This is a genomic window from Roseofilum sp. Guam (genome assembly GCF_017746735.1).
In the GTDB taxonomy this organism is placed as follows: Bacteria; Cyanobacteriota; Cyanobacteriia; order Cyanobacteriales; family Desertifilaceae; genus Roseofilum; species Roseofilum reptotaenium.
On sequence record NZ_JAGHZN010000026.1, the window covers coordinates 57,672 to 114,765 of the forward strand.

General features: G+C 44.3%; 61 protein-coding genes and 2 pseudogenes (1 of these 63 running past the window's edge). 35 read left to right on the forward strand and 28 right to left on the reverse strand.

From position 1 onward, the window contains the following. Positions 1–36: 36 nt before the first annotated feature. Complete coding sequence (locus tag J7529_RS11680; protein WP_318729100.1) at positions 37–1,752, forward strand: HAMP domain-containing sensor histidine kinase; 1,716 nt, start codon at positions 37–39, stop codon at positions 1,750–1,752. 164 nt (positions 1,753–1,916) lie between these two features. Beyond that, complete coding sequence (locus J7529_RS11685; protein ID WP_318729101.1) at positions 1,917–2,702, forward strand: EAL domain-containing protein; 786 nt, start codon at positions 1,917–1,919, stop codon at positions 2,700–2,702. Positions 2,703–2,807: 105 nt separating this feature from the next. Here J7529_RS11685 and J7529_RS11690 read toward each other — a convergent pair whose 3' ends face one another. The 6 genes from J7529_RS11690 to J7529_RS11715 form a co-directional block, all read right to left on the reverse strand. Continuing rightward, positions 2,808–3,392: a thioredoxin family protein gene (locus J7529_RS11690; RefSeq protein WP_271941696.1), complete on the reverse strand. Its 585-nt coding sequence runs from the start codon at positions 3,390–3,392 to the stop codon at positions 2,808–2,810. An 88-nt stretch (positions 3,393–3,480) separates the two neighbouring features. Further along, a complete protein-coding gene (locus J7529_RS11695) occupies positions 3,481–4,512 on the reverse strand; it encodes a peptidoglycan-binding domain-containing protein (RefSeq protein WP_318729102.1) in 1,032 nt (343 codons plus the stop codon). A gap of 126 nt (positions 4,513–4,638) precedes the next feature. Continuing rightward, complete coding sequence (locus tag J7529_RS11700) at positions 4,639–5,358, reverse strand: peptidoglycan-binding protein (RefSeq protein ID WP_318729103.1); 720 nt, start codon at positions 5,356–5,358, stop codon at positions 4,639–4,641. A gap of 18 nt (positions 5,359–5,376) precedes the next feature. Next, positions 5,377–5,550 carry a hypothetical protein gene (locus tag J7529_RS11705; RefSeq protein WP_271941687.1) on the reverse strand — a complete coding sequence of 58 codons (174 nt, stop codon included), beginning with the start codon at positions 5,548–5,550 and terminating at the stop codon, positions 5,377–5,379. A gap of 253 nt (positions 5,551–5,803) precedes the next feature. After that, positions 5,804–6,235, reverse strand: a complete 432-nt coding sequence (locus tag J7529_RS11710; protein WP_271941685.1) for an SH3 domain-containing protein — start codon at positions 6,233–6,235, stop codon at positions 5,804–5,806. Between the two features lie 27 nt (positions 6,236–6,262). After that, positions 6,263–7,762, reverse strand: coding sequence for an AAA family ATPase (locus J7529_RS11715; protein ID WP_318729104.1), 1,500 nt, complete (start codon positions 7,760–7,762; stop codon positions 6,263–6,265). Between the two features lie 456 nt (positions 7,763–8,218). Here J7529_RS11715 and J7529_RS11720 point away from each other — a divergent pair, with 456 nt between their 5' ends. The 3 genes from J7529_RS11720 to J7529_RS11730 all read left to right on the forward strand — a co-directional run bounded on the left by J7529_RS11720 (position 8,219) and on the right by J7529_RS11730 (position 10,654). Beyond that, positions 8,219–9,097, forward strand: a complete 879-nt coding sequence (locus J7529_RS11720) for a PEP-CTERM sorting domain-containing protein (protein WP_318729105.1) — start codon at positions 8,219–8,221, stop codon at positions 9,095–9,097. A 152-nt stretch (positions 9,098–9,249) separates the two neighbouring features. Beyond that, complete coding sequence (locus J7529_RS11725; protein WP_318729106.1) at positions 9,250–9,552, forward strand: hypothetical protein; 303 nt, start codon at positions 9,250–9,252, stop codon at positions 9,550–9,552. Positions 9,553–10,135: 583 nt separating this feature from the next. Further along, positions 10,136–10,654: a Uma2 family endonuclease gene (locus J7529_RS11730; RefSeq protein ID WP_413038872.1), complete on the forward strand. Its 519-nt coding sequence runs from the start codon at positions 10,136–10,138 to the stop codon at positions 10,652–10,654. Between the two features lie 149 nt (positions 10,655–10,803). On the opposite strand, the gene J7529_RS11735 is transcribed toward J7529_RS11730, so the two are convergent. Beyond that, on the reverse strand, positions 10,804–12,594 hold the full coding sequence (locus tag J7529_RS11735; RefSeq protein ID WP_318729107.1) for a HAMP domain-containing sensor histidine kinase: 1,791 nt from the start codon (positions 12,592–12,594) through the stop codon (positions 10,804–10,806). 279 nt (positions 12,595–12,873) lie between these two features. Between J7529_RS11735 and J7529_RS11740 the strand changes: the two genes are divergently transcribed. From J7529_RS11740 to kaiC, 3 genes are all read left to right on the forward strand, one after another. Then, positions 12,874–13,788, forward strand: a complete 915-nt coding sequence (locus tag J7529_RS11740) for a circadian clock protein KaiA (protein WP_318729108.1) — start codon at positions 12,874–12,876, stop codon at positions 13,786–13,788. Between the two features lie 62 nt (positions 13,789–13,850). Further along, entirely contained in the window at positions 13,851–14,165 is a 315-nt protein-coding gene (gene kaiB / locus J7529_RS11745) for a circadian clock protein KaiB (protein WP_271941671.1), read from the forward strand. 83 nt (positions 14,166–14,248) lie between these two features. Continuing rightward, positions 14,249–15,823 (forward strand): circadian clock protein KaiC, encoded by a 1,575-nt coding sequence (gene kaiC / locus J7529_RS11750; RefSeq protein ID WP_271941668.1) that lies wholly within the window; start codon positions 14,249–14,251, stop codon positions 15,821–15,823. A 120-nt stretch (positions 15,824–15,943) separates the two neighbouring features. Here the strand turns inward: kaiC and J7529_RS11755 are convergent, their stop codons facing one another. After that, on the reverse strand, positions 15,944–18,835 hold the full coding sequence (locus J7529_RS11755; RefSeq protein WP_318729109.1) for an NACHT domain-containing protein: 2,892 nt from the start codon (positions 18,833–18,835) through the stop codon (positions 15,944–15,946). 278 nt (positions 18,836–19,113) lie between these two features. Here J7529_RS11755 and lpxD point away from each other — a divergent pair, with 278 nt between their 5' ends. From lpxD to J7529_RS11795, 8 genes are all read left to right on the forward strand, one after another. Further along, positions 19,114–20,154, forward strand: coding sequence for a UDP-3-O-(3-hydroxymyristoyl)glucosamine N-acyltransferase (gene lpxD / locus J7529_RS11760; protein WP_318729110.1), 1,041 nt, complete (start codon positions 19,114–19,116; stop codon positions 20,152–20,154). 86 nt (positions 20,155–20,240) lie between these two features. Continuing rightward, complete coding sequence (locus tag J7529_RS11765) at positions 20,241–20,783, forward strand: hypothetical protein (protein WP_318729111.1); 543 nt, start codon at positions 20,241–20,243, stop codon at positions 20,781–20,783. 128 nt (positions 20,784–20,911) lie between these two features. Continuing rightward, the gene (locus J7529_RS11770; protein ID WP_318729112.1) at positions 20,912–21,841 is read left to right on the forward strand and encodes a glycosyltransferase family 2 protein; all 930 of its coding nucleotides are present in this window, start codon (positions 20,912–20,914) and stop codon (positions 21,839–21,841) included. 136 nt (positions 21,842–21,977) lie between these two features. Continuing rightward, on the forward strand, positions 21,978–22,919 hold the full coding sequence (locus tag J7529_RS11775) for a glycosyltransferase family 2 protein (protein WP_318729113.1): 942 nt from the start codon (positions 21,978–21,980) through the stop codon (positions 22,917–22,919). Further along, on the forward strand, positions 22,906–23,520 hold the full coding sequence (hpsU, locus tag J7529_RS11780; protein ID WP_318729114.1) for a hormogonium polysaccharide biosynthesis acetyltransferase HpsU: 615 nt from the start codon (positions 22,906–22,908) through the stop codon (positions 23,518–23,520). The genes J7529_RS11775 and hpsU overlap by 14 nt, the downstream gene beginning before the upstream one ends. Positions 23,521–23,684: 164 nt before the next feature. After that, positions 23,685–24,737, forward strand: coding sequence for a fatty acid desaturase (locus J7529_RS11785; protein ID WP_271941842.1), 1,053 nt, complete (start codon positions 23,685–23,687; stop codon positions 24,735–24,737). 90 nt (positions 24,738–24,827) lie between these two features. After that, complete coding sequence (locus tag J7529_RS11790) at positions 24,828–25,883, forward strand: fatty acid desaturase (protein WP_318729115.1); 1,056 nt, start codon at positions 24,828–24,830, stop codon at positions 25,881–25,883. Positions 25,884–25,960: 77 nt separating this feature from the next. After that, positions 25,961–26,803, forward strand: coding sequence for an acyl-CoA desaturase (locus J7529_RS11795; RefSeq protein WP_318729116.1), 843 nt, complete (start codon positions 25,961–25,963; stop codon positions 26,801–26,803). Positions 26,804–26,809: 6 nt separating this feature from the next. On the opposite strand, the gene J7529_RS11800 is transcribed toward J7529_RS11795, so the two are convergent. The 4 genes from J7529_RS11800 to J7529_RS11815 form a co-directional block, all read right to left on the reverse strand. Next, positions 26,810–27,109 (reverse strand): (2Fe-2S) ferredoxin domain-containing protein, encoded by a 300-nt coding sequence (locus tag J7529_RS11800; protein WP_318729117.1) that lies wholly within the window; start codon positions 27,107–27,109, stop codon positions 26,810–26,812. A gap of 74 nt (positions 27,110–27,183) precedes the next feature. Next, entirely contained in the window at positions 27,184–28,905 is a 1,722-nt protein-coding gene (locus J7529_RS11805; protein ID WP_318729118.1) for a CRTAC1 family protein, read from the reverse strand. A gap of 322 nt (positions 28,906–29,227) precedes the next feature. Continuing rightward, positions 29,228–30,202, reverse strand: a complete 975-nt coding sequence (locus tag J7529_RS11810) for a cysteine synthase A (RefSeq protein ID WP_318729119.1) — start codon at positions 30,200–30,202, stop codon at positions 29,228–29,230. Between the two features lie 136 nt (positions 30,203–30,338). Continuing rightward, on the reverse strand, positions 30,339–30,977 hold the full coding sequence (locus J7529_RS11815) for a peroxiredoxin (RefSeq protein ID WP_318729120.1): 639 nt from the start codon (positions 30,975–30,977) through the stop codon (positions 30,339–30,341). A gap of 245 nt (positions 30,978–31,222) precedes the next feature. On the opposite strand from J7529_RS11815, the gene J7529_RS11820 reads away from it, so the two are divergent. The 3 genes from J7529_RS11820 (at position 31,223) to J7529_RS11830 (ending at position 34,201) form a co-directional block, all read left to right on the forward strand. Further along, a complete protein-coding gene (locus tag J7529_RS11820; RefSeq protein WP_413038873.1) occupies positions 31,223–31,525 on the forward strand; it encodes a hypothetical protein in 303 nt (100 codons plus the stop codon). Positions 31,526–31,581: 56 nt separating this feature from the next. After that, a complete protein-coding gene (locus tag J7529_RS11825) occupies positions 31,582–33,657 on the forward strand; it encodes a DICT sensory domain-containing protein (protein ID WP_318729122.1) in 2,076 nt (691 codons plus the stop codon). A gap of 118 nt (positions 33,658–33,775) precedes the next feature. After that, entirely contained in the window at positions 33,776–34,201 is a 426-nt protein-coding gene (locus J7529_RS11830; RefSeq protein WP_271941628.1) for a photosystem I reaction center subunit II PsaD, read from the forward strand. Positions 34,202–34,498: 297 nt separating this feature from the next. Here the strand turns inward: J7529_RS11830 and J7529_RS11835 are convergent, their stop codons facing one another. From J7529_RS11835 to J7529_RS11850, 4 genes are all read right to left on the reverse strand, one after another. Further along, positions 34,499–35,626 (reverse strand): transposase, encoded by a 1,128-nt coding sequence (locus J7529_RS11835; protein WP_318729123.1) that lies wholly within the window; start codon positions 35,624–35,626, stop codon positions 34,499–34,501. Next, positions 35,568–36,104 carry an IS607 family transposase gene (locus tag J7529_RS11840; RefSeq protein WP_318729124.1) on the reverse strand — a complete coding sequence of 179 codons (537 nt, stop codon included), beginning with the start codon at positions 36,102–36,104 and terminating at the stop codon, positions 35,568–35,570. The genes J7529_RS11835 and J7529_RS11840 overlap by 59 nt, the downstream gene beginning before the upstream one ends. Before the next feature lie 141 nt (positions 36,105–36,245). Beyond that, positions 36,246–37,832 (reverse strand): serine/threonine-protein kinase, encoded by a 1,587-nt coding sequence (locus tag J7529_RS11845; protein WP_318729125.1) that lies wholly within the window; start codon positions 37,830–37,832, stop codon positions 36,246–36,248. An 869-nt stretch (positions 37,833–38,701) separates the two neighbouring features. Next, complete coding sequence (locus tag J7529_RS11850) at positions 38,702–39,064, reverse strand: winged helix-turn-helix transcriptional regulator (RefSeq protein WP_271941617.1); 363 nt, start codon at positions 39,062–39,064, stop codon at positions 38,702–38,704. A 164-nt stretch (positions 39,065–39,228) separates the two neighbouring features. Here J7529_RS11850 and J7529_RS11855 point away from each other — a divergent pair, with 164 nt between their 5' ends. The 3 genes from J7529_RS11855 to J7529_RS11865 are packed head-to-tail and all read left to right on the forward strand — an operon-like array spanning position 39,229 to position 41,250. Further along, on the forward strand, positions 39,229–39,933 hold the full coding sequence (locus J7529_RS11855) for a glutathione S-transferase family protein (protein WP_318729126.1): 705 nt from the start codon (positions 39,229–39,231) through the stop codon (positions 39,931–39,933). A gap of 32 nt (positions 39,934–39,965) precedes the next feature. Then, a complete protein-coding gene (locus tag J7529_RS11860; protein WP_318729127.1) occupies positions 39,966–40,610 on the forward strand; it encodes a peroxiredoxin-like family protein in 645 nt (214 codons plus the stop codon). Between the two features lie 46 nt (positions 40,611–40,656). Continuing rightward, on the forward strand, positions 40,657–41,250 hold the full coding sequence (locus tag J7529_RS11865; RefSeq protein ID WP_271941610.1) for an NAD(P)H-dependent oxidoreductase: 594 nt from the start codon (positions 40,657–40,659) through the stop codon (positions 41,248–41,250). Between the two features lie 368 nt (positions 41,251–41,618). On the opposite strand, the gene J7529_RS24700 is transcribed toward J7529_RS11865, so the two are convergent. The 6 genes from J7529_RS24700 to J7529_RS11895 form a co-directional block, all read right to left on the reverse strand. Next, the gene (locus J7529_RS24700) at positions 41,619–41,921 is read right to left on the reverse strand and encodes a DUF1810 family protein (RefSeq protein WP_413038874.1); all 303 of its coding nucleotides are present in this window, start codon (positions 41,919–41,921) and stop codon (positions 41,619–41,621) included. Between the two features lie 43 nt (positions 41,922–41,964). Continuing rightward, entirely contained in the window at positions 41,965–43,359 is a 1,395-nt protein-coding gene (locus J7529_RS11875) for an NAD(P)/FAD-dependent oxidoreductase (protein ID WP_318729129.1), read from the reverse strand. A 33-nt stretch (positions 43,360–43,392) separates the two neighbouring features. Beyond that, positions 43,393–43,962 (reverse strand): Uma2 family endonuclease, encoded by a 570-nt coding sequence (locus J7529_RS11880; protein ID WP_318729130.1) that lies wholly within the window; start codon positions 43,960–43,962, stop codon positions 43,393–43,395. Positions 43,963–44,100: 138 nt separating this feature from the next. After that, complete coding sequence (locus J7529_RS11885; protein ID WP_318729131.1) at positions 44,101–45,516, reverse strand: NAD(P)(+) transhydrogenase (Re/Si-specific) subunit beta; 1,416 nt, start codon at positions 45,514–45,516, stop codon at positions 44,101–44,103. Positions 45,517–45,576: 60 nt separating this feature from the next. Beyond that, the gene (locus tag J7529_RS11890) at positions 45,577–45,864 is read right to left on the reverse strand and encodes an NAD(P) transhydrogenase subunit alpha (RefSeq protein WP_271941602.1); all 288 of its coding nucleotides are present in this window, start codon (positions 45,862–45,864) and stop codon (positions 45,577–45,579) included. A 131-nt stretch (positions 45,865–45,995) separates the two neighbouring features. Further along, positions 45,996–47,147, reverse strand: coding sequence for a Re/Si-specific NAD(P)(+) transhydrogenase subunit alpha (locus tag J7529_RS11895; protein WP_271941599.1), 1,152 nt, complete (start codon positions 47,145–47,147; stop codon positions 45,996–45,998). A gap of 279 nt (positions 47,148–47,426) precedes the next feature. Here J7529_RS11895 and J7529_RS11900 point away from each other — a divergent pair, with 279 nt between their 5' ends. From J7529_RS11900 to J7529_RS11910, 3 genes are read left to right on the forward strand one after another with little or no spacing between them, the layout of a single operon-like run. Next, positions 47,427–47,630, forward strand: a complete 204-nt coding sequence (locus tag J7529_RS11900; protein ID WP_318729132.1) for a DUF433 domain-containing protein — start codon at positions 47,427–47,429, stop codon at positions 47,628–47,630. A gap of 8 nt (positions 47,631–47,638) precedes the next feature. Next, the gene (locus J7529_RS11905) at positions 47,639–47,914 is read left to right on the forward strand and encodes a hypothetical protein (RefSeq protein WP_318729133.1); all 276 of its coding nucleotides are present in this window, start codon (positions 47,639–47,641) and stop codon (positions 47,912–47,914) included. Between the two features lie 5 nt (positions 47,915–47,919). Beyond that, entirely contained in the window at positions 47,920–48,300 is a 381-nt protein-coding gene (locus J7529_RS11910; protein WP_318729134.1) for a DUF6516 family protein, read from the forward strand. Here J7529_RS11910 and J7529_RS11915 read toward each other — a convergent pair. After that, positions 48,281–49,615: an NB-ARC domain-containing protein gene (locus tag J7529_RS11915; protein ID WP_318729135.1), complete on the reverse strand. Its 1,335-nt coding sequence runs from the start codon at positions 49,613–49,615 to the stop codon at positions 48,281–48,283. The genes J7529_RS11910 and J7529_RS11915 overlap by 20 nt on opposite strands. Before the next feature lie 233 nt (positions 49,616–49,848). Between J7529_RS11915 and J7529_RS11920 the strand changes: the two genes are divergently transcribed. Beyond that, the gene (locus tag J7529_RS11920) at positions 49,849–50,202 is read left to right on the forward strand and encodes a hypothetical protein (protein WP_318729136.1); all 354 of its coding nucleotides are present in this window, start codon (positions 49,849–49,851) and stop codon (positions 50,200–50,202) included. Positions 50,203–50,376: 174 nt separating this feature from the next. Here the strand turns inward: J7529_RS11920 and J7529_RS24705 are convergent. The 5 genes and pseudogenes from J7529_RS24705 to J7529_RS11950 all read right to left on the reverse strand — a co-directional run bounded on the left by J7529_RS24705 (position 50,377) and on the right by J7529_RS11950 (position 52,222). Beyond that, positions 50,377–50,766: pseudogene (locus J7529_RS24705) on the reverse strand (type II toxin-antitoxin system VapC family toxin). Further along, positions 50,753–50,878, reverse strand: a pseudogene (locus tag J7529_RS24710) (AbrB family transcriptional regulator); the annotation flags it as partial. The pseudogenes J7529_RS24705 and J7529_RS24710, both read right to left, overlap by 14 nt. Positions 50,879–51,276: 398 nt before the next feature. Further along, a complete protein-coding gene (locus J7529_RS11940) occupies positions 51,277–51,600 on the reverse strand; it encodes a helix-turn-helix transcriptional regulator (RefSeq protein WP_318729140.1) in 324 nt (107 codons plus the stop codon). 10 nt (positions 51,601–51,610) lie between these two features. Further along, positions 51,611–51,976, reverse strand: coding sequence for a type II toxin-antitoxin system RelE/ParE family toxin (locus J7529_RS11945; protein ID WP_318729141.1), 366 nt, complete (start codon positions 51,974–51,976; stop codon positions 51,611–51,613). A 12-nt stretch (positions 51,977–51,988) separates the two neighbouring features. After that, complete coding sequence (locus J7529_RS11950; protein WP_318729142.1) at positions 51,989–52,222, reverse strand: hypothetical protein; 234 nt, start codon at positions 52,220–52,222, stop codon at positions 51,989–51,991. Between the two features lie 229 nt (positions 52,223–52,451). On the opposite strand from J7529_RS11950, the gene J7529_RS11955 reads away from it, so the two are divergent. The 9 genes from J7529_RS11955 to J7529_RS11995 form a co-directional block, all read left to right on the forward strand. Continuing rightward, a complete protein-coding gene (locus tag J7529_RS11955) occupies positions 52,452–52,667 on the forward strand; it encodes a hypothetical protein (protein ID WP_318729143.1) in 216 nt (71 codons plus the stop codon). Then, positions 52,664–53,092, forward strand: a complete 429-nt coding sequence (locus tag J7529_RS11960) for a hypothetical protein (RefSeq protein WP_318729144.1) — start codon at positions 52,664–52,666, stop codon at positions 53,090–53,092. The genes J7529_RS11955 and J7529_RS11960 overlap by 4 nt, the downstream gene beginning before the upstream one ends. 194 nt (positions 53,093–53,286) lie before the next feature. Continuing rightward, positions 53,287–53,832 carry a DUF2808 domain-containing protein gene (locus tag J7529_RS11965; RefSeq protein WP_318729145.1) on the forward strand — a complete coding sequence of 182 codons (546 nt, stop codon included), beginning with the start codon at positions 53,287–53,289 and terminating at the stop codon, positions 53,830–53,832. Between the two features lie 143 nt (positions 53,833–53,975). Beyond that, a complete protein-coding gene (gene rpmH / locus J7529_RS11970; RefSeq protein ID WP_271941585.1) occupies positions 53,976–54,113 on the forward strand; it encodes a 50S ribosomal protein L34 in 138 nt (45 codons plus the stop codon). 112 nt (positions 54,114–54,225) lie between these two features. Beyond that, entirely contained in the window at positions 54,226–54,603 is a 378-nt protein-coding gene (rnpA, locus tag J7529_RS11975; RefSeq protein ID WP_271941830.1) for a ribonuclease P protein component, read from the forward strand. Next, positions 54,593–54,994: a PH domain-containing protein gene (locus tag J7529_RS11980; RefSeq protein WP_318729147.1), complete on the forward strand. Its 402-nt coding sequence runs from the start codon at positions 54,593–54,595 to the stop codon at positions 54,992–54,994. Before rnpA ends, J7529_RS11980 begins: the two co-directional genes overlap by 11 nt. Before the next feature lie 118 nt (positions 54,995–55,112). Beyond that, on the forward strand, positions 55,113–56,303 hold the full coding sequence (gene yidC / locus J7529_RS11985) for a membrane protein insertase YidC (RefSeq protein WP_318729148.1): 1,191 nt from the start codon (positions 55,113–55,115) through the stop codon (positions 56,301–56,303). Positions 56,304–56,318: 15 nt separating this feature from the next. Beyond that, positions 56,319–56,822: a protein jag gene (locus J7529_RS11990; RefSeq protein WP_318729149.1), complete on the forward strand. Its 504-nt coding sequence runs from the start codon at positions 56,319–56,321 to the stop codon at positions 56,820–56,822. An 18-nt stretch (positions 56,823–56,840) separates the two neighbouring features. Then, positions 56,841–57,094, forward strand: partial view of a YceD family protein gene (locus J7529_RS11995; RefSeq protein WP_413038875.1) — the beginning only. The gene runs 265 nt beyond the window's last position; 254 of the gene's 519 nt are visible here — the first part of the coding sequence; its start codon is at positions 56,841–56,843; its stop codon lies off the right edge, out of view.

The following is a 57,094-nucleotide window of genomic DNA, read 5'->3' on the forward strand; positions in this document are numbered from 1 at the left end:
TCCCAATCTTCATTGGCGATAATGGAGTAATCTAACATGACTTATTTTTTAGATCGCAATCGTCGCGGCATTGCTCTATATCGTAATGTACCCGTTACAGCCCTCACCATCCTTAGTGCAATTTTCGCGATGATTCTTGCTTCTGCAACTTGGCAATGGGAGCGGCGCGAATTGAGAAATAGCTTACAGATTCAAGCCGATCGCCTTCAACATTCCTTAGAACAACAATTCTCTACTCAACAAAAAATCCGTCCAGAGCAGATCGAAAGGCTGACATCGAGTGAATTAATTCAGACATTACTAGAACACTCCCTACGGGGGCTGAATCTAACCGAGCTAGAGATTTATTTTTGGCAAGGTAACCTGAAACAAGATCTAGAACCCGTAGCGCTCTATAAAGTGAATGAGCGATTATTTATCAACAATCTTGAGGAAAACCCTCCGAGTCTAGTTGGTCGGGGGTGGTTATGTCCAGAATTTGCCCCGCCGACGAGTTCAGCTTCTGGGCAAGCATTTCGTCAACTGCGGCGATCGCGAAATTCCGTGACGCTACCCTGTCAGCGATCGCTAAAGGTGAGCGATCGTGAAATTTCTTGGTTACTGATCCCTACTGCTCAATACATTGCCCCCGATCAATATTGGCGGACTTGGAGCATCATTATCGGCAGTACAGCTTTAATTACCTTTCTGAGCATTTATCTCAGAGCTTCTCAGCGCTACATGCTCCAAATTGAACAACTCCTCAGAAAGCAAACGGAGAAAGCAAATACTCTACAAGAGACCCTAACTGAATTACAAAACACTCAAGCCATGCTCGTTCACAGCGAACGAATGTCGGCATTGGGTCAAATGTTAGCGGGTATCATTCATGAAATCAAGAACCCCCTCCATTTTCTCGGAGGTAACTTAGTGCCACTTAAAGACTACTGCGAATCTCTTTTGACCCTCCTCAAGTTATATCAAGAATATTATCCCGAACCGGTCGAAGCCATTGTTGACTATAGTGAGGAATCCGATCTCGAATTTATGATGGAAGACTTTCCTGATTTACTCAATTCCATGAAGGTGGGAACCGAACGCATAGCCCAGATTGTGCAATCCATGCGGACTTTTTCTCATGTTGATGAATCTACGATGAAACCGGTAGATATCCATGAAGGTTTAGACAGTACTTTGCTGATCTTATACAATCGATTAAAAGCCAAAGATTATCGCTCTGAAATTGCCATCATCAAAGAATATGGAGAGATTCCCAAAGTCGAGGGTTACAGTGGGCAAATAAACCAAGTCTTTCTGAATATTATCGCCAATGCCATTGATGTACTCGATGAGCGAAGCAAAAAGCAGAAGGAGCAGGGCATTTCTCTCGAAAAAGGTGAAATTAAAATTCAAACTTCTGTGGCAAAAGAAAACCAAGTGCAAATCAAAATTGTTGACAATGGCTTAGGAATGTCTGATGAAGTAAAAGCGAAAATATTTGAACCATTCTTCACTACAAAATCGGCGGATAAGGGGACCGGTTTAGGGATGTCAATTAGCTATAAGATAATTGTTGATAAGCACAGTGGTCAGCTATTGTGCCAGTCTAAAATAGGAGAAGGAACCACGTTCTTGATCAATCTACCAATATCGCGATCGCCATCCCCAAGTCAAGTTGGATCTCAATCCCTATCTGCCACTCAACTCAATATGTGTAACTATGCTATCGTTCTAGGCGCTGGTCATGGATCATCTCCATTGGTCACCAGTTAAGCTCAACATCCTTAGTGTTAAGTACCCAAGACAAAAGGAATAAGAAGGCTAAATCATCTTATGCTAGTGCAACGAAACATTCATTGAATTGACAACGGAGAAAAAATGTTGGTTTTCATACATTATTCAAATCTTCTAGACAAAAACGAAGAAAAGTAGAAAAAATGCAGTTAAACAGCTCAGGTTTGAAAGTAAAAAAGATAGATGCTTGGGTCAATTGGTCTAAGAGTATAGATGAGTTAATCTCGGAACAAAGATATGGAGTAGAGTATCAACCGATTGTTGAAGTCAAGAGTCAAGAGATCTATGGATTCGAGTGTTTAGCCCGCTTTTTTGATACCTCTAATCAAGCCATTCCACCAGATATAGTATATCGGGCTTTACACAACACACCACTCCAACTCTGTGAGGTTGAATATCAACAAAAAATACTGCAATTAGCTCATGCCCCCAAAAAGACGAAGCTTTTTGTCAACCTCGATCAAGATTCGTATTTTTCCTGTAGTAGAGAACAATGCAAAACCCATTCTGGAAAAAATCCATTTGTAGAGTTATTTCATAATTATCAAAATAGTGAGGGAATTGTCGTCGAGTTAATTGAAAATACTGAAATCAATCATGCTATGATGAGTTTGTCCATGATCCATGAATTATCAAACGCCACAATTGAGACGGCTCTTGATGATGTTTGTAATCCACAATCGATGATCTCCACGTCAGTCATGCAACTGGTTGATTTTATTAAACTGGATCGATATGTTGTTCAGAATAAACAAAACAAAAATCTAATTTGTTTAGTTCAGTTCTTGACTAATTATGTGCATGGCACAGAAAAAAAAATTATTTTAGAAGGAGTGGAAACCGAAGAGGATTTGGCTTTTGCGCAACGAATGCAAATTGATTACGTTCAAGGTTTTTTATATCGCGATCGGTTTATCAATTTATCTTAGAGGAGGGAAACCAATGAAACGGTTATGATGAAAGTATTGAATAATATTCTTCTGTCCAACATTCACAATCCACTTGATATAAAATTCCTGGAGACATCCGATCGCCTACTGCACGACCTGAGATCCATGACTGCGGGGATCGGAAACTATGGGGACTTCACTTCGTGAACCCGATTCTAGGCTGGATACTTTGCCGATATTGCCAGCGTCGGGAATGGGGACACCCGCCACGAGAGCGTCTAATTTATCTTTGAGAATGGGTTTGGGTAATTCGCCAATTGTTTCGGCGATCGCCTCTCCCCGACGATCTAAAAATACAAAATGGGGAATGCCATCGACGCGATAGGCATCCATTTCTGGCAACCATTTGGTATTATCCACATTCAACATCACAAAATTGACTTGTGCCCCATAGCCCTCTCGCAACGCTACCATATCAGGAACCATGGCTTGGCAACTTAAACACCAATTGGCATAAAATTCCATTAACGTTGGCTTCTCATTCTCTAGGGCAACTTCTAGCGGTGTAGAGGTTTCGGCCAACTCAGACAGAGACGTAGACGGATTTTGGGTTTGTAGACCTAGAAACAAAGCTACACTTAAGGCGATCGCCGTTAACGCCACCACCAGATTACGGATGCGAGTCGCCATAGGAGCTTGGGTATTGAGATCGGCAACAGGTTCAGTCATAGAGGATCAATAGGAGTAACAGGTTTAGGTGGTAAGTGAGTGTTCAAGGGCGATCGCCACAGGAATCATTATCCTTGATATTTAGAGCTTAACGGAAATAGACGACTCTGGCATTAGTAAAACCTTGCGATCGTAATAAAGCCGACTGACTCTCCGCACGATCTCGATTGTCATAGGCTTGTATATAAACAAATCTCCCTCTTCGATTTCGAGTTTGTATAGCGCTGGGATACCGTATGCGGATTTGTTGATATACAAAATTATTACCGGTTGGAATCACGACAACATATCCTTGGAGTGTTACACGGGGAAAAGTATTGTTTCCTCCGGCTATTGGGTCCGATCCTAAACCTAATTCTGCTAGAGTTCTGCTATCAGCTATGCCACTAGGAAATAAACCTCTGAAGCGCTGAAACTGCTCCACAGCCTCTGTTGTTAGTTGGCCATAGATGCCATCAATTGTGCCTCGATACCATCCTAGATCTTGCAGTCTACTTTGCAGTAGCTGAATCTGCCCGATCGGAGAACTGGGTGTTACTTGCTGTAATCCAAAGTTTGTTCCAAAGGGTTGATTAAAGTTGGGTTGACCCAGAGCCGGATTAAAGGAATTCGGAAAGGGATCGCCAAAAGTGATACCGGGGGTAAAAGATGGCGTATTAAAAGGTGCTGGAGGAGGGGGCAGAATTTGAGGGAACGTATTGAATCCTGCTTGTGGCAATTGGTTGAACAAGATCCGATTGATCGCAGATTGAGTTTCCGAACCCACTATGCCATCGACCCCAATACCAGCATCACGTTGGAAACCAAGTACTGCTTGCTCAGTTGCTCCATCAAAGACTCTGGTGATGGGGCCTCGATAGTATCCTAATAGCTGGAGATTTTGCTGAAGTTGAGCTACATCTGTGCCAGAATCTCCGAATCGTAGAGCTAGAGCTACTTGCGCTAAAGTCAAGATCGCCAGCGCGATGCCTAAAGAGAGTAATCGTAGGATCAATTGACTAGAAATTGGTTTAGCCAGCAACTGTTGCCAAAATTGCTGGATTGATTTTCGTAAAACCCGTTTGGTGCTGGTCGGGTCTTGATAGGCTAGGGCTAGATGGAGATAGGCTAGAGAGTCCATAGAGAGTAGGAGATCTTAATCCAGGTGTCGATGCTGCCCCTATTTTAGGCGATTTTTTCGAGCAAAATGACTCAAGATTGCTCACTTGCAATTTCTTTGGTTCAGAGGGCCACCACCTAGAGAAACTCAGCGAATATCTTCTGCACTAATGCCATACTTCTGTTGCGCTCTGGATATGGCTTCTTGGGTTAGGGGGCCTAAGATGCCATCTAAGGGGCCATCATACAATCCTCTGGCTTTTAAACGGCGCTGTAATTCTAGAACTTGGGGATCTGACCTGGAACTTAAGGACTGACCCACTGGCGCTCCGTTTTCGAGTCGTGCTTGAGTTCGGCGGCCATAAATGCCATCTGGGGTTAAGCCTTGGACTTGTTGATAGGAGCGAACCGCTTCCTCGGTTAAGGAACCATATAATCCCGTAATGGGGCCATTAAAAAAGCCTTTGGCCATCAGGTTTTCCTGTAGAGCCGTGACTTCCGGGCCTTGGTCTCCGCGCTGGAGTACGGGAGAATTGTCTAATGTCGATCTTTGGTTTCCTCCCGATCGCAATCGACTCCAAGTTTCTGCGCCCACAATACCATCGGGAATTAATCCCCGATCGCGTTGAAATCGGATGACCGCTTCTTGAGTCACTTCCCGAAATCGTCCTGTAGGTTGTAAATCAAAATACCCTAAATCTTGGAGTCGTTGCTGCAATTCCCGCACTTGCGGCCCATCATCTCCTATTTCTATAGCTCTGACTGAGAGGGTCAACGACCCCAGAATCAGGGTTATTGTTAGCAAGCTTTGGATTAAGCGAGAACCCAAAAAGATGAATTTACCGAATGGTAACACAAGGGTAAACATGGATCGAATCAGTATCAATTAGTGCATTTGCCGATCGATTAACCAAGCGCAGATACCAGCAAATAAGGTAATGGCTAAACCGACTAGGGGGTGTTGTCCTTGACTGACGGCAAAAGAAGTTACAATGCCTGCACCGATACTACCAGTAACGATCGCTTCAAGCCAATCCGAATTAGAAGACTTATTATACATAAAAGATGATTTCTGGATGAGTGCTGATCAATTTTGTCTTCTCAGGGTATCACCCAAGTTTCTTTTCAGTGCATAATTGCCCCTAAATTGCAATCAAGCTTGAGGTTTAGAGATATTTCTTAACATTTAATTTGCGCTTCGCACTAGGCCATAGGCAACAGGCAATAGCTTGTATTACTTAGGGTCTGAGGCTTCAAGCTGTACTTCATAGAAGAGAGAATTGCTACCTCCATTCCCCATTCCCCATTCCCTTCTATTCCACTTTCTCCACATTTCCCCCTTTCACCCAGGCATCTCGAGAAGCAACCCGAACTTTTTGCCAAATCTTATCTTCACTTTCTCCAATCACATACAACGTTTCGTTATAACCGACTCCACCAATAGACCCCGACTCATAACTGGGGGCATTCCGCAAGATCAGACCATCGGGCCAAGTGACTCTCGCTTTGTAGGCTCCTTCTGGAAGTTCCGGTTCTTTTGGCTTTTGGACTTCAGCAGGAGTAGACAGGGAAGCAGAAGCCGGTTTAGCCTCTTGTGCCTCTGGAAACTCCGGTTTGGGAGGGTCAATGGTCATTCTGGCCATAAAATAACGAGCAGCGGCTAATCCACCGACTAACATCAGGGCGATCGCCAACGCGATCCCCAAAAATACTTGAAAAAATCCGGAAACTAATCTACCAACCATAAGAATAAATCTGGAAAATAATAACGACTACAAGGGCGGTTTTAAACCACTTGAACGAGAGGCAAGTCTCGCTTTACCGGATGCTGCCCAAGATTGTAACAATTCAATTTGTTCTTGAGCCGTGCGAGCTAAGGGGACAATTTGACTGGCTGCCTCTAGGATATCATCGGTGGTAAAATCCCGGTTTTGACTAAAGCCAATGTGCATGGCTTCTACAATCATTTGTTCAATTTCTGCCCCGGAAAAATCCGGGGTTTCATAGGCAAGACGTTTTAACTCATAATTTCTCAGACTTTGGGGACGCAACCGAGAAAGATGAACTTCAAAAATGGCTTGTCGTTCTTCTTGGGTGGGGAGTCCCACAAAAAAGATTTCATCAAATCGCCCTTTGCGTAATAGTTCTGGGGGTAAACTTTGGATATTATTAGCGGTGGCAACGACAAAAACCGGTGAAGTTTTTTCTGCTAGCCAAGTGACAAAGGTTCCGAATACCCGGTTGGTTGTACCTGCATCTCCCCGCGATCCCATGCCGCTAAAGGCTTTGTCAATTTCGTCAATCCATAAAATGCAAGGAGCGAGAGCTTCAGCCAGTTGAATCATTTGCCGGGTTCTCGATTCCGATTCTCCCACGAGTCCGGCAAATAGTCGTCCCACATCGAGGCGCAGGAGGGGAAGATGCCAATGGTGGGCGATCGCTTTTGCCGTCAGAGATTTCCCCGTTCCTTGAATGCCCACTAACAGTAAACCACGGGGATGGGGCAGTCCGTAGGCTCTAGCTTGCTCGGAAAACCCACCACCGCGCCGCAGGAGCCAATCTTTGAGGTTTTCTAAACCGCCAATGTCGGAAATTTGTTCTTGAGCGGGATAAAAGTCGAGGATTTGGGTTTGGCGAATGGTTTGCCGTTTTTCTTCTAAAATCAGGTCTACATCTTCCGGGCGCAATTCGCCATGGGTGGCGATCGCTTTTCCCAATACTCGACGAATGCGCTCTAGGGAAAGACCTTGACAACAGCGGACAATTTCTTCCAGGACTTCTTGCTCAATGACTTGTCCTAATCCCATCAGTAACCGCCTGACTTCTTCTCGAATATCTCCACTCTGGGGTAAGGGAAATTCTAAGACGGTAATCACTTCGGTTAAGTCGGTGGGGATGGCAATTTCTGGAGCCAGAATCACCAAGTTTTTGGCTTCCGATTTGAGGCTGCGGGCTAAATTTCTCAGTTTCCGCGATATAGAAATATCGTCTAAAAAGCGCTGAAAATCCCGGAGAACAAAAATCCCGGCGGCTGTGGGGGGCACTTTCTGGACGAATTCTAAGGCTTGGAGGGGGTTGCGACGACCAAACCCGTTATCATTGGGATTGCCTTGATAACCATCGACAAAATCCCAGGTATAGACTCCCCGACTGCCGAGGTTTTTGGCCGATTCGGCGATCGTCCTTTCCACCCGTTCTTCTTCGGCGGTGGGAATGTAGATGATGGAATAGCGCGATCGCAGCAGTAGTTCAAATTCTTCCTTAAAACTCATGGACTAAAACAGTTGGTGGATATGGACACTCAGTTTAGAGACACAAGTTTAAAGATAATAACGCTTTTTCTGCCAAACAGCAGGTCAACCTAGATTTATGGATCGCCATCACCGTTTCCACAATTGAGGGCTTGCAGCTCAGTAGCCTATCCGTTATCTCCCTTAAATTTTACTATATTAGTGCTAGCACTTACGTGTTAGCACTAATGAAAGCAATTGATATCGCCATGGTTTTTCTCACTTTAAGCGAAGGAATGGTGCTTCTAGTTCTTGAGACGACGCTATAGCAATATTTATGCCAATTTACTGCCAAAATTTTTCCTTATCCGTACTTCCCTTTGGCGATGTAATTTTTAAGTGTAAATACTGTATTTTGTGATTTTTATTACTCAAAAATGGGGTGTTTGTTTCAGTAAAAAAACAGTTTTTTTAAGGCTTGAATAAAGGTTTTGAATAATGAGTTTACTTTTTCAAGATTTTTTTTACCATGTGCTTAACACACAAACACAAAAAAGAGAACAGACCATGAACAACACATACAAAACTCTAGTGATCGCGGCTCTAGCAACTTTCTCCACACTCGGAATTGGCAATAATGCTGCTCATGCAGGTCTTAGCTTCCGCATGAATAAGGGGGTCTCCTATGGCGAACATGGCAATATGGGGATTGCCACTCAAGTTGAGAATACGGCTACTGTTGACTTCAATGACTTAATCCCTAATCAACGCGGCCGTCGGTCTAACGCAAGTTTCACCAATGAATTTGCCTCTTATACATTTTTGAACCCTGGCAGGAGTGCTGTAATTGCTGACCGATGGGTTCCAGAAAATATTAATGGCACTGTTAACCACAACAACCCTTACCTTACCGTTTTCAAAGGAGCTGATGTTGAGATTAAGTTCAATGAAACAGCTAACTACTTTGGTCTCAACTGGGGTTCTGTGAGCGCCAACAATAAAATTTCCTTCTATAAAGGAGATACGCTTATCGATGCTTTTCAGTCAGCAGGACATAATGCTCCAAATCAAGCTGAATTGAATGCTGTTTGGCAGGAATCTAAAGGTTCTCACCGTGCAAGGAACTTCTGGAATGAAGCAGATGCTTACCTGGAATTCTGGGCTGAAGATGCTGGTTCTGTATTTGACCGGATTGTGTTACAACAGGTGTCTCATGCAGGTGGTGGCTTTGAGACTGACAACCACTCCTTCCTCCTGAGCAACACCGGTTTTGATCCCGATCAAAACCAGAGCCAGAGCATTCCTGAACCCGGAATGGTACTTGCTCTACTGGGTGTTGGTGGTTTCATGGTTCGTAAAAGAGCTAAAAAAGCCTAGGTTGAGTTTCCCTCTTTTATCAGAGTTCAACAAAGGGGAGTCAAACTCTGATGCTTCCGAAAGTGGCAAAATAGAGTAATCTTAGCCCCGTAGGGTGTGTTGTTTGCCTTACGGGGTATGCTCTTTCTACAGGAAACGCAGTTTCATCGATTATGACTCAACGAACTCCCCAAAACCTGAACATTAGACCCCTCGCGCCCTATGAAGACCGGTTACTCAATGCTTTAGCCTTTTTCCGTACCCAACGCCAACCGGAAAACCAGGCCCATCACTGCCTCAGTATGTATTTGCGCCAGTCAGAAGCCAGAATCATGGGTGAAGTTGGATTTTACGCCCGGTTAGTCGGGATGGAACCTTGGCAGTTTTTAGAATTACTCTATCAAGATGGCGATCGCGCCGAAACCCTGATTCAAGAAGCCACCGGTTCTGGAGTTAAGGATACATTTGAGTCATAAGTAGGGGCTTACAGCATTTTGATCCCCCTAAATCCCCCTTAAAAAGCAGGGGGTTTCCTTAAACTACCATCCGGCATGTAGGGGCGAACGGCCGTTCGCCCCTACAGATTGTGAATACACCAGCAAACCTTGCCCTATTGGATGATTTTTAGCCAAATTGAGAGGGTATTTTAAAAACCCTACAAGATTAGCCTTTTTAAGGGGCTAGGGGGGATCTACAACCTAGCATTCTTTTCTAGATGTCAAGATGAAGATCTGAATTAGGCGAGTGGCGATCGCATCAGCTATGCTATCCTCAAAGCAGGAGTGCAAACACAATCGGTATTCAGGTAGAAAACGATGGTACAAGAACTGCTTTCTGAATCGCAAGTTGCCGCTCGACTCTACCCAGACAGTGATGGCAAACCGATGGGATAATACGATTCAATTTCGTTTAATTACCACCATTGTCGGAGGATTGTCGGCTCTGTTTCAAGAGCGAGAAGACGTATTTGTGGCGGGTGATTTGTTGTAGTATCCCAAAAAAGCGGGAACGTTAACAGTAGCAGAAGAAAATTTACCGTTTAGCCAAGCACCGGATATCATGGTGGTTTTGGGAGTGGAGAAAAAAGATAGAGGCTCCTATAAACAATGGGAAGAAGGAAATATTGTGCCTCAAGTGGCATTTGAGATCATCTCGCCGAGTAATAGTAAAGGCGAAATGGACGATAAGTTTGAGTTCTACGACTATTATGGCGTGGAAGAATATTATGTCTACAATCCGAAAAAGAATCAACTGCAAGGATGGTTGAGAAGTGGGGGAAGACTAACAGAAATTCCTCAAATGGAAGGTTGGAAAAGTCCGCTATTACAGGTGAGTTTTAGTACCAGCGAGCAAACATTGCAGTTATTCACGCCGAGTGGGGAAGCGTTCGGGACTTATGAGGATGTCGTGCAAGAGCGCGATCGCCAATGTCAGGAAAAAGAACTAGAGCGGGACAGAGCTAACAGTGCTGAATTAGAGCGCGATCGCGCCACAGAGCGAGCTGAAAGTGCCGAATCGGACTTACAACAGCTACGGGAGAAACTGCGACAGTTAAATATCGATCCTGATTCTTTGTAGTGAACTGTTTCACCTAATTTGGTGCATTAGATTTTGTTTGTAGTGAGGGTTTTAACCCTCTCCAGCTAGGCTTTTAAGCACTCTTCGTGCTTACTACAAACAAAATTTTAGATGAAACAATCCATATAGCTTGGCTCAGGGAGCGCCCCCTATCCCTGACTCGCAGCTATTTTAATCACTTGTAACAGAGTAGAAACCGCTAGTTCAGAATCAGGAGAAACCAAACAAGGGAATACCAACAATCCCGGAATTTGATTCGCCATTTGAGTCGTTTCCTGACTAAGGGCAATCAGAGGTAAATAACATAACGATTCTGATTGACGCAGAGCATTTAAATACCCCCAAACATCCTCTAAACCAGCATCATTGAAGACTAAAACATGAGGTTTCCAAACTCTGGCTAAGATTTCAGCTTGATCTAAATCTTCCGCTTCCAAGAGACGGCAATCTTTACCTCTCAAGGCGTGGCATCCCCGTACCCATTCTTGATAGGTTCCCTTTTGCGGTGTGCCGGGAGATAGGCATAATAGGGTTAATTTTTGCGGGAAAGAAGACTCGATTTCAGTTTCTGAGGGTTGATCGAGCAGTTCTGAGGGTAAGAGAAGGGTGAATTCTGCACCTTCATTGGGTTTGTATGAACACATGAGATCGCCCCCATGGAGTTGGGCAAGTTGACCAACAATGACTAATCCTAATTCCCAAGTGGAGGAAGAGGGGGAGGCATTAGGTTGACCAGAAGAGGGTATCCAAGGGGTAAGATTGATGGGGGTTGTTAAGTGAGGATTGGTTAAACAAAAGCTAATCCAAAATCCTCCTTGAGCTTGGATCTCAAGTTCGAGAGCCATGGAGAGAGGTTGGGGAGAGCGATAATGCGACCCATCGCCGATCGCCCATACGTTATACGATAATAGTCGGTTGAGCATTTGCCGCACCCAAAATTCATCAGCCATTACATCGGTAAGATCGGGATCTGGGGTGAGATTCAGGTAGGGCGACTCGACCCGATCTTGCACCAATTCTTGAAAGCTGGCTAAGATGCGATCGCATAATTGGGAGAGCTTAACTGGCGATTTCTTTAACACGACTTCTCCCAGTTCGAGCTGTGTCCAAGTGACTACATCATCAGTCATCATCCTCAGTTGTTTGGCTCCTTGATGAATCAAATTTAAGTACTGCTGTTGTCGAGGTTCACTGAGGGAGTGATGGGGATGGGATAATAGGTTGGATAAACCTAAAATTGAGGTAATTGGTGTTTTTAGAGCATGGCTGATATAGGCTAAGATCTGGTCTTTGGCGTGATTTTCCTTAACCAATTGAGTAACGCGAGTCAAGAGAGTTTGAAGTTGCCAGTCGGCTGGAGACTCTGGAGAGAGCTGGGAGAGATTGTCGGTATGGGAGGAGGAAAACAGGGGTGAGGGAAGGGTTTGGGAGAAGGGGTGAGTATCCAAGGTGCGATCGCTCAGGAAGATCTCCCGTCCTCCTGCTTCCCTTCGCTCTAGTCCATGAGCCGCCTTCTGATCTAAGGAATATTGAAGCAAGCGCTGGTTATCGAGCAATCCCACAAATTCCCGTTCCTGATTGATGAGAGCATAATGGCAGGCGATCGCCGGATTAAACTGTTGGAGTTGCTCCTGAAATGCGCCGATCTCTAAGTCGCTGGCAAAACAGGCGATCGCTTCTAATATCGGTTCTCCAATTTGGTACAATTGAGGGTTGATTTTGAGTAATGAAGGAGTATGAACCCCTTGGGAGTCTTGATGCAGCCAATACGGTAACCACCGGGAAAACTGGATACAGGCGATCGGGAATTGGGCCGGATCGATAACCACAAGCAGCTCTCGATCCGTTAAACTCCATTCTATTAAGGCCCTTTCGAGCAGAGTGGTTTGTGGACAGACGACCACTGGAGAAGTAAAAGCTTGGAGCAAAGGAGGGTTCATGAACGTTAGGTAACCACAATGTCAGCAACACCTGGTGGCTTAAGCCTGAAATCAGTAAGCGATCGCTCACCTAATTCTGGATCATTAACCAGAATTTCAGGGAGGTAGCCCTAAGCAGACCGGAAAACTTCCCAGAAACATAACAATTTATTTACAATTAAGTCTAGAATGTTTACATTGATATAAAGACTTGTAAAAAAATAAATTTACTCGATTATTGACGCAACGCTTTTTTCTATAGGCGAAGCCGATACCTGTAGTTTCTTTTAACACCTTGGCGTGCCCTCTCAACTGTCTATCTGTACCTTTGTCCGATCCGCGTCCCTTGGCGATGCCTTAGAGCAATGCCTAGAAGACACTCGCCATGCTCACACTCGCTTATTTTCTGAAGGTGAGTTAATCGAATATGTCGATCAGCACAGACAGCAAATTGACTGTTTGGTGGTAGAACAGACCCCGGAGATATCGGAACTCTTAGGTAAACTGCGGCAACAAAAAACCTATTTACCTCTAGTGGCGATCGGGGAATCTATGGCACAAAGCCCACCTCTAGAACTTCACTCAAAGAATGAAGAAGAAACGGATAATTTAGACCGTCCTAATCTAACAGGGATAAGGCGATTATACCATGATGCAGTTTTAGAAGTCACGGCCGAGCAACTGCAAGAAGTTCCCTCGGTCATTAATCGGGCGATCGCCAAATTTCTGGAACTATCAACCACCCAAAAATCGACCAGCGCACAACCCGGAATGGCGATCGATGCGATCGCCATTCAAAACTCCCTAAAACGTCAGCAACGACGTTTAGCGGAGAAACTTAAAGAACGACTAGGATATCTCGGCGTGTATTACAAACGAGACCCCAAAAACTTTTTCCGTCGTTTATCTTATGAAAAACAACAAGATTTACTCGATTGCTTAAAAAAAGACTATGAGGATATAATACTGACTTATTTCTCCGATGATGAAGGAACCAACTCCAAAATTGACGAGTTTGTAAACATCGCTTTTTTTGCCGATATTTCTGTGTCTCAAATTGTTGAAATTCACATGGAACTAATGGAAGAATTTTCCAAACAATTACAGCTAGAAGGACGGAGTGAAGAGATTTTACTTGACTATCGTTTAACCCTAATTGATACTATTGCCCATTTGTGTGAAATGTATCGCCGCTCAATTCCTCGTGAATCCTAACTCTTGTGAATTCATAGTCCTGAATGACAACACTATCTAGAACCCTTTGACACAGAACAACCATGAGTCCCCTAAAAAAAACCTACATTCTCAAACTCTACGTTGCTGGAAATACCCCCAACTCAGTACGCGCTCTAAAAACACTTAACGACATTCTCGAACAAGAATTCCAAGGAGTTTATGCCCTCAAAGTGATTGATGTTCTAAAAAACCCCCAACTTGCTGAAGAAGATAAAATTCTCGCCACGCCCACCCTTGCCAAAATACTCCCCCCTCCTGTCCGTAAAATCATTGGAGATCTCTCAGATCGCGAAAAAGTGTTGATTGGACTCGATTTATTATATGATGAACTGCGCGATGATGAAAGTCTAGGATAAATCTAGGATAAAACAGTAACGAGCAAGACCATTTGTTTTTTTCATCATCTCTTTTATTATTCTAATTTAGAGCTATATCACCTATGAGTACATTTGATCAAATTAGCGAACCAGAAAAGACTCCCCATAAAAAACTTACTGGAATCACCAAAATTAGAACCCTAATTGAAGGTTTTGATGACATCAGTCATGGTGGACTACCCCAAGGTCGCAGCACCCTAGTCAGTGGGACATCAGGGACAGGTAAAACCATGCTGACCATTCAATTTCTCTACAATGGCATTACCTATTTTAATGAACCCGGTATTTTTGTCACCTTTGAAGAATCTCCTACAGATATTATTCAAAACTCCGCCAGTTTTGGTTGGGACTTACAGCAACTCATAGATGATGGCAAACTATTTATATTAGATGCATCTCCTGACCCAGAAGGTCAAGATATTGTCGGCAACTTTGACCTTTCTGCCCTGATAGAACGGCTTCAGTACGCCATTCGTAAATACAAAGCCAAGCGCGTCTCCATTGACTCCGTAACTGCTGTATTTCAACAATATGATGCCGCTTCTGTGGTGCGCCGAGAAATTTTTCGCCTAGTTGCCAGACTCAAACAACTCGGTGTCACCACCGTCATGACGACAGAACGGGAAGAAGAATATGGGCCAGTTGCTCGTTTTGGGGTAGAAGAATTTGTCTCCGATAATGTAGTTATTGTTCGCAACGCCTTAGAAGGAGAACGACGACGACGAACTGTAGAAATCCTCAAACTTCGAGGAACAACGCACATGAAAGGAGAATATCCTTTTACCATTACCGATAATGGAATTAATATCTTTCCGCTCGGTGCGATGCGACTTACTCAACGCTCTTCTAATGCTAGAGTCTCTTCCGGAGTTAGCACTTTAGATGAAATGTGTGGTGGCGGATTTTTCAAAGATTCGATTATTTTAGCCACTGGAGCAACAGGAACCGGTAAAACCCTATTGGTTAGTAAGTTTCTAGAAAATGCCTGTAAGAATTCAGAACGAGCCATTTTATTTGCCTATGAAGAATCGAGGGCCCAGCTTTTCCGGAATGCGAACTCTTGGGGAATTGATTTTGAAGAATTGGAAAATCAAGGACTGCTGAAAATTCTGTGTGCGTATCCAGAGTCAGCGGGATTAGAAGATCATTTGCAATTGATTAAATCTAAAATTACAGAATTCAAACCATCTCGAATTGCCATTGATTCCCTGTCTGCCTTAGCACGAGGGGTGAGTAATAATGCTTTCCGTCAATTTGTGATTGGGGTAACGGGATATGCAAAACAGGAGGAAATTACCGGTTTCTTTACTAATACAACGGATCAGTTTATGGGGTCTCATTCGATTACTGAATCTCATATTTCGACGATTACGGATACGATTTTAATGCTACAATATGTGGAAATTCGTGGGGAAATGTCGCGAGCGATCAATGTCTTTAAGATGCGCGGATCGTGGCATGATAAAGGCATTCGAGAATATGCGATTACAGAACATGGTGCAGAAATTAAGGATTCTTTCCGGAACTATGAAGGAATTATTAGTGGTTCACCGAGTCGAATTTCTGTGAATGAAAAAAGTGAACTTTCTCGAATTATGCGCGGGGTTCAGAATAAGGAAGAAGAAGATATGTTATAGCGCTAGGGAATAGGGAATGGGGAATAGGAAAAACCCAGTTTTGCCCTTCCTTTCCTTTATAATTGGTTTACAAGGACAGTAGGGGCGAAAATTTTTTCGCCCCTACAATATACAAAACTTTTATTCTAGAGAAAGTTGGGCAAAGTGTTCCAACAACAGACGATGGATAAAAATATAGCCTCCACCCACTTTTTGTAAGAAAATGAGACTGGTAGCATAATCGAGAAAGCGGGCATAATTCCAAGGAACTTTTCCAGAGCTATAGAGAATAACTCGCAGGGTAAAGTGTTGTAGACAGGCGATGCTACTAGGGGAAAATAGACCAATTAATAAACCGGCGATCGCGCCAAACAAGGTTGGATGTCCTACAATTTTCGCTAGGACGATTAAGGTACAGATGCCTAGGATTGCAAATAAGGAGGCGTTTCGAGCGCTTAACCAGATGCCTTGATTGGGTACAGTGTGGGTATTGATGTCTCCTCCAGTTAAGCCTCTGAGTAAAATAAACATCACGCCTAAATTTAATCCAGATAGCCAAAAAATCAATAGCTCCTTAACTGCCATGTTTAAGCCATAAATGACATTAAAGATTAAGGCAACACTTAAAGCATAAAATCCACCCGCAATCAATCCGACTCGCAATCCTGGAATCAGATTGATCCTCATTTTGTGCCAAGACCACTTCATTTTTTCTACGGGTTCAATCCGAGGTAAAACCCACATTAAAATAATCCCTCCCGCTAGTCCTCCAGCAATGCCTAAAATTCCTCCAGAGAGTAATCCGATATGACTACCAGCAATATGTCCGACACTACACCCAATTCCTAAAGCGCTGAAGATACCACCAATGAGGGCAATTAAAGCACAATATCTCAATTTTTCAGATTTTGTCTTTAAGCAACTCGGTTGCATTCGTTCGATTAAAAACACCGTTTGTGATTCTTTGGCCATCCATTGGGCGAGTTGGATCAACCCGTTCTTGGTTTGAGCCTTAGAATAAAAATGTTCACCGATTTTTCGGCTAAACATGCGTTCAATATAGGCATCAAATAAATGATGATGATATTGTTCTTTCGTCTGTCGGGGAAAATCATCATAACTCATGCCTTGATAGGCTAAAGCCATGATATTGAGCATTAGGGGAGATTGGGCTAAATCTTGTAAAATGATATCGCTTTGCATGGCTTGCCGTAATCCGGATAAGTCCGAGCCACAAAATTGTAAATATTGTTCAATGCGATCCTGGGTTAGAGGTTGGAGATAAATAGCCGCTAAAACGCGCAATTTTTGCGAGAGTTGCTCGTAATCTTGGTGGCGACTACAAATGACAACTTCTAGAGTGCCATGGTTTTGCATAAATTCATTTAAGGCAGTGACGCAAGCTTGGCGCTTGTTGACAGCGACTTCATCTAAGCCATCGAGTAACAGGAGGAGTGCAGAGTCGTCGATCCAATTTTGGCTGATTTCTTTCGGGATTTGATACTTGGTATAGAGTTCCTGAATTAACCAATCTAAAATGGATTGTTGTTCGCCTAACCAAGAGGATAAGTTAAAGACAACTGGGATGGGGAGATGGCGATCTTGATTGGCTCGATGAATGAATTCCCGTGCTAATTCTAAAAGGGTGGTGGTTTTTCCAGAACCGGGTTCGCCTAAAATGAGGAGCGATCGCCCCATTCCTAAAGCCTCGAATTTTTCTATTGCCGAACGGTGAGTCACGGGGACTGGTTCCATTTGCTCGCTGCTCTCCCAAACTAAGCCCCAAGGATGGGCGATCGCATCATAGCGCTCTTCAATCCCCAACTCCAGTAACACCCGTCCATGGAGCGAAGCCTCCAAAACCCCTTTCACCCAATATAGATTCACCTTATTGAGTAAAATTTGACGATTGCGAAGTTCTAAGCGACTTAAATTGGATTGAGGGGTTAACTGAACTTCTATTTTTTTCCATACTAAGGGCAAGTAGGCGGGATTCTGGAAAATAACGGGTAACCAAGTGGCACAAGGAAATTGATCTTCTAAACCCTGTAATTTTTCCCGTGCCAATCTCACGGACTCATATAACTGGGTTTCCTGGGAGAACTGATACAAGAAATGCTCTAAAAACTCCTGGGCGATGCGATCGGGGACTTGCTCGCGCATGACAATCATTTGTGGCAAATTGAGAGCGGCTAACTGTTGAGCTAATCCCAATCCATCGCAGGAATTGAAAATGGCTAATTTCAATCCGCGATCGATACTTCGATTTAAGGCATATTTTAACTGGTCTAAATTTAAATATTCCTGGGGATTGAGTTGAAACTGACCGCCAGATTGACTGGAACTATGGCCGGCAAAAAAGAAAATATCCCAAGGTTGAGACCATAGGCTTCGCGATAGTTGGGAAAAACTGGGACGCTCTAGATAAGTAATCTGAGCATTAGAGAGGCGATCTAAACTGTGTCGATCGCAGGCTAAATTTAAGCCCCGATCTTCCCCAAATACGGCTAAAATGTTCGCCGTTCCCTGTAGCGTCAGTTCGGGTTTAACGCCTTGATAATCGAGTAAACTGAGGGCAATTTCGGCTTGAGGATAGCGCTGCCAAAAGTCCCAAACTGTCCAAGGAAGTCTCTGGAGAACCCAATCTTGAGTTTGGATAATAATGCGGACAGGGGTTTGGCGATTTAGGGTTTCGAGAATGGCTTCGCGTAAATCGAGAACATTGGGTTGACGTAACCACTGGTTGAAGTGCGATCGCAACATCTCCGCGGCTTCTCGACAGTTGTGGTGCGCTTCTGGAATCCCCAAATGGGTAATTGGCATAGTCGGAATCCGAATCCGAGTATCCAAACCTCCCAACCGATGATAAGCTGCCACCCACTCCTGATACAGGTGGGGTAAATGGGGAGCTGCATCTAAACACCGGGTTAACTCAAGCTGAGGGGTTCGTCCTTCCTCACCCAGTTGTAGCGTTACTGGAAACCCTCGATCAAAATCCCCAGAACCCATTTTGAAAACGATGCGTTTATTCACTGTTTGGTGGATAGCCCTTAGCTGCGATCGCACGAATGGCACTATTCTATCAGGCTAATCCTCTTTAGCGCGTTGAGATAGACAGAGGGTTCCCTAGCTCATCTCGATGTAGTAGTGGACATATCGTTGAAAAAGTGCCCTTAGAATAATAAAAACGATCAATTTCCACATTTTATAGGAAGGAAAGGTTAAAACCCAGTTTTGCATTTTGTGGTGAAAACTACTGTAAACTTTGCAAAGATGCAGTTCTCAACCCTCAAAACTTGGTGCTTAGATCTATGAAACTCAGCGAGATTATTGAAAAATTGGGTAAGGTGGCCTCAGAAAATTCCCTACCCGATCTCGATCCAGAGATTACGGGAGTTGCACCTGTAGATCAAGCGACTCCCCAAAGTCTGAGTTTCATTGAGGGTAGGAAGTTTATCAATCAGATTAACACCACTGAGGCGATCGCCTTAATTATCCCCCCTGATTTAATCGAATCTGCAACAGAGCGCGGAATTGCCTGGATCGCTACCCGGGAGCCGCGCCTCTTATTTGCCCAAGTCATTACCCTCTTTTATCAACCATTTCATCCTCAACCGCAGATTCACCCCACGGCCACGATCGCCGAGGATGTACAGTTGGGACAAGGAGTTTATATTGGCCCCCATGTGGTAATTGAATCTGGGGTCAAAATTGGCGATGGAGTTTGTATTCATGGCAATGTAGTCATTTATCCCCAAGCCGAAATCGGCGATCGCACCGTTCTTCATGCCAACTGTACCATCCATGAACGGACTTTGATTGGTCAAAATTGTGTTATTCATAGTGGTGCAGCGATCGGCTCGGAAGGATTTGGCTTTGTTCCCACCCCTAAAGGGTGGTTTAAGATGGAACAATCTGGACGAACCGTCTTAGAAGACAGAGTGGAAGTAGGATGTAATAGCGCCATTGACCGTCCAGCCGTTGGGGAAACCCGCATTGGTAGCGATACTAAAATTGACAACCTAGTGCAGATTGGACATGGTTCTCAGATTGGCTCGAATTGTGCGATCGCCGGTCAAACCGGCATGGCAGGTGGCACAAAAATAGGGAATAAAGTCCTTCTCGCGGGACAAGTGGGAATTGCCAACAATACGGTCATTGGTGATAACGTGATTGCCTCCGCGAAAGCCGGAGTCCATGGAACCATTGCTCCTGGCTCCGTAGTTTCTGGAAACCCTGCGGTGAATCATCCCATTTATCTCAAAGCATCGGCCATTTACAAACGTCTACCGGATTTATACCAGTCTTTGAAGGAGTTCCAAAAGCGGCTGAGTCATTTAGAATCGCGCTAAACCAGTAGAAAAAGATCGGGAGACGCTCCCGACGCAGAGATTCCCCATTTCCTATTCCCTATTAACCTTCTGCCGCGCAAAGCGCTATGGACATTAATCCACCCAATTCCAATCCTCTTGAACCAACGAATAAGAGAAGATTAGGCACAGCCGAGGTTCATCGGCCCACTGAACTGCCCCCTTTTCCCAAGTATAAACCGACGCGCTTAAGCCGTTATCAAAATCAGTATTCTCCCAATTTAGCCATTGATGTACTTCATGATATTGAGGCGATCGCCTGCCAATGGCAAGATCAGTTAGACCAGATCCACGATCAAATTACAGCCCTTTATCATCAGGGGCCAATTATTGAGGGATGGCTTGAATCTACCCCTAATTCAACCCATGGCAATTCTAGCGCAAGTTCTCGCACATCCTATCGACTCTGTAGACTCAATGAAAATGGAGAAGTTTGGAGTCGTCCTTGTCCATCAGAAGAAGTGGCATCCATGAGTTTAGCGATTCACCGCTATCAACAATTGCGACAATTTCTGAACCAAAAGCATATGCTAGAAGAGCGTCTATCTCAGTTAGCCCAATCCTTAAAGAGTTTGCATCGCCAATTGGGGGATGGGGGGATGGAGAGATAGGGGGATTGGACAAAATTGGAAAATTGGGTAAAACAGAGATGGAATCTAATCTATACGATCCCAAAAAGTCCTAAAGTCATCTATCCCCACGTCTTCGTTTCCTCACGTCCCCACTCTCCTATTCCCCAATGAGCATCCAAATCTCAGCTATTATCTGTACCCATAACCGAGATCAATATCTTGGTGGCGCAATAGAAAGCTTGCTCAATCAAGATCATCCTGACTTTGAGGTCATTGTTGTTGATAATGCGTCGAGCGATCGCACCCAAGAAGTTATCAAATCCTTACAACCCCATCCCCGTCTAAAATCGGTCTATGAACCAGTGACTGGTTTATCTGTCGCTCGCAATACAGGGGCAAAAAACGCCAGTGGAGAAATTTTAGCCTATTTAGATGATGATGCGATCGCTACCCCGTCCTGGTTAACGGTCCTCTCCAGAGCCTACGCAGAAAACGATAAACTGGCGATCGCTGGCGGTAAAGTCACCCTCATTTGGCCGACTGATATTACCCCTCCCCCTTGGCTTTCAGAGGGTCTAGCCGGTAATCTAGGAGCCTATGATTTAGGCAATAGTCCGGTCTTAATTACCCAACCGGGCAATACCCCCAGAGGCTTAAACTATTCCCTCCGACGCAGTTTCCTAGAAGAAATTGGTGGATTTGACCCCAATTTAGGACGGGTAGGAAAAAAATTGCTCTCCAACGAAGAACTGGTGATGACCGAATTGGCCCTAAAATCAGGATGGCAAGTCAGCTATATCCCTGAAGCCTTAGTTGCTCACAATGTTGCTCCAGAGCGAGTCAACCGCTCTTGGTTTCTGCGCCGAGGATGGTGGCAAGGGGTGAGTGAATGCTACCGGGAACAACTCTCCAACCGAGGAGGACTTCATCAATTTTCGCTGGGGGGAGAGCGCATCATTCGGGGACTTTATAAATCAGTGAAATATATCAGCGATCCAGCTCTGCGCTTTGATAATCTAGTCTATGCTTATGGTCAAATCGGCTATCTGACTACGGCGATCGAAGGCTTGTGGTCTCGCAATGCTCCATTGAAGTAAATCTATCTGTGCCCTATTCATCTTCACCGTTATACCAGACCTGTTATAACTAAAGGAGAAAAATTGCAGATGTCACAATCCAAAGTTTGAGATTGATCTGATATCCTAAACGTTGTCTCATACCTCCCGTGCCCTTATGACCTCTGAAGCTTCTAAAGTCCCGGTATCGATTATTATTCCAGCAAAAGATGAAGAAGATAACATTGCCGCTTGCCTTGATAGTTTGCACCCGGCAGATGAAATCTTCGTAGTTGATTCCCAAAGTGGCGATCGCACCGCAGAAATTGCCGAAAACTTAGGGGCAACAGTTGTTCAATTCAAGTTTAATGGGTCATGGCCAAAAAAGAAAAACTGGTCATTAGACAACCTCCCCTTTCGTAATGAATGGATTTTGATTGTTGATTGTGATGAACGGATTACTCCCCCATTATGGGAAGAAATTAAACAAGCCATTCAAAACCCCAACATGAATGGCTATTATCTCAATCGCCGAGTCATTTTCCTAGGGGCTTGGATTCGCCATGGGGGACGATATCCAGACTGGAATTTACGGCTATTCAAACATCAAAAAGGTCGCTACGAAAATTTGAACGTGGAAGATGTTAGAAATGCCGGTGATAATGAAGTTCATGAACATGTAATCCTGGAGGGGAATGTCGGTTATCTCAAAGAAGATATGCTCCATGAAGATTTCCGGGATATTTACGCTTGGTTAGCTCGTCATAACCGCTATTCAAATTGGGAAGCTAGAGTCTATTACAATCTCATCGAAGGTATGGACGAAGGGAATACCATTGGTTCTAACTTATTTGGGGATGCTGTACAGCGCAAACGGTGGCTAAAAAAAATATGGGTGCGCTTACCTTTTAAACCGACAATTCGCTTTATCTTACACTATATTCTCCAACTGGGATTTTTAGATGGGCAAGCCGGATATATCTATGCCAGACTCTTGAGTCAATATGAATACAATATTGGCGTAAAGTTATTTGAACTACGCCAGTTTGGAGGGCATATTAATCCCATGAAAGCGCAATCTTCTGGCACTCAATCTTCCCCGACCCATGTCAACTCCTGAGTTAAATCCTGAATCCTCCCTATCCTATCGCCTCGATTCCCCGTCTTGGGTCGATTTGCGCCAGTATGACCAATCCAATTTCGATCGCGGTCGTCCCACCTGGGTGATTATTCTTTGGTGGTTCATACAGGCTATTACGTTTCCCTTAACGCTACATAATTGGCATAGTATTCGGGTCATGTTGTTGCGCTGGTTCGGGGCAAAAATTGGCCGAGGAGTGGTCATTCGGCCCACAGCCCGGTTTACCTATCCCTGGAAAGTTAGCATTGGAGATTATAGTTGGATTGGCGATGATGTGGTGTTCTATAGCTTAGACCAGATTGAAATTGGCCAACATTGTGTCATTTCCCAGAAAACCTATCTTTGTACGGGTTCCCATGATATTACAGACCCCTGTTTTCGCCTAGTTACTGACCCCATTAAGATTGGAAATGGAGTATGGATTGCCACAGATTGTTTTGTGTCTCCAGGGGTTAAAATTGGAGCGAATAGCGTGGTTGGGGCCCGTAGTAGTGTGTTTCGCTCATTACCAGAATCTTATATTTGCTGGGGAACCCCCGCCAAGGCCCATAGCCCTCGCACGCCCTTGCAAGAGCACTAAAGGTTTTCTTGCACAAAGAATAAGTATTTGTACGGTTGAAAAGATGTCCTTTTTATGGATGTCAAATTTCTGAATTGAAGAGCAAAATTTGCTTTTCTAAAATTCATGAAAATTGCGGAAGTAGAGGGTATAATGATGCAATTGTTAATAGAGGAACATTGAGCATGAAAACAGCGATCGCCAATCCCTCGGCGGAGCTTATATCAGCGGGACGACCCCAGCTCGATCGGAATTTGCGCTTAAAAGATGTCTTAAAAACCTTACCCAAAGATGTTTTTGCCAAAAACCAATTTAAAGCTTGGTTTGGGTTTATCTCCAATGTCGTTCTCGTCAGTTTAGGATGGTGGGGAATCGCGATCGCCCCTTGGTACTTACTTCCCCTGCTCTGGCTCTTCACTGGAACGGGCTTTTTCGGCTTATTTGTCATTGCCCATGACTGCGGTCATCGTTCCTTTGCCAACAAAAAATGGGTAAACAATCTGGTTGGTCATATTGCCCTCACTCCCTGCATTTATCCCTTCCATCCCTGGCGGATTCAACATAATATTCATCATAAATACACCAACCACATCGATCGCGATAATACCTGGAATCCATTCTACGTGGAACAGTATCAATCCCTCAACCCCTTTGAAAAAATTGTGTATCGTTCCCTCCATGGTAAATTCTGGTGGTTAGGTTCCATTGTCCATTGGGCCCAACTCCACTTTCAATGGTGGACAATCAAACCAGGAAAAGAACGGGAACAATTCAAATTTTCTGCCCTATTGGTAATTGCACAAATGGCGATTGGCTTTCCTCTACTCATTGCCACTACGGGATGGTGGGGCTGGTTTTCCCTCTGGTGCGTGCCTTGGTTTGTCTTCCACTTTTGGCTCAGTACTGTAACCCTCCTGCACCACACTTTGCCCGATCTCAAATTTGAACCCGACGGAAAATGGCATGAAGTCACTGCCCAGCTCGTAGGTAGCACCGATTGTAAATATCCTTGGTGGTTTGAATGGATTTGCCATGATATTAATGTTCATGTTCCCCATCATTTAACTACAGCTATTCCCTGGTATAACCTGCGCAAAGCCCATGCCAGCCTTGAAGAAAATTGGGGCAAATATATCACCAGAAAACGGTTTTCTTTCCGCCTGCTTTGGGAAATAACTGATGTTTGTCACTTGTATGACGAAGATAAGGGTTATCGTACCTTTTCCGAATCTCAGTAATTTTTTCGTAGGACTTGAAGACCACCCCTCTATGGGCGTATATTTTTAGATTGCCCTAGATCCGAAACAAATCAAACAGGAAAACGTTGAATGAAAACAGCGATCGCTTATCCGTCTGCACGGCCGCAAACAGACGAAAAGATCCACCTCGACTCCAATATCCGCCTCAGAGATATTATCAACACCCTTCCCAGAGAAGTATTTAGTAAAGATCCCGTCAAAGCCTGGTCAGGGTTAATCATTAACCTGATCCTCGTTGGTTTAGGATGGTGGGGCACGGCGATCGCCCCCTGGTATTGCTTACCCCTGCTCTGGCTCTTTACCGGTAGCGCCTTCACCGGCTTATTCGTCATCGGTCACGACTGTGGACACCGCTCCTTTGCCAATCGCAAATGGATTAATAACCTCATTGGCCATCTTGTTTTCATTCCCTGCATTTATCCCTTTCATGGTTGGCGGATTAAACATAACATCCATCATAAATATACCAACTGTCTCGAAATAGATAATGCGTGGAAAGCCTATTCTCGTGAAGAATACGACAGTTTTCATCCGATTGAAAAATGGGCTTATCGGGGCCTGCGGGGTAAATTTTGGTGGTTAGCCTCCGCCGTTCATTGGGCAAACCTACACTTCCAATGGTGGACATTTGCCGGTAAAGAACGGGAACAAGTTCGATTTTCAGCCCTCTTTGTCATCGCTCAAATGGCGATCGGATTCCCCTTACTTATTGCCACTACCGGATTGTGGGGATGGGTCAACTATTGGCTCATGCCTTGGCTCGTCTTCCATTTCTGGATGAGTACCATCACCCTCCTGCATCACACCAAAACCGATATTGCCTTCAAACCCAAATCAGAATGGAATGAAGCCGAAGCCCAACTTATGGGAACAGCCCATTGTCAATATCCCAGATGGTTTGAATGGATGGCCCATGACATTAACGTTCATGTTCCCCATCACATCTCTACTGCGATTCCCTGGTACAATCTGCGTCAAGCTCATGCCAGTCTAGAACAAAACTGGGGACAATACATGACCACCAATGAATTTTCCCTCTCTTCTCTCTGGAACATTACTAGCGTTTGTCATTTATATAATGAAGATAAATGCTATCAACCGTTTACCCAGAAAGAGGAGCTATAGCTCGCTCTGAGCGGAGGATTAACGGGTAATCCCTCTCCTATTCATCAGCTCAACACGTTTATCCAAGGTAACCTTTGATGATTAAAGAACTCACTTCTGAAACAACAATTCCTGAAACGGAATCCTCTCCCCGTCTCAACTGGATCATCATCTTTGTGATGATTGCCATGCATATCGGGGTAGTTTTAGCCTTTTTTCCCCCATTCTTTAGTTGGTCTGCTGTAGGTGTTTTTCTGGTTCTGCACATGATCACCGGCTCAGGAGTCGAAATCGGATGGCATCGTTTAGCCAGTCACCGTAGCTTTACTTGTCCCAAATGGGTTGAATATTTTTTTGTGTTCTGTGGAGCCTTTAGCGGTTTATCTAACCCCATTGATTGGGCTGGAACCCATCGCATTCATCATGCCCATTCAGACCAAGAGGGCGATTATCACAATATCAATAAAGGATTCTGGTGGAGCCATTTTATCTGGATTCTCTATCACAAACCAGACTTAGATGACAAAATTGCTAAAGTGACCAAAGATATTAAAGACGATCCGTTTTATCTATTCTGCGATCGCTATCTCCTAGTTTTGCACTTTGGTCTCGCTGCCATCCTATTTGCCCTGGGAGGCTTACCTTGGGTCATGTGGGGAAGCATCGTCCGCGTCGTTCTCCTTTGGCATGGTGCTTGGGGGGTCAACAGTGTGGCTCACACCTTCGGCTATCGTAACTATGACACCAATGATAAATCGACCAATGTTTGGTGGTTAGTCCCCTTGAGCTACGGACAAGGTTGGCACAATAACCATCATGCCTTTCCCTATTCTGCCCGTTGCGGCTTAAAATGGTGGGAAATTGATCCGAGTTGGGGAGTCATTAGCCTCTTGCATCGAGTCGGCTTAATCACCAAAGTTCGCCTTCCCAATGAATCCTAGTTTAATTTAACTGTCAGGGGGATGAAACTTAGGATATAACATTCCCTTGACCCGGTTTCCTCCCCTTAAATGCCGCTCAACCACCGCAGGCACTTCCTGGGGAGAAACCCGATAATACCAAACTTCTTCGGGTAAAACCAAAACCATCGGCCCGTTCCCACATTGCCCCAAACAGTGAACGGCTACAACCTCGACCCTATCGACCCGGTGCAGTTCAAACGCCTCCAACACCTGAGCGGCTCCCAAATGACGGCAACTTTGATGCTGACACACGCGCACCTGTTTGGTTAGTGCGGTTTCATCCATATTTCACCCTCTTTTTTTATATCGTTTCTTTAGTCTCTCAAAAAGTATGGGGGAGCCATCCGATCGATCCAAGTTTATGCTTGCTCAATAATCAATAATCGATCGAGGTCGGGATTTAGGATTTCCTGAACTTTACCATCAGGCCATGTAACTTGAATTGAGCTAATTGCATCTTGTTTTCCTAAACCAAAGTATAGGCGGTAATGCCCTTGCGATCTCCAGGCTCCTTCCGACTGTCCGACTTGTTGCAATTGTGTACCATTAGCCGTAGTGACTTTGACCTTAGCACCGATCGCGACCGAGTTTCCGGGGGAACCTTTCAATTCAATTTGCAACCAATGATTGTTATTTCCCAGATTTCGATACAGCAACACTTTGGATTTACTGTATTTAGTTAACTCCGCAATATCTTGTGCTTTTCTTTGCCGCTTTTCCCACCAGGACATCTCTTCAGATTTTCCCATGAGTAAGTCGCGATCGCCATCATTATCTGCATCGAACCAAGTACAGTAAGCATACCCCCCGAATGTGTTTGGTGCACTAACTTCTAATAAATTTATTTTTTCAAATGTGTGATTTGACAGTTGGCGGTACATTCCATACCGTAAGGTATGTAAGTCTATCAACCCATCATTATCGTAATCAACCCAGTTCGCTGCAAATGCTCGATCGGGGAGTCCAATTAATTCTGGATCGACCCTTTCAAATTTACCCTGCACATTGGTAAATAATATACTATGTTTTCTGGAAGCGGAGAATAAATCCAGGTCTCCATCTCCATCATAATCAGCGATCGTCAATTGATTCACTAAGCTCTTACGCTTATTTTCCCCTAACTTTTCAGCAATAAACGTTCCTGATTCATTTCTGTAGAGCCAAAAACTTATTTCATCAGCCCAAAATAAATCCATGTCCATATCGTTATCTATATCTAACCAAGCAAACCACCCCATTTCGGGTATATTTACATTTTTTTCAGCAGAAACATTGACAAAACGACCTTCAGCAGTTTGGCGATACAGTTGATTCGGATATATAGAATTAGGTGGCAAATGCCGTCCACACATAATGTAAAGGTCTAAAAGATTATCTCGATCAAAATCAACCCAAGCCACTTGTCGTGAAGCACAACCCTCTTTATCCAGGTCTACCTTCCCTCCAATATCTTCAAAACCGGAACTGGTTTGCAGCATTAATTCATCTTTAGCATCCGGATCAAATTCTGATATCTTACCTTGCATTCCTGCTCTGGCAATCGCTACATCCATATTCCCGTCATTATTATAATCATTCCAAGCCATACCGTGTCGATCCATATAAGGTAAAGCATAAATAGGAGGTAGAGCAAAATCAACGGAAGTCGGAGATTCAAAACGAGAACCGATGTAAACATGAGTTATATCGGCTCCAGTGTTCAACTTAAATAGCGGTTGAAAAAACGGATAAAATGCTGGAAACTTAATAGATAATCGCCCATCTCCTTTCACCTTAAATTTTGCCACTTGTACCTTATCAATTCCTGCTGATAGGGCAGGTTTCTTGTCTATTTTTGTTGATATTTCACCGGATTCTGTAGAGGTTGCTAAGAGAGGAACAATAATCAGACCTCCCATATTTTCTAAATTAGTTAGACCTTGGGAGGCAACTATTAATTCATAATTATGCCAATAGATATATAATCCGGGTTCTGTCTTATTTAACAGAGGATCGGGCACGGGTGAGTATGTCGCTTCATAGTTTTGGGGTAAACCCAACTCTGTAATCCCATCTTTGAAATCTTCTCCTTGTTGATTCATTAAGAAGAGTTGGCGACTATTGTGATTTGTAGAATATATATCTAAAAACCTGTCTTGATTAATCTCAGCTACACCTAAGTCAAATAGTGAGTAAGAAAAACCGATGTCCTGCTGTATGAAACCAGAATGAGTATTTAATGGGTAGTATTTACTAAGATAAATATCCCTTAATTGATGGTATGGCTTGAATAACACCAAAACTAAGGAAATCAATATAATTCCCACAAATATGAAAAGATTACGTTTCATTTTCATTGGTTTTTGGTTCCTCAAGGTTTAGAGTGGCAATTACCTATTATCCATTACCACGCAAAGGGTTATATTAATCCGGTAGCAAATTCTTCGAGGCTAACCACTCTCGATTATAAAGCTTGGACTGATAGCGAGCGCCCCCATCACATAAGACCGTCACAATCGTATGTCCGGGTCCCATTTGTTTCGCTAAAGCTACCGCAGCTCCCACATTAATACCGACAGAACCACCCATAAATAAACCATCCCGGCGTAATAGCTGATAGAGAACGCGAATACATTCAGTATCGTCAATTTGAATGGCATCATCAATCGGAACTTCTTCCATGTTTTTTGTAATCCGAGAATTCCCAATTCCTTCCGTTACCGAACTTCCTTCTGGCTTAATTTCTCCCGTCTTCACATAGGAATACAAACCACTCCCCATGGGGTCAGCAACCACCACCTGAATATTGGGGTTTTTCTCCTTTAGGTATAGGGCCACTCCTGCATAAGTTCCCCCGGTTCCCGTAGCCGTAACCCAACCATCAATTTTACCGTCAGTCTGTTGCCAAATTTCTGGCCCTGTGGTTTCATAATGGGCCTGACGATTGGCTAAATTTTCAAATTGATTCGCCCAAATCGCATTATCGAGTTCAGCCGCTACTCTCCCCGATAATTTCACATAGTTATTTGGGTCTCGATAGGGTACAGCAGGGACAGTTTCAACCTCTGCACCGAGGGTTCGCAGGGCCTCTATTTTTTCCTGGGATTGGGTTTCAGGGATGATAATTTTACAGCGATATCCTTTAGCATTACAAATATGGGCTAAACCAATTCCCGTGTTGCCAGCAGTTCCCTCAACAACTGTGCCGCCAGGTTTGAGGAGTCCTTGTTTTTCAGCCTCTTCAATGATATACAGGGCGGCTCGGTCTTTTACTGAACCCCCTGGATTGAGGAATTCTGCTTTACCGAGAATTTCACACCCGGTCTCTTCGCAAAAGCTGTTTAATCGAATGAGGGGCGTATTGCCTACTGTGGCTATAAATCCTGCTTTGATATCCATCCGTTTAGTTACCGAACTTTATCTTTAGGGAATTAGGGAATAGGGAATTAGGGAATAGGGAATAGGCAAGAATCTACCTCCGCGTCTCCGTGTCTCCGTATCCCCACTTCCTCATCCTAGCGTGAAGCGCTATAACCTATTTGTTGGGCTGGGGAGTCATGCGTAAATAGGGTTTAACTTCTTCATATCCTTTAGGGAATTTTTCTTTCAAGACTTCTGGATCTTTGAGAGAGGGTACAATCACGCAATCGCCTCCATCTTGCCAATTGACGGGGGTAGCCACTTGATAATTATCCGTTAATTGTAAGGAGTCAATCACCCGTAGAATTTCATAAAAGTTACGTCCGGTACTCGCTGGATAGGTGATATTCAGGCGCAGTTTCTTCTGGGGATCGATGATAAAAACGGTACGGACAGTTAAGTTATTCAAGGATTCTGGATGAATCATGTCATAGAGATCGGAGACTTTCTTGTCTTCATCAGCCAAAATGGGATAATTGACGGTTGTTTTTTGGGTCTCGTTAATGTCCCCAATCCATCCGTTATGGGATTCTACACCATCGACACTCAGAGCAATGACTTTTACATTGCGTTTATCAAACTCGGGTTTGAGTTTGGCAACCATACCCAGTTCTGTGGTGCAAACGGGAGTATAGTCTGCGGGATGGGAAAAGAGTACAACCCAGCTATCTCCTGCCCAGCTATAGAAGTCAATGTCACCTTCGGAAGAGGCTTGAGTAAAATTAGGAACTGTATCACCTAGTCGGAGACTCATAAAACTATCCTTTTTCGATCGTAGTTCGGTTAGTGATTGGACATCAAATACTATCCTCTCACAGGAGATTTCAGATTTTAGAGGGTTTACAATTCGTTATTTTATTTCATGCTTTAAGATATATGAGGCGATCGCCACAATCTAGAATCGTCATCCCCCAGTTCATTGAGCCTCTCTTCCTGCTATAACGGATTGTAACTTGCTTGTCCAGACTTTTAAGGATCGAGAATACGTTTATGCTCACGATGATTGACTTTTTTTTTCAACTGCTTCAAAGGATACAGCCTTTGGGGGTTCCGATTTGCTTCGTCAGTGCTTGGGTTTTCATGGCAGCGATCGCCTGGACATTAGGTAGAGCCATGGGAGATACTCTAGCTCAGGCCAAACAAATGCATCAGATTCCCTGTGCCCATTGTCAATTTTTTACGAATGACCATCGGCTCAAATGTACCGTAAATCCTCACTATGCCAATTCTGAGCGGGCGATCGATTGCCTGGACTATAAACCGTATCAAAGGGCCCAGGAACTCGATAGAATAAAAACTTAAACGAACTAAACTTAAAGTTAAGTGTGGAGTTGTCCTGACTGGGCCAAGCAGCGTTAATGAGTAATTATCCTTCCGTGTTGGCAGACCTTTTACAAAGGTTACCCCAACTGCGATCGCAAATCTATTTTAAGCCGTCTTTGACCGCCCTTTCCCATGCTATGGAAGACCAGGTCTTGGCTGGGGCTGGGGCCGATCAGCCCTTAGTCATTGCTAATTTCCAACGAGAACGGTTTTATCGCCAAGAGTCTCATCGCTATCGCCGCATTGCTCAAAAAACTGACCAGGTTTATGTTCTGGCTGCTCCAGAAACGGAATTTAAGAATGCTTCCCAAGAGTATGAAACGATTGCCTTTAGTTCCCAGGACGAACTCAAGCATGAATGGCATTTGGTGATTATTGGTCAGCAGTATGCTACGTGTTTAATTTGTCGCGAACGCGATCCGTCAGGGATGGGATTGCCCGAAATTCCCTTGATGACGATGGATCAAGCACGACGTTTTGAGGGCATTTGGACATTCGATCGCCAAATTTGCGAACAGGCAGCCCAGGTCTTACTGTCTCGAATTTTAGAGTATCGTCCGGAATTAGCGGCTAAAGTGGAACAAGCCCAAACCCGGATTACACAAGCGCCTGCCTGTCAGATCTCTTATCTCGATCCGGCTCCCTTCGCCGAGCGCCTAGTGACCTATTTACAAGCGGGTCAGTATAAACTGGTGAAGGCCTATACCGCGATCGCCAACCAGGAGAAAAAAGAACGCTTAGTCAACTCCATTACTGATGCCATTCGGCGCTCCCTCAACCCAGAAGAAATTTTTCAGATTGCTGCCAAAGAACTCGGTCAAGCGATGGAGAGCTGTCGCTGTCTGATATATCCCTGTAAAGCGTCTCAAAAGCAGGTGACCATCGAATATGAGTACATGAACTCCCGTAAGCTCTCTTCCTTGAAAGGAAAAACTTGGCCCCTCACAGAGCATCCCCTATTTTCCCATGTGATTAAGCAAAATCACCGGGCTTATCTGAGTAACTTAAACCCAGATGCCCTCAATCACCCTACCCTAACCGATCAAGTCACCCCCGCCAAAATCCATTCCTGGTTAATGGTTCCTGTACTCTACAAAGAGGAACTTCTCGGAATGATTGAAATTCACCACTGTGGCGAGAGTTCTTATACTTGGGCATCAAGTCAACTGGAAATGGTTCAGGCGATCGCTTCCCAAATTGGGGTCGCCCTCATCCAAGCCCAGGCCTATGCTAACCTCGAAGACCTTAACCAACAACTCGAAGCCCTCGATCGCACCACCCGTAACTTGATCGCTATCACCGGTCACGAACTGCGCACCCCACTTTCGACCATCCAAGTTTGTCTAGAAAGTTTGGCCAGTGAACCAGATATGCCCCAGGACTTGCGCCAGGTGATGCTCAATACCGCCCTAGATGATGCTGAACGCCTACGAGAGCTGATCCAAGACTTCCTGACCCTTTCTCGCCTTGAAAGTGGCTCAGTAGACTGGAATCCCGAACCCCTACCTTTGGAAGAATGTATTGACCTGGCCATCAGCAGTATTCGCTCTCATCAACCCAATCAGGACTTACCTCAGATTATTACCCATCTGCCCAGGACTCTACCCCTGGTTCACGTCGATGGAGAATGGTTAGTTGAAGTCTTATCGAAACTGCTTGATAATGCCTGTAAATTTACTCCATCCCCGGGACAGGTCACCATCCAAGCCATCTGTAGTACCCAGACCAAGCCGTTTCAAGAGCGAGTTCCTCCCCAAAAACGACCGCAGAATAACCAACCGATGATTTTAGTCACCGTTGAAGACAGTGGGCGCGGGATTGAACCCAATCGCTTAGAAACGGTCTTCGATCGCTTTTATCAAGAAGAAGGGGCCCTACGTCGCAGTACTGGTGGTACAGGTCTCGGTTTAGCCATTTGCCGTCAAATCGTCACCAACTGGGGAGGACAGATTTGGGCTGAATCTGGAGGGAAAAACCAAGGCTCTCAATTCCGATTTACCCTGCCTATCGTAGATAAAGGCTCATCCAAAGGTTCATCAAGAGGCTCATCAAGAGGCGATCGCCCCTCCCGTTCCCGTCGTCAGTCACCCACTATTGGACGACACAAATAGGACTTCCTGCCCATGAATTATGAACAACTGTAACAGTTCCTAACAAAATCTCTAGTCCACCCCCATCTCAGTGATACGATGCCATAAAAATCTTGGTTTAGAGGAGAGAGCTGTAACCATGAGTGAGACACTGACCGGACAAGCTCCCCTATTTGGGGGAAGTACTGGTGGACTACTCACCAAAGCATCAGTAGAAGAAAAATACGCCATCACTTGGACATCGCCCAAAGCCCAAGTCTTTGAGATGCCCACCGGTGGTGCAGCCACTATGCAACAAGGTGAAAACCTTCTGTATCTGGCTCGCAAAGAACAATGCTTGGCCCTCGCCTATCGCCAACTGCGGCCCAAATTTAAGATCAACGATTATAAAATTTACCGGGTTTATCCCAATGGTGAAATTCAGTATCTTCATCCCGCAGATGGTGTGTTCCCTGAAAAAGTGAACGAAGGTCGGCAATTTAACGGTAAAGTTGACCGCAATATCGGCAGCAATCCTGAGCCAGCAACCCTTAAATTTAGTGGTAAACAACCCTACGAGGTTTAAGGCACTCTACTCATATTCCTTGAGTACAGGCAGCGAAAGACTTCCCTAGAGAGTGTTTTTCGTCTCAAAAAGGGCGATCTAGTGCGATCGCCCTTTTTTCTATAGCCAAAGCCCATCAAAAAAAGAAAGTGATATCAAGTCCGGCGAATCAGATACACGATGTCATTACGTTTCCGCTTCGCGGACATGAAAGCGAGGCTTGCACGAAGCGCGAATAGAGCGGATCAAAACCAAGCAATCTCCTCCATTTCGGTAATCTTGGCCTTTCATAGAATTAAACTTTCCGATACTATTTTGCTAACTAACGCTAACAATGCACTCTGAAAGACAATCTCTCAGAGAGGGCGTATCTACCAAAGCGCGGAGAAAAATTCCCCGTGCGCCATTTAAGTCTCGATCCATTTTTAAGCCATCACTTCCTTTAATGACTTTTCTGCCCCCTAGATTAGGAATGAGTTCTCCCGTCCACGAAACCGTTTTACTGGTATAGGCTTCATTCACATCCAATATCAATTTTCCACCTTCTTTGGCTTTATGCTTCAAGAAACACTCAAAACGATAATGAGACCATGACAGCATTTGTCTTACCGATTTCGCTCTTATCTTACGTGAAGACTTGAAAACCATCTGGGAAACCTCAAAAGTGGGAAGCAAAATAACATCGAAATTGTCCACCAAAAACCGTGCCACTTTATGATGTAATTCATCAACTAAATGACGAATTTTCAAACGGATTCGATTCGCTGCTTTTCTCATTCGCTGTTTCTTTTTCGACTGGGCTTTTGTCGAACGAGAAATTAAATCATCTAGGTGGTAGCACAAGCGCTGGATTCTTCCAATATCATCAGAACTAATCCAGCCATAACTATTTTCTGAAAAGAAGGTGAGGAAGTTTCGGACTCCAGGGTCGAGGGCAACCACTCTACCTTGATTCTCGGTTTTTTCGGGTTGCTCTTCTCTTGAAAGACAAAGATAATAACATCCTTGATGGACGACTATCCGACAATCTCCGTGTTTTTCGGGAAGATTTTCGGCATAGGATATCTCTCCTAAGATTGTCCTATATATTCCTTTTTCTGTCACCGCAGAACTGGGAATGTAACAAGATTGAACGGGTTTCTTTCTCGATCTAAATTTGACCTTCTGAATTTCTCCCTTCTCTTTATACTTTTTCTTGGCTTCCCTCACGGCAATGCAAGCATCTCGAATAGCAATAGATTTAATTTGGAATGGAATGGAATTTGACCAATCTGGTAAATCATTTAAGATTCCTCCTTTTATCTTTTTCCAATTCGCTTTTGTTCCTTCCCGTTGCAAATACTCTACTGTTCTGTTATAAACAAAACGAGCTGTTCCTATCCACTGTCTAACTTTTCTCCTTTGCTCTGCATTCAGGTAAATCCTTATCTTTTTTGATTTTTTCACCGTATTTTCGCAGCCCGTGGAGGCGACAAGAGAAGACGTGGATGATGGCGAGTATATCTTGCACGAGTTCTGATTCGGGGCAATGTTCAGATTGGTCGAGAACCACGATTTTTCCACCGTTTTGTTCGACCATGTATTCGATGAGTTCAAATCCGAATCGGGTGAGTCGGTCGCGACAGGCAACAACAATTTCGAGCTTATCTCCTTGCATAAGTCTGTCCAATAAGGAACGCAATCCTTTCCTTTTGAAGTTGAGTCCGCTTCCGATGTCTTGCACGATTTCTGCTTTTGGGTAGACCGATTGCATATAGGCAACTTGTCTTTGCAAGTCGTCTTTTTGCTTGTTGCTGCTGACTCGGCAGTAGCAAACAAAGGCAGACTGAGTTGCTCCCATAATATAGGATTCGACATTGAAGAGTCTTTGTCCTGCTTTCGTCCGGATTGTCTCAATTTGCCCTTGGTCTGCATATCGCCTCAATGTATTTGGGTGCAGTCCTAATTTTTCGACTGCTTTTCTTAATGGCACCTATGGCATGTTGCCATGTTAGCATCAGTTAGTCTAAGTGAGCAATAGTTAACAAATTTTGTGCTGTTATTGAACCTTCTCACCGCATTGAGACTACTTTCCGCGCCCTTTTGGTAAAACCGTTCTCCAATTCGTTCTCGCTCGCTTTAACTGCTGCTCCGTCACCTTAGCGCCAGTTAAATTCGCCCCACATAAATTCGCCCCATTCAAATTGGCACTACTCAAATAGGCATAACTCAAATCAGCACCCCGCAGATCCGCCCCCTCTAAATTCGCATAATTAAAATAAGCGCGACTCAAATTCGCATCCCGCAAAATTGTCTGTTTTAAACGCGCCTTTGTAAAATCCGAGCGAAATAAATTGGCACGAGTGAAATTCGTCTTCACAAACTTACATTCTCGGAAATTTGCCTCTGGAAACACCATTTCCTGAAGATTAAGGGCACTCAAGTCATGATCGACAAAATCCCTACGACCCTTGGCATAATAGGTGAGCAGCTCTTGCTCCTTCAAACGAGTGGGAATCTTTGGTTTGTTTGCCCCCGAACTTCCTCCCGAAGTTGGGCCAGAATTGGCTTGAGTTGAAATTGAGGTATTAGAAAGTCCTGTATTACCGCCTCGCAACCTAGATTGGCGCGAACGAATCGACACCCCGAAACGAGAGAGATGGCTACTTGGGCCAGAATTCCCAGTATTGCGCCCTCCTGTCCCCCTAGAAGAGGTCTCCGTTGTCGGTTTCACTGGCCCCGTTAACATCCCTTGGGCTAAACTATCCAAATAAGGCTCTAACTCTAAAGCCTTCAAAATATCTTGGGCACACTGATAGCGATGTTTAACTGACCCATCGAGCATTTTCTTCAACACGCGAGTTAAATGATCGCTAATTTGTACCTGTCGTTCCCAAAGAATTTCGCCGGTCGCCGGATCGTAACCCAAATCCTTTGGAGATTTAGCGGTTAACAAATAAATACAAGTTACACCCACTGCATAAATATCGCTGGCATAAACGGGTCTCAGAGCCATTTGTTCTGGGGGAGCATATCCTGGAGTCCCAATGGCAAAAGCCGTTAGAGCAGTTTGTTCCGAACTATTATCTACTGCTGTCGGATTTACCTGATCCTTAACTGCCCCAAAATCAATCAACACTAACTTCTTATCCTGATTGCGGCGAATCAAATTAGCGGGTTTAATATCTCGATGAATAACCTGATTGGAGTGAATATACTCAATGACTGGCAACAGCTCGCTTAAAAACTGCTTAATTCCGGCTTCCGTAAATGGCCCTCCCCGTTTTACCTCTCGGCTTAAGGTTGCTCCGCTAATGTATTCCTGAACCAAATAAAATTCCTGTTCAGTTTCAAAATAATCGAGCAAACCAGGTAACTGTGGGTGATTGCCAATTTTACCCAGGGTCTTTGCTTCTCGTCGAAACAGCTCTCTAGCCATTTGCAGGGTTTGAGGAGAGGTAGAAGCCGGGCGCAATTGCTTAATCACACAATAGGGATTCCCTGGAAGGGATAAATTTTGAGCCAGAAAAGTTGCCCCAAATCCCCCTTGTCCCAAGAGTTTAGAGATATGATAACGTTCTCGAAGCAGCAGTTTGGAGCCACAAGCAGCACAAACTTGAGCATTGGGAGAATTTTCTGGATTTGGACAAACCGGGTTAACGCAGTAGCTCATTGAGGCCTTACTCGCTTCTTAAGTTTGACTGCCAGGATAGGGCTATCCTAGATTGATTATGACGCAAGTTAAGCAGGTGTTCGATCGTCATTGTCGCTCTAATTACTACCTTTATCTGGGAGTTGAGAGTAATTATACCAAGCGACTGCCAGAGCAATCCAATCATCAATCACAATCTAGGTATGACTTTTGAGTTATGCATCCCTATTTATCATCATACATGGTCTTTCAGGAAGTTGACAGTTAACCATGGGGTAATGTCAAAGCCTAAATTTCTCGGCGCACACAGATCTCATCAGCAACTGTTATCCATGTAAGCCTCCCACGTCACTTCAATATGATTCTCGTCTATTTTCCTTAGAGAATGTTGAATTTGAACCCTTTCACCTGTACGACGGGTTAGTTGACCCCTAGAGGAGAGATTCTGTTGACCACGCTCAACCACAGAAAGCTCAATAAACGCTCCATTAGATGAAAACTGTCGCCGCTCCATTAGCTGGCCTTCGGAATTAAAAGACCAGGTTTCGACTGAGCTTAAACGATTGTCTTCAAATCCCTTTCCAATAAGCCAACCTCGTCCGTAACTCTCCATGTGAATGCTGTACCTCCTTCTGTCGGTTGGCATGTCCATTCACCTATTAAGAACTGTGCTAGAGGTTCGGCAAATGACGGCAATGGAATGAGGGTCAACACAAGGGTAATTATACCGCAGCCTATATGTCGCATAAGGTCAATGTCTGTATAGTATTGGATAAGGCGATCGCTATAGATTGGGTCACAACAGCAACTTCTGCCTATTCCCAAACCCCTCATTTACGTAGTGATTTTTTCTAATTATCCCTTAGTATACCTGAAAATCTGCAATTCCTCTAGATATTATTAGCTTCTGACCAATTTTTGAGTTCTTCCAAAAAGCCGAGCGCAGTTTGGCCAAACTCGGTGATTTCGTAGGCGACGGCGATCGGGCGATCGCTCACTACTTCCCGTTTGACCAAACCCGATTCTTCCATTTCTTGCAGCCGCTGGCTCACCATCTTTTTACTGGCTCCCCCTAACTGTCGCACCAAATCATTGAAGCGCACCGGGCCATCTTTAAGATGCCAGAGAATTGAGCCTTTCCATTTGCCCCCCAACACGCGCATTCCTCGCTCAATGGGGCAGGGTTCTAAACAAGGCTCTACTGCACTCTTGCGACCCTTGCTATCTGTGGTGATGTTGGTAACAGTACTCATAATAAATTTGGTTACTAAAAGTATACTGGTTGACGCTAGTTACTAGATTATTTATCTTAAGACATATAGCTCACCTGTACCATCACTGGCCGGATTTTGGGATGACGACAAGCACTAGCCGTCTCCTATATCCGATTTACATCCTTTCATGATCAGAGGTTGTTATGGCATCCCCCGATATTCATCTGTACACCGCTTCCACGATGAATGGTTGGAAGCCCGTCATCTTTCTCGAAGAGGCGGAGGTTGAATACGAACTGACCTACATTGACTTTGGGAAACAAGAGCAAAAATCTGAGTGGTATATGAAGCTCAATCCCAATGGGCGCATTCCGACAATTATTGATCGCGGCAATGATGACTTTGTCGTTTTCGAGTCGGGAGCAATTCTCTGGTATCTCGCACAAAAGTACCAGAAGTTTCTTCCCCGCGACGAAAAAGCCCAGTCTCAAGCCCTGCAATGGTTGATGTTTCAGATGAGTGGCATTGGGCCAATGATGGGGCAAGCCATGTACTTTCAACGGATTGCGGCTCCTAAAGGAATTGAAGACCAATACGCGATCGATCGCTACGTGGCCGAGTCGCGGAGATTGCTAGAAGTGCTAGACCAGCAACTCGAAGGCAAAGCCTATTTATTGGGAGACGACTTCACCATTGTTGATATTGCCACGTATCCCTGGGTGCGATCGTACCCTTGGGCAAAAGTTTCCATTGAGGGACTCGATAACCTCCAAGCTTGGTGCGATCGCATCGATGCTCGACCTGCCACTCAAAAGGCCGTCACGATTCCCAAACCCTTCCCAGCATTCTTTGGCAAAGGGGATGAAGCAGCTTCCCAAGCCGAAAATGCCTCACGGTTTAATGCGTAAACTCACACTTAATACTCATTGGAGAATTCAACATGACGCTCGCAAACGACTTACAAGCTTTCCAACAACAATTTCGCAGTAATGTTCCCCAAGAAACACAGAATGTAATGCAGCAGGCTACCACTGACTTAGGGGACTCCGGGATTCTGAAGCAAACGCTCAAGGTGGGCGATACCATTCCGGACTTCACTTTGCCAAACGCTACAGGACAACCTGTGAGTATTAAAAAACTTTTGACGAAAGGCCCTGTAGCGATCGCATTCTATCGCGGCGGTTGGTGTCCCTACTGCAACCTAGAACTCCAGGCATTGCAAAATGCCCTGGCAAGTATTGAAGAGACTGGAGCCACTCTAGTCGCCATTTCGCCCGAAACTCCAGATAATTCCTTAACCACGCAAGAGAAAAATGAGTTAGCGTTTCCCGTCTTAAGTGATGTGGATAATCAGGTCGCTCGACAATTTGGGCTGGTCTTTAAGTTGCCCGCTTCTCTGCTTCCTATTTATCAAAGTTTCGGCATTGATGTGGCGGCTCATAATGGCAATGACCATTTTGAATTACCCATTCCCGCCACCTATGTCATCCAACCCAATGGCGAAATTGTGTATGCCTTTACAGATGTCGATTACACCAAACGGGCAGAACCGAGTGTTATTGTAGATGCTTTGAAAGGGCTGTAATAACTTCGATTGCCCCTATCAACCATAACCCCAGGAAATTTCAACCATGCCAAATATCTTCATCATCAATGGCCACGAAGAATATGCTATCTCCCCCGGCAAACTCAATGCCGCGTTAGTTGAAAAAGCCCAAACTCTTCTGAGTGCCAAAGGATATACCGTCAAAATCACTACGATGAAAGATGATTACGACATTGAAGAAGAAATCGCAAAACACCAGTGGGCTGATGCAATTATTCTTCAAACTCCCGTCAACTGGATGGGGGTATCATGGAGCTTCAAAAAATACATGGATTATGTGTATTCTTCTGGTCTGGATAGTCGGCTCTGTAACGGTGATGGCAGAACTCGCAAAGACCCCAGCAAGCAATATGGTACGGGTGGAACACTGACTGGTAAAAAATACATGCTTTCCCTGACGTTTAACGCACCAAAAGAAGCCTTTAACGATCCCAATCAGTGGTTATTTGAAGGCAAAAGTGTAGATGATTTATTCTGGCCGATGCATCTCAACTTTAAGTTTTTTGACATGGAGCCTTTACCAACGTTTGTCTGTTTTGATGTGATGAAAAACCCAGATATTGAAAATGACTTTATCCGATTTGAATCGCATCTCAATCAGTACTTTAAAGGCTCTTAGAAAGCTCAAGTAAAAAACTTTCAATTACTTCAATATTGTATTGAAAGGTGTCCTCTTGTCTGACGAAAAGATGTTATTTTATTGGGTCTTCGTAGCCCAGACTTGTTTTACAGTGCTTGGTGCTGTGATGGGGAACTAGAGGGAGCAAAGAACAGACTTGGTGGAGCTTTGAATGTTATTCACTCCACCCACTCCCCTATTCCTCCACGGAGAGCGCTTGGCGCTGTATTATTGATTGCATCCCAACAACTCCAACGTTTTCGTGTCTCGTTCCCCGTTGTAAAACCGATCCAACACTTGTACAAACACAGAATCAGGGGGTGATACTATTTTTCTGTAACAATGCGCTTAATGATTATTGTCAAAAACTAAGTTTTATAGTTGTTGTAATTAAGGATGGGACATGGTTGTAGGGGCAAACGGCCGTTCGCCCCTACAGATACCGTTGTTGTAGAATGACTATACTTATAGCTGTCATTGTTTATTAAGCGCAACTTCATGGAGAAATAGTATGACACGACTGAAAATAAGGTGGCACACGATCGCAATTTCAGGTCATCAGGGGAGCCAAACATGTCATGTGCCGATCGCCCAGCTATCCCTAAAACGGTTATTGTACATTCGAGCAGGCGATCGCCTAAAACTGGATGCTCTAAAATTGACTCAATAATCGCTGCTTTGAGTTAGTTAATCGCAAGAGAGATGCATCCAATCTCAACTTAAAGACCTGCCATGTATCCTTTGATTATAATCCTGCCATTCTTGGTCAGTTTGATATAATCCCCTCAACGTGGCTTGTTGCACTTGGGCCATAATTGGATAGCGAGTTTTTTCATACTCATCAAACACTTCATTAATTTTCTCTAAATTCTCTTCATAACCTTGCTCAAATAACCGAGAAATTCCCCTAGACAAACACCAAGCATCTTCCAAACCTTGATTAGCGCCTTGTCCAGCAAAAGGCGGCATTCCGTGAGCTGCATCTCCAGCTAAAACTATTTTGTCTCGATGCCATGAAAACTCAGGGATGCAACCTATTTTTAATCGAGGATCAGCCGTTTCTGGAAACGATAAATCAGCAGTAACCGGATAGATATAATAGGAACGAGCTACCATAGAGTCTGGCGGAGATAAGCGTAATAACTCAAGCAATTCTTCTGGAAATTCTTCCTGGGTCAGAATATGAATAGTACGATCGATAATTTGGGGCTTGCTTTGTTGAGTTAATTCTTCGACAGAAAAACAATGATGGATGATGTAAGCAAATTGATGATTCGGTCTTTTGGCCAAAATCAAACGCGATTTGTTGTTATTGATTCCTTGTGTTGAATGTTGGTTGAATATAGAGACTAAAGGCAATTGGCCGATAAATTTTCCATAGATAGTTTGTGCTAAAGCATCAGGAATTGTTTCAGTCCCCGTACATCCAATCAGACCATAACCGGAATACAAAGGGCGATCGTCTGGATAGATCAGACGACGAACTGTAGAATTAATACCATCAGCAGCAACCACCAATTTAGCGCGAATAGATTGAATAGAAGTCGGTTCTGTAGAGGGATTTTCTGTTAAACTTTCTGGCCAATGAGCATAAATATTTGGGGATTCTTGACCATTAGATTGATAGTCAATTCTCAGATATCCTGTATCTGATTCTTGTACGATATTAACACAACGGCAATTGGCTTGAACTTGGGATTCAGACAGCAGCGTTCTTAAAGTTGTTTGCAAAGTGTACCAACCGATAGATACGCGCCCTTCTCCATAGGTTTTGAACCAATGGTCAAAACTCAGAGGAACAGCCCGTAAAATTTCACCTTGGGTATTTTTATAGACCCATTGAGGAGATGGGGAACTAGGCTGATCGGGAGAAGCTAAATATAAAGTTCCAGATTGTTTAACTGCGTCATATGCATCTGGATCAATCAGTTTCAGCGCCTTTAAACCATTTGGTAGTAAATCAAATCCCTGACCAACTTGACGAAATTCACGAGTTTTATCAATAACTAGGATATTTTCTAGACCTCGTTTTTGCAAACCGATTGCCGTAGCTAACCCTACTGGGCCAGCGCCCACAATTACCACATCATAGATAGGAACTTTAGTCATGGATAGAATTGAAATCTATTACTCGGTCATCTCTCACTGTGTCAAAACCTCATCATAAATCTCTGCCATTGTCAAGGTTAAACCCACTGAATTCAACTCTAAGCTATCATCGGACTCTAAGATTTCTAGAGACCAGGTTCCGTCCGTATCCCGTCGATATACTTCCACCTTCATTTGGGTTTGAGAAACAAGAACATATTCCTGTAAACTGGGCAAACTTTGATAATTCAATCGTTTTTCTCGTCGATCTAAACTTTGAGTGGAAGGAGAAAGGACCTCTACAATTAAACAAGGACGAGTTTTATAATATCTTTCCGTATCTTGAGGGTCACAAGTCACCATGACATCGGGATAATAAAAAAGCTCCGCAGTATCGCGAGCCATGGGCATATTAACTTTCATATCTGACATGAATGTTTTACAACCACGGCCCCGTAAGTGACTTAATAAACGAGTATAGATATTGCCTGCAATACGATTATGTTCTTCGCTGCCACCAGACATGGCGAATATTTGGCCGCCAAGATATTCATGGCGAATGGGACTCTTTTTTTCACCTTCAAGATAATCTATTACAGAAATCAATGCTGTAGAAAGTTTCATGAGTTTGTCCTGGTTTGCGCGAATATCCTGATTATATCAAATCCGATGAATTAACCAACGATCGCCAGGGAATAAAAAGCAGTAGTGGCTCAAAGTTTTGAGCCACTACTCTCTCCATTTTATTGGAAATGACTACAACTACAACTCTTTGACACTAGAAACGAGTTGATTGACCATATCCTTAGCGCTACCAAAGAGCATCATTGTTTTATCCTTGTAAAACAACTCATTATCTACACCGGCAAACCCAGTATTCAAACTGCGCTTAATGACAATGGTATGCTTGGCGCGATCTACTTCTAGAATGGGCATCCCATAAATGGGGCTATCCTGATTACTGCGAGCGGCAGGATTAACAACATCATTCGCTCCAATTACCAACGCCACATCAGTTTGATCGAATTGGGGATTGATGTCATCCATGTCATAGAGTTGGTTGTAGGGAACATTGGCTTCTGCTAACAGGACGTTCATGTGTCCTGGCATCCGTCCAGCTACGGGATGAATGGCATATTTGACTTCAACTCCTTGTTTTTCGAGTAAATCAGCTAACTCCCGGACGACATGCTGGGCTTGGGCAACTGCCATGCCATATCCGGGAACGACTACGACGGATTTGGAATAGCCGAGCATCATGGCTCCTTCTTCGGAGTCGATGCTGTGAACGGTTTGTTGTACTGCTCCTCCAGAACTTCCACTACTACTGGTTCCTTCAGCGGTTCCAAAGCCCCCAAAGAGAACATTGGTGAGGGTGCGGTTCATGGCTTTACACATGATTTGGGTGAGGATTAAACCAGAGGCTCCGACTAATGCACCGGAGATAATCAGGACGTTGTTCATCACCACAAATCCGGCGGCGCTGGCGGCTAAACCTGAAAGGGAGTTGAGGAGGGAGATAACTACGGGCATATCGCCACCGCCAATGGGAATGACGAATAGGATACCTAGGAGTAAGGAAATTCCGGTCATCACCAGGAAAACCGGGGCGTTGATGGAGTCGTAGAGTAAATAGCCGGTTGTACCCAAAAAAGCAATCAGCAGGAGGATATTAATCGGTTGTTGCAGGGGAAATTTAATCGGCGCTCCGGTGAGTAAGCCTTGGAGTTTTCCGAAGGCAATTAGAGAACCGGTGAGGGTAACGCCACCGATAAAGACGCTGAGAATAATGGAGAGATTGGCATCAATGGGAATCGGTTGCTGCTGGTTTAAGCGCCGCCAAAATTCGCCGATCGCCACTAGAGCAGATGCAGCTCCCCCCAAACCATTAAATAAGCCTACCATCTGAGGCATGGCCGTCATAGCGACCTGTTTAGCAGCGATCGCCCCAATCAGAGAACCAATAATAATCCCCACTAGAATAAGTTCATAGTTGAGAACTTGTTGGTCTAACAGGGTAACTACAACGGCTAAAAACATCGCAACAGATCCTAATAAATTCCCATTGCGAGCCGTTGCTGGAGAGCCAAGTTGTTTCAAACCAATGATAAACAAGGACGCAGAAACCAGATAAACCAGTTGAATCCCTGTGGGTAAATAATCCGTTAATGCTGTCATTTGGGTAATAGGTAATAGGTAATAGGGAATAGGGAATAGAAAATCTCCCAATCTTCGCGTTCAGGCTTCTTTCTTCTTGAACATTTGCAACATGCGATCGGTGACCAAAAAACCGCCCACCACGTTGATTGTGGCGCAGACAACGGCAATTAGACCGAGGATTACGCTAATGCTGAGGGTGCGATCGCCGGCCACAATTAAGGCCCCAATTAAGGCAATTCCAGAAATGGCATTCGCCCCAGACATCAAAGGGGTGTGCAGCGTAGGCGGAACTTTGTTAATTACTTCAAAGCCAGCAAAACTGGCAAGCACAAAGACAAATAAAGCGCCGATTAATGATTCTGTCATGATGATAGGTAATGAGTAATGGACAGGGGAAATAGGGAATAGGGAATAGACCTTCTCTGCGTCCCTGCTCCCTGAGCGGAGTCGAAGGGAGCGCTCATATCTCTCGATTTTCCTATCCCTACATAACCCAGTTAATTGGCAACAGGAGATTGTTCGCTAGCCAAGGCATCTTTAACTCGCTGATTGCGGATTTCTCCCCCGTGGGTGACTACAGTGCCGCTGATAATATCATCGTCAAAGTCGAGATTTAATTCGCCTTCTTTCACCAGATAATTCAGCAGAGTGGAGATATTTTTGGCATACATTTGTGAGGCATGAATGGCCATAGATGCCGGAAGATTAATGGGGCCAATGACGGTTACTCCTTCATAGACAACATCTTTACCTGCTTCGCTAACTTCACAGTTACCTCCTTGTTCAGCGGCCAAATCAACCACCACTGAACCCGGTTTCATTTGTGCCACCATTTCTTTCGTCACTAACCGGGGTGCTTTTTTACCCGGAACTTGAGCCGTGGTAATCACCACATCTGCCGTTTTCACATGCTCGGCGACTAATTCTTGGGAACGGCGTTTGGAGTCTTCCGAAATTTCCCGTGCATAGCCTCCTTCGGCTACGGTTTCTTCATTGAGTGTTACTTCCACGAATTTAGCGCCCAAGCTTTGTACTTCTTCCTTGACGGCGGGACGAATATCAAAGGCTTCTACGACAGCTCCCAGTCGTCTAGCTGTGGCGATCGCCTGTAGACCCGCAACTCCAGCGCCAATGACAAATACTTTCGCCGGTCGAATGGTTCCCGCAGCCGTGGTTAACATAGGAAAGAACTTAGGCAGAGCCGCAGCCGCAATCAAAACCGCCTTATAACCCGCTACCCCCGCTTGGGAGGATAAAGCGTCCATACTTTGGGCACGACTGGTACGGGGAATCAGTTCCATACTTAAAGCTGTTACCTGAGCATTAGCCAGTTTCTGGATCATTTCTGGTTGGCCCAAGGGATTCAAAAAGCTAATCAGTACCTTTCCGGGAGTCAGTAGACCGAGTTCTTCTTCGACTGGAGAGCCAACTTTTAACAATACATCTACTTCTTTCCATAATTTCTCTTTATCAGAAATAACTTGCGCTCCCGCTTCCTCATAGGCAGAATCCTCAAAACAGGACTGCTCGCCTAAGCCAGATTCAACCCAAATCTCTAACCCCTGTTTGGTTAACTTGGCGATCGCATCGGGAATTAGAGCAACTCGGCGTTCTCGATACTCAACTTCTTTCGCAACTCCTATTTTCATGGATATTCCTCTTCTATAGCGATCAATGGGCTATGGTCGAACCAGCATTATTGCTGGATAGATAGCACCGACTGGATTTGAGTCATTTGCATTTGGTTCCTATGGATCGTAGGCCGATCCCTGGAAACCCAAGGGGATCTTTAACTTGTTTTATGAATTCGTGGGACTTCAACACCCTGACTCGATAGCCCCCTCATCCCCGTACTGCCCTCTCTGGAATGGGTGGCGATTACTTCTATGCCACAATAGAAGAACAGTTAATATACTCGAGGGAGTTCCATGGCGATCGCCGATCTAGATCGTATTACCATCAACCCAGAAGTGTGCCTTGGACAACCAACAATTCGAGGAATGCGGATCGCTGTAGAATTTGTCCTCAAGCTCCTAGCTAGCCAGTTATCTGTTCAAGACATTTTAGAGTCGTATCCAGAGCTAGAAGAAGAAGACATTCGTCAGGCTCTCAATTATAATGAACTGAAATAAAGTATCTTATGAATCAAAAATTAGTAGAATCTTTAGTGCAAATTATTCTTTCGTTATCTGATGAAGAGCAGCAATATTTGGAGTCTGAACTCCGAAATTCTTCGATCGCTAAACAAATTAAAGATTTAGAGCATCAGGTCAAAAAATTTGAAGATAAATATCAGATGTTATCAGAAAAATTTTATCAGCGATACCAGTCGGGTGAACTGGGCGATTCCAGCGATTTTTTTGAATGGAACACTTATTATGAAATGCTCGCTGCCAGCCAAGTTAAAGTATCTTAAACCTGATGAGTTTAGAGCAATATATTGCTGAAATAAAAGACAAGCTTACTGATAGCACAATTATTAGTAATATCGAGATCGTTGATGAGCGCATACTACTCAATCGCGGCTACTTTCGGGCTAGGTTGACCCTAATTAACGATGACTTCTTGGAAATTGCTGAATCATTCACCATTGAAGAGACTCAACTGTTAACGTTAGATTATCGCTACCAATGGATGGATTCATCTAAACAAGTCCTTAAAAAACGCTGGGATAGTGTCAATCATTTTCCAGATTTACCCAATTTTCCCCATCATATTCATATTGGCTCAGAAACTAACGTTCAGCCTGGACAATCTCGAAATATCTTAGAATTCATAGATTTTATGGAATCCGATTTTTGACATATTGTTCGATCGCCGGTTGCAGGGTTAAAACTGGGGATTTTTCCAGTAAACTTCTTTTTTGCAAGGATTGTATCGCTTTTAAGAAATCCGAGTCAGATAAAAGGTCTGGCGGTTTCTGGCTAATCTCTACGGGTTGCTCTTGGTTCGCTAACCAGTGAAGCAGAATTTTTTCCGATTCTGAAATTCGTAGATAATGTTGTTTTAGGATTGGTTCTAGGTCGCCTAAAAATAGGGTGGTATAGGAGAGAAATTGTTGGACGCTGCCGTTAAATAAATCGAGAATCGTAGAGGCAATAATCTTTAGCCATAAGGGGTTACCATTGTAAAGTTGGATCAGGTCTGACCATTTTTTTTGGTCTTTGAGTTCTCTTTGCTTGAGCAGTTCAGTGGCTAAATTCCCTAATCCCGGTACAGGGAAGGTTTTACAGTAGGGATTTTCGGTTTCTAGGGTGGCTATTTCTAGGGGTTTTTCCCAACTGAGCAACAGAAGACAACTGTTGTGGGGGAATTGTCCGATTGCTTGGAGAAATTGACCATATTTTTCGTATTCTGGTCGATAGTTGCCCACGAATTCGCCAGGAGTTAAGGTTTCGTGGAAGTCGTCCAGGATGATTAAGCAACGGTGATTTCTGAGAGACTCCAAAATAACTGGATTTTGGCTCGATGAAGAGGGGGCGAGAAATTCCAGGATGTTGGTTTTTAGGGCGTTGAGGGTGGGAAATTGGCGATGACTGTGCCACAGGATGCGATCGAAGTTGTCTTTGATGTCTTCTACCAGTTGTCTCGCAAGGGCGGTTTTGCCGATTCCAGAGAGTCCGGTTAAGGTAACGATGCGGCTATTTTCTGCGAGTATCCATTGCTTGAGTGTTGCAAGTTCTTCGGTGCGGTTGTGGAGGTTCGGATATTCAGGTGCTTGACTGAGGTTGTGGCACGGTTGAGGGGGTTTGCTGGGGGTGGAGGGCAATTGGTTTCGCGGTATTTTTGATGGATTGTGTCTATCGCTACAGAAATTTATGTTATTACCAATTTGCACCCCTGTATTACTAAAGGAATAGAACATTCCATTTTCGATGAGCGATCTAACATTCTTCTTTTTTACATCTTCTCCCAACAGGTCGGACAAGAGTTTCCATAATTCCGATGCTGACTTCCTCACATGATCGCTACTACAGTGGTATTCGTCAGAAATATCCTTATATCCTTTACCTTCCCATACACCCTCCACAATAGCCCGTTGCAGCGAGTCCAGATGCTTCCCAGTTCTGGTAAAAATTAACTTATCAGTCCACTGCAAAGCTTCTTGAATCTCCATACCTGCTAAATTTAGGTTGTAGTTTTGTGTACTTACACCCCCCATTATCCTACAGTTTTCCCTATTTTGCTACAAAATCTCACGTTTTTCCACGTTTTTTACTTTTAATATTCTCGGAACTCCCCCCTAAATCCCATTTTTATAGGGTTGACGCACTGGAAATCAATTGAATAAAGTCACAGTAAGTACAGAATCAAACTCAAAAAATCACTTTTTTGCAAGTGTTTATTGATATGAAACGAAAAACTTTTATTGCTCTGATTGCTTGTGTAATAATTGGATTGTGGGCTGTTTCAGTAAGTGCGAGAGAAAAAACAGAGCTAAATGGACACTTTTTAACTATTCAAAATGTTGCATTCCATGGTAATGCAGACCGAAGTCATGGTTGGCCCGTTAGAGTAAGTGGTTTTGACGATGCTATCAATAAAGCTAAAAAATGGCGTTTAAATGCTTTTCATCTGTACATTGGTAATGACTTTGGTGCTGGTCAGATGTATCCGTGGAAAAATGTTCATGGCTATGAACCTAGGGATGGAGATCGGCAAAGTGTTGGTGTCATTATGGAAAGAAAACCTTTTCGTCAGTAAAGCAAAAACAAAGCGTCTGATTAATAGACTGTAAAAAACATCTAACCAGATATAGAAACCGGGTTTCTCCTAGGGATGCTGCCTCCTATCGAAGTCGAACCAGAAACCCGGTTTCTTTGCGCGGGTGGCGATCGCCTGTAGGGAGGTAGAATAGGGGATAACAGAAGAATATTCTTAAGGTTCAGGAACCTCACAATCAGTTAATCCCGTTGCTTTTTTCAAAAATTTTCTGTCAAAGCTGTACAAACGTTGACAATTTTGGCTTTTACCCAGATGTAAAGCATCAGCAAAATCCAACCCGTTTTCATGCCATTCTAAGGCTTTTGCAATTAGATCGGGATCTGCTAGATAGACATTCGGTAAACCCAAAAGATAATGCAAGGCTTGACAAATTTAGATCGGATTAAATTTATATGCAAAACGCAGTACCCATTCCGTTTCAAGAATTACAGTGTCTGCAATAAAAACATCGTTATTTTGAAGTAAATCAAGGATTTTTTGATATTGCTGTTCATCATCCTGAGTCAAAATCCGGACAACAATATTCGTATTAATTGATACCATTCTCTTGTTCCTCAATCCCTTGACGAATAGCATCTTCTAAGTCGTCAAGCGTTTTCGGAATTCCTTCGTATTTGAGACATCCGGCGACTTCATTCAATGTCGTTTCTGGAAAGCTCTTTACTTTTTGCTGTTGTAACTTGCTCAGGTCGCGATCGCTATGAATTGGCTTAAACTGACGATCAGGCTCCGCGCTACTCTCAATAGCCCCAATTAAATCATCTATTTTTTCCCATAAAGGTTGGTCTTCCGGCTGGGATTTAGGAAGTTGAGCCACTATCCAAGCTTCAGGAGTTAAGCCTTCTTTTTCGACAACTTCTAGCAGGGAGTGGTAAGTTTTCTCAGATAAAGTAATCGTATAGTTTGACATAGTTGTACTCAATTCGCTCAATTTCATCTTAACCCCTAGTTTCTGATTCGTCATAGGGTCTAGAAACCGGGTTTGTCCTAGGGATGCTGCCTCCTATCGAGGTCGAGCCAGAAACCCGGTTTCTTTGCATGGGTGGCGATCGCTTACAACGCCACCACCCGTGTCTGAGCTTCTCGGCAAGACTTCGGTTTCACCACGATTTCCACATCCTGACCCAATGTATTTAAAAACCGAAATAACCAAGTTGCAGAAAAACCGGATAGCTTTCCATTGACTAATGCTGATACTTTAGGCTGATCGATCCCTAGCAATGTTGCCACTTCAGTTGGAGTCATATTTTGGGCAGCGATAATACTACTAATTCTTCGAGCCAGTTCTGCCTTAACCAGTAATTCGTCAGAGTTCTCTAACTCTAAATCGGCAAATACGTTGCCACTTCCGGTTTGGACTTCGATGGGTTGATTCATAGTTTTCCTACTAATTTGTGTAATTTTCTGAATAATGTTCTTTAGCGCGTTTAAGCCTAGCCTCAATTAACTCAATATCCTGCTTAGGCGTTGCAATTCCTTTGTGGGATTTCTTTTGAAAAGCATGGAGGACATAGACCACACCCGCTAACTTTAAGGTATAAACGGCTCGATAAGTGTCTCCATCAAAATCTTCAACCACTTCCAGCACCCCAGCACCTTTAAAGCCTTTTAGGGGTTTTGCAGATGGATGTTTCTCACCACATTGAGCTAGATATAGGGCATACCCAACCGCTTGCCGAACCTCTTCTGGGAAGTCTTTTAAGTCCTCAAGAGAACTGCCAACCCACTCAACTGGTTTTAGTAATTCACTCATTCCTCAATCATGCTACTTTATTTCGTATTTGAGACATCCTGCAACTTCATTCAAAGTGGTTTCTGGAAAGCTCTTTACTTTTTGTTGTTGTAACTTTCTCAGGTCGCGATCGCTATGAATTTGCTTAAACTGGGGTTTAGGAAATTGAGCCACTATCCAAGCTTCAGGAGTTAAGCCTTGTTTGTCGAAAAATTCTAGCAGGGAGTAGTAAGTTTGCTCAGATAAAGTGATAGTATAGTTCGACATAATTGTACTCAATTCGCTCAATCCTATCTTAACCCCTAGGTTCTGATTCGTCATAGGATTTAGAAACCGGGTTTGTCCTAGGGATGCTGCCTCCTATCGAGGTCGAGCCAGAAACCCGGTTCCTTTGCGCGGGTGGCGATCGCCAGATTTCAACTCAAGGGATGACTTCAAAAGCATCTTTATCAAGCCTTGCACTACAATAGGAGCGAAGCCCTACTTTTCCCAATCCATGACAACCAACACTTCACTAGAAGAGCGCATGGCAGCAGTAGAAGCAGCTATTGCTCAAATTCAACAACAGATTGACCATCCGAAATCGCTCAACTGGTTAGAGCAAATTAGCGGCTCTTTCAAAGATGAACCAGCTTTTGAAGAGATCCTCGCATTAGGGCAAGCCATCCGCAGAGGCGATGAGTCTGTATTAGCTCCATCAGAAATAGAATGAGATATTTATTAGATACAGATCGCCTGAGCATTCTTCAACGTCAATTCGGGGAAAATTATAACAATCTTAGATCGCGAATGGCCCAATATCCCTTCTCAGATTTTGCCATTTCGATTATCACAATTCAGGAACAAATGCTGGGCTGCCATGCCTATATTAACCGCGCTCGTTATCCTAATGAATTGGTGAAAGGTTACGATCTCATGGTACGGCTAGTCGTTGACTTTCAGCGATTACCCATTCTATCTTTTGATGCGATCGCCGCCCAAACCTTAGAGCAGTTCAACTCACAACGGATTCAACTGGCTCAGATGGATGCGAGAATTGCCGCGATCGCGCTTTCTCGACGAATGATTTTATTAACCCGTAATCATCGAGACTTTAGCAAAGTAACAGGATTAGCCATAGAAGATTGGACAATTTGAAGTTGGGGAATAGATAAACCCGGTTTCTTGGCGCTTGTGGCGAATCGCTCCTAAGTATTTTGGCACTTTTTCACCCCACCTTGCGTCCGCACTACGACCCTATAGAGGTGACCTTTGTCAATCTTGGGGTTTCTTTTGGTAAAGTTAAGTAACGTAGTTTTCAATCAAGGATGAGTGGATTTAGCGGTTTTCCTATGCTTAAAACATTAAAGTCGATCAAGTATCCTCTATTGGCTGCGGCGATCGCCACAAGTCTGGTGGCGGCTATGCCTACCCTAACCTTTGCCAATGGTTTACCGGGACTGACTATCTTTGGGGGGCCTGGACGGGAAAATACTCTACCCTTCCGCCTTGACTATGATGGCATTGCCAATCAATGGGATCGCTATCGGCTTCGAGTTCCTCAAAAGAAACTCACAGAAGCAGTTCAGCAATTTACCATCTCCTACTCTGAAAGTCCCGCCAACTATACCGGCCAAATTGACCCCGATAAAGTAGAAGTGCGCATTAAAGGAGAGGCCCAACCCCTACAAGAGGTGATTTGGGATGAAGACAATAAACTGGTGGAGATTTATCCAGAAAACCCCATCCCCGCAGGTACTCCTGGATTAGAATTAGTCTTTTCCAATGTCAAAAACCCCGGATTTGGGATTTATCGGTTTAAGTGCCTAATTTTTACCCCTGGTGAGGTTCCTCTCCCCCGCTATATCGGAACTTGGGAATTAAGCATCAGTCCATAACTGCCTCATTCCCTTGGAGGATGGGGGATGGGGAGATGGTCTATTCCCTTTTCCCCTTCAGGGAACATCCCCTGAACTATGGTATAATGAACGATTGTGACATTTTTATTTGAGTCGCTAACCCTTTAAGTGAAAGCAATTCTATGAGTAAACGAACCTTAGAAGGAACCAACCGCAAACAAAAGAGAACGTCAGGGTTTCGGGCCCGGATGCGCAGTAATACCGGCCGCCGAGTCATTCGCACCCGTCGTAAAAAAGGCCGTCATCGGTTAACAGTTTAAGATTTACGGCTAATGTGGATGAGAGGAAATCCTTGCTGGGTAAGAGGTAATGGTGAAATTCGGAGAAATCCCCCATTACCTCTTATCCATGACCAGCGCGAAGCGCTATATCATGCTCCCCAAAGCTAACCGACTGAAAAATAGACGACATTTTGTCGGAGTCTATCGTCAAGGAAGCCGACATGAGAGTGCCCATTTGACCCTAAGAGCTTTAGGGCCAAAACTTTCTCGTTCGCAAAATGCCCATCGTCCAAGCCACCCTACCCAAATTGGCATTGCGATTGGCAAAAAAGTTGATAAACGAGCCGTTTATCGTAATCGAATAAAACGGCAAATGCGGGCCAAACTCCGCCAACTGCTCCCCAAAATTCAGAGGGGGTGGAGATTGGTATTTATTGTGCGCCCAAGTGTTCAATCCTGCAATTGGGACGAATTTCTGCAAGAATTAGAGCAGTTATTGGCACAGGCAGAGGTACTGAATGGGAATTAAAGAAGATGTCATCTATGATGGCGGCCCCCATATTGGAGATTTAATCTTCAATATTTTTATCGGTTTTACCATTATTGCTCTCCCCTTAACCATTGGTTCGATTATTCGAGCGATTTGGTCTCGATATCGGATTACCAGCCGCCGGGTTTCCAGTGTTGGAGGATGGATGGGACGCAACCGCACGGATGTAATTTACTCGGAAATCTCCCAAGTGGTCGTTGTTCCTAGGGGATTTGGATTGTGGGGAGATATGGTGATTACGCTCAAGGATGGCAGTCGTCTAGAACTGCGATCGCTCCCCCAGTTTCGGGAACTGTATGACTATATCAATGGCAAAATCTCCAAAAATGCCCAAACGAAAAGTGGCTCTGGGAGTAAGGTTAACGCCTAATTCTTTATCAGTCCGAGGACAGTGTGACTGTTCTCGGTGAAAATTAATCAGATCAAGCCTCCGACAATCAGATACACTGAAGAGGCAGTTCCTCAGCGCAAAGGTTAACTCACGACGAATGGACTTTGGTATTGGTTTTCTTTCTAGCAACGTTATGCTACCGATCCTGGATTTTTTCTACGGGATCGTACCGAGCTATGGTTTGGCGATCGTCGCCCTAACCTTGGTCATTCGGTTTGCTCTGTATCCCCTGAGTGCCGGATCAATTCGCAGTATGCGCCGCACCCGTGTGGTACAGCCCTACATGCAAAAGCGACAAGAAGAAATTCGCAATCGCTACAAAGATGACCCCACAAAACAACAAGAAGAGATGGCTAAACTCTTCAAAGAGGTGGGGAATCCCTTAGCCGGGTGTTTGCCAGTCCTGATTCAAATGCCGGTGCTATTTGCTCTGTTTGCCACATTGCGAGGATCGCCCTTTGCCGATGTTAACTATACGGTGGATGTGCAGATTTTCCCCCAAGAACAGATTCAGCGAATTCAACCCCAAATTTATGCCACCAAACCCCAAAACATCTATATCGAAGATGGGGTTCATGCTAAAGTAGCGGCAATTTTGCCTGGAGGTAATAAAATTGGGGTAGGCGAGAAAACCCAAATTAACCTACAAACTGTAGAAGGACAAACGGTTAACGAGTTGGTGGCTCAGTATCCGGATCAGGTACAAAAGCTACAACCGACTTGGACGATAACTAAGGGTGAAGAGTTTGTTGAGGTTAATCCCGATGGCTCTTTGGTTGCTCTTCAACCGGGAGAAGTGACCCTTCAAGGGACAGTCCCAGGATTAGCAGCAGAGAAAGGATTTTTATTTATTAAAGCTCTCGGAAGAGTTGGGGCTGTTGATGATAATGGCAATATTAACTTCGACATCCTCGGAATGGTGTTGTTCTTCGGGGTCAGTTTGTATCTGAACCAGGTGCTGTCTGGCCAGGGAGGAACCAGTACCAATAATGATGCCAATTCCCAGCAACAAACCATTAATAAGATTACGCCCATTATCTTTACAGGGATGTTTTTATTCTTTCCCTTACCGGCTGGGGTTTTGATGTATATGGTGATTGCCAATATTTTCCAAACGGCACAAACGTTTATTTTGTCTAAGGAACCGTTGCCGGAAAATCTCCAGAAGTTGGTCGAGGAAAAAGGCCTGAGCGTTAGTCCTGCGGGTACACTATCCGAGAATCGCGCGGATCTGCCTTTTGAAAAACGGTCTAAAAAGAAGACTAAACCGGAATCGAAAAAGAAATAGGCCTCGGTAGCAGCGATGAAGGAAACCATGCAAAAGCGCGGCCAGGAGTGGCTAGAAAACCTGTTAAAGAAGATGGGACTAGCCACTGCGGTGAGGGTGGAGGTAATTGAAGGATGGTCAGGACAGGAAACGTCTTGGTTAACGATTGACCCTTCGCCTTTAAATACGTCCCAGATTGAACAGTTGGTGGGTACGGGGGGCGAAAGTTTAGATGCCATTCAGTATCTGATTAATGCAATTCTCAATCTGGGACAAGACCGAGAGGAACAGGGGTCGTTTACAGTTGAGTTGAATGGCTATCGTCACCAGCGACAGCAGGAAGTGCAGAAAATGGCTGAGGTGGCGGCTTATACAGTACGTCAAACGGCGATCGCATATGAGATGAAGGCACTCTCATCGGCGGAAAGGAGAGAAGTGCATCAGTTTCTGCAATCGTATGAGGATCTGGAGACGGAGAGTGTGGGTAAAGAGCCTCATCGATGCTTGATTGTGCGTGTGCGACCCCAGCTCAGGGAGTAGTTTGCAAGGAGGTGGATGATGCAGATGATCCATATTCCTGGGTTGTTAAAGTGCCCAGATGGAAAACTCAAGATTGAGGTTGATGAGTATTTAGATGGGTTGGATTCTTTGATGCCTGTCGAGGGCTGGATTAAGATGATTCACCAAGGGAGTTACTTGGAGGTGAAGGCGATCGCCGAAACGATTGTAACCCTGAAGTGCGATCGTTGTCTGCAACAATATAATTATCGACTGCGGGCGAAAGCGAAGGAAATGATTTGGCTCGATCCCAA

Coding starts and splice junctions, on each gene's coding strand:
- J7529_RS11685 (WP_318729101.1), top strand. CDS start 1,917: ATGCAGTTAAACAGCTCAGGTTTGAAAGTAAAAAAGATAGATGCTTGG.
- J7529_RS11790 (WP_318729115.1), top strand. CDS start 24,828: ATGAAAACAGCGATCGCTTATCCGTCTGCACGGCCGCAAACAGACGAA.
- J7529_RS11700 (WP_318729103.1), bottom strand. CDS start 5,358: ATGTTTACCCTTGTGTTACCATTCGGTAAATTCATCTTTTTGGGTTCT.
- J7529_RS11815 (WP_318729120.1), bottom strand. CDS start 30,977: ATGAGTCTCCGACTAGGTGATACAGTTCCTAATTTTACTCAAGCCTCT.
- J7529_RS11845 (WP_318729125.1), bottom strand. CDS start 37,832: ATGAGCTACTGCGTTAACCCGGTTTGTCCAAATCCAGAAAATTCTCCC.
- J7529_RS11915 (WP_318729135.1), bottom strand. CDS start 49,615: ATGGAGATTCAAGAAGCTTTGCAGTGGACTGATAAGTTAATTTTTACC.
- J7529_RS11865 (WP_271941610.1), top strand. CDS start 40,657: ATGCCAAATATCTTCATCATCAATGGCCACGAAGAATATGCTATCTCC.
- J7529_RS11890 (WP_271941602.1), bottom strand. CDS start 45,864: ATGACAGAATCATTAATCGGCGCTTTATTTGTCTTTGTGCTTGCCAGT.
- kaiB (WP_271941671.1), top strand. CDS start 13,851: ATGAGTCCCCTAAAAAAAACCTACATTCTCAAACTCTACGTTGCTGGA.
- J7529_RS11855 (WP_318729126.1), top strand. CDS start 39,229: ATGGCATCCCCCGATATTCATCTGTACACCGCTTCCACGATGAATGGT.
- J7529_RS11945 (WP_318729141.1), bottom strand. CDS start 51,976: ATGAGTGAATTACTAAAACCAGTTGAGTGGGTTGGCAGTTCTCTTGAG.
- J7529_RS11735 (WP_318729107.1), bottom strand. CDS start 12,594: ATGAACCCTCCTTTGCTCCAAGCTTTTACTTCTCCAGTGGTCGTCTGT.
- J7529_RS11795 (WP_318729116.1), top strand. CDS start 25,961: ATGATTAAAGAACTCACTTCTGAAACAACAATTCCTGAAACGGAATCC.
- J7529_RS11905 (WP_318729133.1), top strand. CDS start 47,639: ATGAATCAAAAATTAGTAGAATCTTTAGTGCAAATTATTCTTTCGTTA.
- J7529_RS11785 (WP_271941842.1), top strand. CDS start 23,685: ATGAAAACAGCGATCGCCAATCCCTCGGCGGAGCTTATATCAGCGGGA.
- J7529_RS11990 (WP_318729149.1), top strand. CDS start 56,319: ATGAAGGAAACCATGCAAAAGCGCGGCCAGGAGTGGCTAGAAAACCTG.
- rnpA (WP_271941830.1), top strand. CDS start 54,226: ATGCTCCCCAAAGCTAACCGACTGAAAAATAGACGACATTTTGTCGGA.
- J7529_RS11830 (WP_271941628.1), top strand. CDS start 33,776: ATGAGTGAGACACTGACCGGACAAGCTCCCCTATTTGGGGGAAGTACT.
- J7529_RS11885 (WP_318729131.1), bottom strand. CDS start 45,516: ATGACAGCATTAACGGATTATTTACCCACAGGGATTCAACTGGTTTAT.
- J7529_RS11680 (WP_318729100.1), top strand. CDS start 37: ATGACTTATTTTTTAGATCGCAATCGTCGCGGCATTGCTCTATATCGT.
- J7529_RS11720 (WP_318729105.1), top strand. CDS start 8,219: ATGAGTTTACTTTTTCAAGATTTTTTTTACCATGTGCTTAACACACAA.
- J7529_RS11900 (WP_318729132.1), top strand. CDS start 47,427: ATGGCGATCGCCGATCTAGATCGTATTACCATCAACCCAGAAGTGTGC.
- rpmH (WP_271941585.1), top strand. CDS start 53,976: ATGAGTAAACGAACCTTAGAAGGAACCAACCGCAAACAAAAGAGAACG.
- J7529_RS11725 (WP_318729106.1), top strand. CDS start 9,250: ATGACTCAACGAACTCCCCAAAACCTGAACATTAGACCCCTCGCGCCC.
- J7529_RS11960 (WP_318729144.1), top strand. CDS start 52,664: ATGAGATATTTATTAGATACAGATCGCCTGAGCATTCTTCAACGTCAA.
- J7529_RS11950 (WP_318729142.1), bottom strand. CDS start 52,222: ATGTCGAACTATACTATCACTTTATCTGAGCAAACTTACTACTCCCTG.
- J7529_RS11910 (WP_318729134.1), top strand. CDS start 47,920: ATGAGTTTAGAGCAATATATTGCTGAAATAAAAGACAAGCTTACTGAT.
- J7529_RS11770 (WP_318729112.1), top strand. CDS start 20,912: ATGAGCATCCAAATCTCAGCTATTATCTGTACCCATAACCGAGATCAA.
- J7529_RS11805 (WP_318729118.1), bottom strand. CDS start 28,905: ATGAATCAACAAGGAGAAGATTTCAAAGATGGGATTACAGAGTTGGGT.
- J7529_RS11705 (WP_271941687.1), bottom strand. CDS start 5,550: ATGTATAATAAGTCTTCTAATTCGGATTGGCTTGAAGCGATCGTTACT.
- J7529_RS11775 (WP_318729113.1), top strand. CDS start 21,978: ATGACCTCTGAAGCTTCTAAAGTCCCGGTATCGATTATTATTCCAGCA.
- J7529_RS11880 (WP_318729130.1), bottom strand. CDS start 43,962: ATGAAACTTTCTACAGCATTGATTTCTGTAATAGATTATCTTGAAGGT.
- J7529_RS11765 (WP_318729111.1), top strand. CDS start 20,241: ATGGACATTAATCCACCCAATTCCAATCCTCTTGAACCAACGAATAAG.
- J7529_RS11965 (WP_318729145.1), top strand. CDS start 53,287: ATGCTTAAAACATTAAAGTCGATCAAGTATCCTCTATTGGCTGCGGCG.
- J7529_RS11920 (WP_318729136.1), top strand. CDS start 49,849: ATGAAACGAAAAACTTTTATTGCTCTGATTGCTTGTGTAATAATTGGA.
- J7529_RS11955 (WP_318729143.1), top strand. CDS start 52,452: ATGACAACCAACACTTCACTAGAAGAGCGCATGGCAGCAGTAGAAGCA.
- J7529_RS11850 (WP_271941617.1), bottom strand. CDS start 39,064: ATGAGTACTGTTACCAACATCACCACAGATAGCAAGGGTCGCAAGAGT.
- J7529_RS11860 (WP_318729127.1), top strand. CDS start 39,966: ATGACGCTCGCAAACGACTTACAAGCTTTCCAACAACAATTTCGCAGT.
- J7529_RS11730 (WP_413038872.1), top strand. CDS start 10,136: ATGGTGGTTTTGGGAGTGGAGAAAAAAGATAGAGGCTCCTATAAACAA.
- J7529_RS11695 (WP_318729102.1), bottom strand. CDS start 4,512: ATGGACTCTCTAGCCTATCTCCATCTAGCCCTAGCCTATCAAGACCCG.
- J7529_RS11940 (WP_318729140.1), bottom strand. CDS start 51,600: ATGAATCAACCCATCGAAGTCCAAACCGGAAGTGGCAACGTATTTGCC.
- J7529_RS11690 (WP_271941696.1), bottom strand. CDS start 3,392: ATGACTGAACCTGTTGCCGATCTCAATACCCAAGCTCCTATGGCGACT.
- J7529_RS11710 (WP_271941685.1), bottom strand. CDS start 6,235: ATGGTTGGTAGATTAGTTTCCGGATTTTTTCAAGTATTTTTGGGGATC.
- yidC (WP_318729148.1), top strand. CDS start 55,113: ATGGACTTTGGTATTGGTTTTCTTTCTAGCAACGTTATGCTACCGATC.
- J7529_RS11980 (WP_318729147.1), top strand. CDS start 54,593: ATGGGAATTAAAGAAGATGTCATCTATGATGGCGGCCCCCATATTGGA.
- J7529_RS11820 (WP_413038873.1), top strand. CDS start 31,223: ATGATTGACTTTTTTTTTCAACTGCTTCAAAGGATACAGCCTTTGGGG.
- J7529_RS11875 (WP_318729129.1), bottom strand. CDS start 43,359: ATGACTAAAGTTCCTATCTATGATGTGGTAATTGTGGGCGCTGGCCCA.
- J7529_RS11810 (WP_318729119.1), bottom strand. CDS start 30,202: ATGGATATCAAAGCAGGATTTATAGCCACAGTAGGCAATACGCCCCTC.
- J7529_RS11825 (WP_318729122.1), top strand. CDS start 31,582: ATGAGTAATTATCCTTCCGTGTTGGCAGACCTTTTACAAAGGTTACCC.
- lpxD (WP_318729110.1), top strand. CDS start 19,114: ATGAAACTCAGCGAGATTATTGAAAAATTGGGTAAGGTGGCCTCAGAA.
- J7529_RS11800 (WP_318729117.1), bottom strand. CDS start 27,109: ATGGATGAAACCGCACTAACCAAACAGGTGCGCGTGTGTCAGCATCAA.
- J7529_RS11895 (WP_271941599.1), bottom strand. CDS start 47,147: ATGAAAATAGGAGTTGCGAAAGAAGTTGAGTATCGAGAACGCCGAGTT.
- kaiC (WP_271941668.1), top strand. CDS start 14,249: ATGAGTACATTTGATCAAATTAGCGAACCAGAAAAGACTCCCCATAAA.
- hpsU (WP_318729114.1), top strand. CDS start 22,906: ATGTCAACTCCTGAGTTAAATCCTGAATCCTCCCTATCCTATCGCCTC.
- J7529_RS11715 (WP_318729104.1), bottom strand. CDS start 7,762: ATGAGTTTTAAGGAAGAATTTGAACTACTGCTGCGATCGCGCTATTCC.